The organism is Nucisporomicrobium flavum (genome assembly GCF_016464385.1).
GTDB classification, from domain to species: domain Bacteria; phylum Actinomycetota; class Actinomycetes; order Mycobacteriales; family Micromonosporaceae; genus Actinoplanes; species Actinoplanes flavus_A.
This window is the reverse complement of record NZ_JADMLH010000011.1, coordinates 229059-286729: the sequence shown is the minus strand read 5'-3', so window position 1 is coordinate 286729 and position 57671 is coordinate 229059. Positions and strand designations below refer to the sequence as shown.

General features: G+C 68.7%; 41 protein-coding genes and 1 pseudogene (2 of these 42 cut by a window edge). 12 read left to right on the top strand and 30 right to left on the bottom strand.

The window, feature by feature from the left end; translation table 11 throughout:
• Positions 1 to 225, bottom strand: partial view of a MarR family winged helix-turn-helix transcriptional regulator gene (locus tag IT780_RS26055; protein WP_199514289.1) — the start only. It extends 279 nt beyond the left edge of the window; only the first 225 of its 504 coding nucleotides appear in the window; it begins with the start codon at positions 223 to 225; its stop codon lies beyond the left edge, outside the window.
• A gap of 262 nt (positions 226 to 487) precedes the next feature.
• Complete coding sequence (locus tag IT780_RS26050; RefSeq protein WP_199514288.1) at positions 488 to 1606, bottom strand: alpha/beta hydrolase; 1119 nt, start codon at positions 1604 to 1606, stop codon at positions 488 to 490.
• Between the two features lie 813 nt (positions 1607 to 2419).
• On the opposite strand from IT780_RS26050, the gene IT780_RS26045 reads away from it, so the two are divergent.
• Together IT780_RS26045 and IT780_RS26040 are read left to right on the top strand one after the other, a co-directional pair.
• Positions 2420 to 2737 (top strand): hypothetical protein, encoded by a 318-nt coding sequence (locus IT780_RS26045; RefSeq protein ID WP_199514287.1) that lies wholly within the window; start codon positions 2420 to 2422, stop codon positions 2735 to 2737.
• Positions 2738 to 2814: 77 nt separating this feature from the next.
• Complete coding sequence (locus IT780_RS26040) at positions 2815 to 6783, top strand: hypothetical protein (protein ID WP_199514286.1); 3969 nt, start codon at positions 2815 to 2817, stop codon at positions 6781 to 6783.
• A gap of 388 nt (positions 6784 to 7171) precedes the next feature.
• Here the strand turns inward: IT780_RS26040 and IT780_RS26035 are convergent, their stop codons facing one another.
• From IT780_RS26035 to IT780_RS25985, 11 genes are all read right to left on the bottom strand, one after another.
• Positions 7172 to 8167: a VldE C-terminal domain-containing protein gene (locus tag IT780_RS26035; protein ID WP_199514285.1), complete on the bottom strand. Its 996-nt coding sequence runs from the start codon at positions 8165 to 8167 to the stop codon at positions 7172 to 7174.
• Between the two features lie 88 nt (positions 8168 to 8255).
• Positions 8256 to 8408 (bottom strand): hypothetical protein, encoded by a 153-nt coding sequence (locus IT780_RS26030; RefSeq protein ID WP_199514284.1) that lies wholly within the window; start codon positions 8406 to 8408, stop codon positions 8256 to 8258.
• Between the two features lie 291 nt (positions 8409 to 8699).
• A complete protein-coding gene (locus tag IT780_RS26025; RefSeq protein WP_199514283.1) occupies positions 8700 to 8981 on the bottom strand; it encodes a hypothetical protein in 282 nt (93 codons plus the stop codon).
• A complete protein-coding gene (locus IT780_RS26020; protein ID WP_199514282.1) occupies positions 8981 to 9289 on the bottom strand; it encodes a hypothetical protein in 309 nt (102 codons plus the stop codon). The genes IT780_RS26025 and IT780_RS26020 overlap by 1 nt, the downstream gene beginning before the upstream one ends.
• Positions 9286 to 9900 (bottom strand): hypothetical protein, encoded by a 615-nt coding sequence (locus IT780_RS26015; protein WP_199514281.1) that lies wholly within the window; start codon positions 9898 to 9900, stop codon positions 9286 to 9288. The genes IT780_RS26020 and IT780_RS26015 overlap by 4 nt, the downstream gene beginning before the upstream one ends.
• Entirely contained in the window at positions 9900 to 11756 is a 1857-nt protein-coding gene (locus IT780_RS26010; protein WP_199514280.1) for a type IV secretory system conjugative DNA transfer family protein, read from the bottom strand. The genes IT780_RS26015 and IT780_RS26010 overlap by 1 nt, the downstream gene beginning before the upstream one ends.
• Positions 11756 to 13324, bottom strand: coding sequence for a putative type IV secretion/conjugal transfer ATPase (locus IT780_RS26005; protein ID WP_307831381.1), 1569 nt, complete (start codon positions 13322 to 13324; stop codon positions 11756 to 11758). The genes IT780_RS26010 and IT780_RS26005 overlap by 1 nt, the downstream gene beginning before the upstream one ends.
• Positions 13321 to 14838: an SCO6880 family protein gene (locus IT780_RS26000; RefSeq protein ID WP_199514279.1), complete on the bottom strand. Its 1518-nt coding sequence runs from the start codon at positions 14836 to 14838 to the stop codon at positions 13321 to 13323. Before IT780_RS26000 ends, IT780_RS26005 begins: the two co-directional genes overlap by 4 nt.
• 25 nt (positions 14839 to 14863) lie before the next feature.
• The gene (locus IT780_RS25995) at positions 14864 to 16930 is read right to left on the bottom strand and encodes a hypothetical protein (RefSeq protein ID WP_199514278.1); all 2067 of its coding nucleotides are present in this window, start codon (positions 16928 to 16930) and stop codon (positions 14864 to 14866) included.
• 73 nt (positions 16931 to 17003) lie between these two features.
• Positions 17004 to 17375, bottom strand: coding sequence for a hypothetical protein (locus IT780_RS25990; protein ID WP_233413496.1), 372 nt, complete (start codon positions 17373 to 17375; stop codon positions 17004 to 17006).
• Positions 17375 to 18394: a MinD/ParA family ATP-binding protein gene (locus IT780_RS25985; protein ID WP_199514277.1), complete on the bottom strand. Its 1020-nt coding sequence runs from the start codon at positions 18392 to 18394 to the stop codon at positions 17375 to 17377. Before IT780_RS25985 ends, IT780_RS25990 begins: the two co-directional genes overlap by 1 nt.
• 495 nt (positions 18395 to 18889) lie before the next feature.
• Between IT780_RS25985 and IT780_RS25980 the strand changes: the two genes are divergently transcribed.
• Entirely contained in the window at positions 18890 to 19735 is an 846-nt protein-coding gene (locus IT780_RS25980; protein ID WP_199514276.1) for a hypothetical protein, read from the top strand.
• Between the two features lie 82 nt (positions 19736 to 19817).
• Here IT780_RS25980 and IT780_RS25975 read toward each other — a convergent pair whose 3' ends face one another.
• From IT780_RS25975 to IT780_RS25965, 3 genes are read right to left on the bottom strand one after another with little or no spacing between them, the layout of a single operon-like run.
• On the bottom strand, positions 19818 to 20987 hold the full coding sequence (locus IT780_RS25975) for a histidine decarboxylase (RefSeq protein WP_199514275.1): 1170 nt from the start codon (positions 20985 to 20987) through the stop codon (positions 19818 to 19820).
• Positions 20984 to 22249 (bottom strand): cytochrome P450, encoded by a 1266-nt coding sequence (locus IT780_RS25970; protein WP_199514274.1) that lies wholly within the window; start codon positions 22247 to 22249, stop codon positions 20984 to 20986. The genes IT780_RS25975 and IT780_RS25970 overlap by 4 nt, the downstream gene beginning before the upstream one ends.
• A gap of 44 nt (positions 22250 to 22293) precedes the next feature.
• Complete coding sequence (locus tag IT780_RS25965; RefSeq protein ID WP_199514273.1) at positions 22294 to 23193, bottom strand: hypothetical protein; 900 nt, start codon at positions 23191 to 23193, stop codon at positions 22294 to 22296.
• A gap of 592 nt (positions 23194 to 23785) precedes the next feature.
• On the opposite strand from IT780_RS25965, the gene IT780_RS25960 reads away from it, so the two are divergent.
• Positions 23786 to 24472 (top strand): hypothetical protein, encoded by a 687-nt coding sequence (locus tag IT780_RS25960; RefSeq protein WP_199514272.1) that lies wholly within the window; start codon positions 23786 to 23788, stop codon positions 24470 to 24472.
• A gap of 35 nt (positions 24473 to 24507) precedes the next feature.
• Here the strand turns inward: IT780_RS25960 and IT780_RS25955 are convergent, their stop codons facing one another.
• Together IT780_RS25955 and IT780_RS25950 are read right to left on the bottom strand one after the other, a co-directional pair.
• Positions 24508 to 24807: a helix-turn-helix domain-containing protein gene (locus IT780_RS25955; protein WP_199514271.1), complete on the bottom strand. Its 300-nt coding sequence runs from the start codon at positions 24805 to 24807 to the stop codon at positions 24508 to 24510.
• Between the two features lie 166 nt (positions 24808 to 24973).
• Positions 24974 to 25831, bottom strand: coding sequence for an SAM-dependent methyltransferase (locus IT780_RS25950; RefSeq protein WP_199514270.1), 858 nt, complete (start codon positions 25829 to 25831; stop codon positions 24974 to 24976).
• A gap of 292 nt (positions 25832 to 26123) precedes the next feature.
• Between IT780_RS25950 and IT780_RS42135 the strand changes: the two genes are divergently transcribed.
• On the top strand, positions 26124 to 28550 hold the full coding sequence (locus tag IT780_RS42135; protein WP_307831379.1) for an SAM-dependent methyltransferase: 2427 nt from the start codon (positions 26124 to 26126) through the stop codon (positions 28548 to 28550).
• Positions 28551 to 29205: 655 nt separating this feature from the next.
• On the top strand, positions 29206 to 31533 hold the full coding sequence (locus IT780_RS43230; RefSeq protein WP_199514269.1) for a LuxR C-terminal-related transcriptional regulator: 2328 nt from the start codon (positions 29206 to 29208) through the stop codon (positions 31531 to 31533).
• A gap of 191 nt (positions 31534 to 31724) precedes the next feature.
• Here the strand turns inward: IT780_RS43230 and IT780_RS25930 are convergent, their stop codons facing one another.
• From IT780_RS25930 to IT780_RS25920, 3 genes are all read right to left on the bottom strand, one after another.
• The gene (locus IT780_RS25930; protein ID WP_199514268.1) at positions 31725 to 32591 is read right to left on the bottom strand and encodes a hypothetical protein; all 867 of its coding nucleotides are present in this window, start codon (positions 32589 to 32591) and stop codon (positions 31725 to 31727) included.
• 449 nt (positions 32592 to 33040) lie between these two features.
• Positions 33041 to 33313 (bottom strand): helix-turn-helix domain-containing protein, encoded by a 273-nt coding sequence (locus IT780_RS25925; RefSeq protein WP_199514267.1) that lies wholly within the window; start codon positions 33311 to 33313, stop codon positions 33041 to 33043.
• Between the two features lie 283 nt (positions 33314 to 33596).
• Positions 33597 to 33860 carry a hypothetical protein gene (locus tag IT780_RS25920; protein WP_199514266.1) on the bottom strand — a complete coding sequence of 88 codons (264 nt, stop codon included), beginning with the start codon at positions 33858 to 33860 and terminating at the stop codon, positions 33597 to 33599.
• A 137-nt stretch (positions 33861 to 33997) separates the two neighbouring features.
• Between IT780_RS25920 and IT780_RS42125 the strand changes: the two genes are divergently transcribed.
• Together IT780_RS42125 and IT780_RS42825 are read left to right on the top strand one after the other, a co-directional pair.
• Positions 33998 to 34159, top strand: coding sequence for a hypothetical protein (locus tag IT780_RS42125; RefSeq protein WP_233413494.1), 162 nt, complete (start codon positions 33998 to 34000; stop codon positions 34157 to 34159).
• A gap of 77 nt (positions 34160 to 34236) precedes the next feature.
• Positions 34237 to 34362 (top strand): hypothetical protein, encoded by a 126-nt coding sequence (locus IT780_RS42825; protein ID WP_267910142.1) that lies wholly within the window; start codon positions 34237 to 34239, stop codon positions 34360 to 34362.
• 112 nt (positions 34363 to 34474) lie between these two features.
• On the opposite strand, the gene IT780_RS25915 is transcribed toward IT780_RS42825, so the two are convergent.
• From IT780_RS25915 to IT780_RS25900, 4 genes are all read right to left on the bottom strand, one after another.
• Complete coding sequence (locus tag IT780_RS25915; RefSeq protein WP_199514265.1) at positions 34475 to 43366, bottom strand: hypothetical protein; 8892 nt, start codon at positions 43364 to 43366, stop codon at positions 34475 to 34477.
• A gap of 9 nt (positions 43367 to 43375) precedes the next feature.
• Positions 43376 to 45490, bottom strand: a complete 2115-nt coding sequence (locus IT780_RS25910; protein WP_199514264.1) for a caspase family protein — start codon at positions 45488 to 45490, stop codon at positions 43376 to 43378.
• Entirely contained in the window at positions 45487 to 46665 is a 1179-nt protein-coding gene (locus tag IT780_RS25905) for an alpha/beta fold hydrolase (RefSeq protein WP_199514263.1), read from the bottom strand. Before IT780_RS25905 ends, IT780_RS25910 begins: the two co-directional genes overlap by 4 nt.
• A 1225-nt stretch (positions 46666 to 47890) precedes the next feature.
• Positions 47891 to 48064 (bottom strand): hypothetical protein, encoded by a 174-nt coding sequence (locus IT780_RS25900; RefSeq protein ID WP_199514262.1) that lies wholly within the window; start codon positions 48062 to 48064, stop codon positions 47891 to 47893.
• A 35-nt stretch (positions 48065 to 48099) separates the two neighbouring features.
• Here IT780_RS25900 and IT780_RS25895 point away from each other — a divergent pair, with 35 nt between their 5' ends.
• Both IT780_RS25895 and IT780_RS25890 read left to right on the top strand, forming a co-directional pair.
• Complete coding sequence (locus IT780_RS25895; protein WP_233413493.1) at positions 48100 to 48516, top strand: hypothetical protein; 417 nt, start codon at positions 48100 to 48102, stop codon at positions 48514 to 48516.
• Between the two features lie 157 nt (positions 48517 to 48673).
• Positions 48674 to 48823, top strand: a complete 150-nt coding sequence (locus IT780_RS25890; RefSeq protein ID WP_199514260.1) for a hypothetical protein — start codon at positions 48674 to 48676, stop codon at positions 48821 to 48823.
• Between the two features lie 229 nt (positions 48824 to 49052).
• Here IT780_RS25890 and IT780_RS25885 read toward each other — a convergent pair whose 3' ends face one another.
• Entirely contained in the window at positions 49053 to 49904 is an 852-nt protein-coding gene (locus tag IT780_RS25885; protein ID WP_199514259.1) for a hypothetical protein, read from the bottom strand.
• Positions 49905 to 50452: 548 nt separating this feature from the next.
• Complete coding sequence (locus IT780_RS25880) at positions 50453 to 51463, bottom strand: DUF6615 family protein (protein ID WP_199514258.1); 1011 nt, start codon at positions 51461 to 51463, stop codon at positions 50453 to 50455.
• A gap of 420 nt (positions 51464 to 51883) precedes the next feature.
• On the opposite strand from IT780_RS25880, the gene IT780_RS25875 reads away from it, so the two are divergent.
• The gene (locus tag IT780_RS25875) at positions 51884 to 53362 is read left to right on the top strand and encodes a hypothetical protein (RefSeq protein WP_199514257.1); all 1479 of its coding nucleotides are present in this window, start codon (positions 51884 to 51886) and stop codon (positions 53360 to 53362) included.
• A gap of 38 nt (positions 53363 to 53400) precedes the next feature.
• Positions 53401 to 54036 carry a hypothetical protein gene (locus IT780_RS25870; RefSeq protein WP_199514256.1) on the top strand — a complete coding sequence of 212 codons (636 nt, stop codon included), beginning with the start codon at positions 53401 to 53403 and terminating at the stop codon, positions 54034 to 54036.
• A gap of 199 nt (positions 54037 to 54235) precedes the next feature.
• Here IT780_RS25870 and IT780_RS25865 read toward each other — a convergent pair whose 3' ends face one another.
• From IT780_RS25865 to IT780_RS25855, 3 genes and pseudogenes are all read right to left on the bottom strand, one after another.
• Positions 54236 to 55399, bottom strand: coding sequence for an IS110 family RNA-guided transposase (locus IT780_RS25865; protein WP_199514255.1), 1164 nt, complete (start codon positions 55397 to 55399; stop codon positions 54236 to 54238).
• Between the two features lie 355 nt (positions 55400 to 55754).
• A pseudogene (locus tag IT780_RS25860) lies at positions 55755 to 57051 on the bottom strand (IS256 family transposase).
• Positions 57052 to 57162: 111 nt separating this feature from the next.
• Positions 57163 to 57671 carry the 3' portion of a tyrosine-type recombinase/integrase gene (locus IT780_RS25855; protein WP_307831378.1) on the bottom strand. 484 nt of this gene lie beyond the right edge of the window, so only the last 509 of its 993 coding nucleotides appear in the window; its start codon lies beyond the right edge, outside the window — the gene reads right to left on this strand; the stop codon is at positions 57163 to 57165.

Sequence of the window (57671 nt, the reverse complement as noted above, 5' to 3'; positions counted from 1 at the left end):
GGGTCGGTGCATGACGCTCAGGTGGAGCACGTCGTAGCTGGTCCAGGTCAGGTGGGCGTCGTAAAGGACGGTGGCCTCGAGGTGACGCCGGGCGAAGTTCGCAGTGCGGCACAGCTGCGTGAGGTGATCCAGCCGCCCCGGGCCGGCGTCGGCGCCTGCGATACCTGGTGTCGCTGACGCCGCCGGCGCGGCGAGGTGGGCACCACCCGACGGGTTCTCGCTCATCGCGGGGCTCCGGTTCCCGGCTCGAGGAGCCTTAGCGGGTAGGGCTGGGCCCGGGTCTTACCGTGGCGGTGGTGGTCACCGCTGGCCCAGTTCGTCAGCGGGCGCACGGGCCAGAACTGGTGCGCGTCGTCGAGCCCGCCCACCGTGCGAGGCAGGCGCCGGGTGTGTCGGGCGGGCCGGTGGCTCGCTGCTGGAAGGTTCATGATCGTGGTCCTCTCCGGTGCGGTTCGGCTGTCGCGGCGGGTCTGCGGGTAAGCGCCGGTCATCGCCGGCACGACGACACCGACGGTGTAGCTCTTGCGCTGTCCTGGTGGTGGAGCCAGGTGGTGATGGCCGTGAACGCCAGCGGGGCGGTGCGGTGCAGGTTGATGGAGTGGCCAGTCCGCGGGATGGTCACCGCCGCGAGTGGCGTGCCGCCCGGAAAGGCGGTGTGTTCGCGCTGGCAGATGTCGGCCGGTGTGGTGCAGGGCTGGCCAAGGCCGCAGAACAGGGTGTCGGTCTGGCCCATGATGAACAGGACGGGCGCGGTGATGGCGCGGCTGTATGCCAGCTCGTCGTCCGGGGTGAAGGTGAGTTCGCCGGTCGTGGCGGTCGTCTTGGTCTGCTCGTCCCAGTGGGCAGCTCCGCGGACGGCGGTGTTCGGGTCGAGGAAGTACCCGGCCCGGCTGCCGGGCCGGGTGGTCAGGTAGCCGTCCGGCGGTGCGGTGTCGACGAATTTGGGGTCGGCGGCAGCCGGGTACAGGTCGGTGGTGAAGCGGGTCATTTCGTCGATGCGGATGTCGTGCAACAGGCCAGTGAGCACGAGCGCGTCGACGTCGTGGTAGGTGGCGGCTTCGGCCATCGCGATGACCGAGCCGTAGGAGTGTCCGACGCTGACGACGCGGGTGAACCGGCCGACGGTGCCGTCGCGTAGCGCCCGGACGGCCTGGTGGGTGACGGTTGCTTCGGTGGTGGTGGTGACCTGGTCGGCGGGTGGCCGTTCGCTGGCGCCGGTGCTGATGCGGTCGATGAGGTAGACGGCGTCACCGGCGGTCAGCGCCGCGGCGGTGTAGTCGGTGCGCTGGTCGGGCCCGGTCCAGTAGCGGTGGGTGTAGGTCAGCCCGGGGATGAACAGCTGCACGGTCGTGGCAGGGCGGGCCGGCCGGCACAGCCATCCGGCGAGCCGGTATGGCGATGTGCCGGGACTGGAGGTCAGCGTGATGGCCAGGTTGTGCCGGGCGCATCCCGGGCGGGCCGCTGATGGCGGTTGCGCATGGGCGGCGGGCGTGGCTAGCGTCGAGCCGGCCAGGATGAGCGCCATGGCCACCGCGAGCGGTGTGAGGAGTAGACGGGTATGGGGCCGCGCGTCTGGGTTGGCGGGCGGTGTGGTGTTGGACAGCATGCGCTGCTCCTTTGGGCGTTGTTGGGTTGGGGCGGTCGAGGTCAAGCGGTACCGGGGAAGTGTGGATATTCCAAGGCTGCGAATGGGTCGGGTCGGGTGGCCGACGGCTTGTCGGATTGGGCTGCTGGTAGTCGCCAGCGAGCTGTGTGTAGTCGCGGTGCGCTTGCGGGCGCTGGGACCCGACGAGTTCCGCACCCGCCGGGGCCACAAGGGCCGTGTCAACGCGTGAGCCGGCGCTACCGGGCAGGTCCCGTGTTCCTTCGCGTCTGGGAACATGGAAATGCGAAGCGTCAGTCCGAGCCGCCACAGCACCGACCCTGCCGCTACGACCCCACGTCGGTGTAGCTGTCTGCGGCTGTCTCCAGCTGTCTCCCCGGCCCGGAGGTTGACGGCGTTCACGGTCCAACTGCTGTGCTCAACGGGAACGGTGACGAAGCCCGGCGTCTTCTCGGATCTGCCCGACGGTTTCAACCCGTTGTGCCAGGCCCGACGGCCTCACTCAGGAGGGAGTGTCGGGCCGCTCGGTGAGCGCCTGTTCTCCTCGAAGCTTCTTGATCTCATCGCGACTAGCCTGAGTTAACTGACAGAGCCGGGCACACGCATCTGGCTCTACCCCTTCCGCGTTGTCAGGCATTCGGCGTCTGGTCTCTCACCGCATCGGCGCGTAGGGTCCAGAAAGGGCCAGCATCCGGCCCATGTTCCGGCCGGTGTCCCCCCGATGATATGAGGTGTTGAGCGGGGCCAACGATTGGGGAGCCGTCTGTGCGAACACGTAGCAGCGTCGGACTGTGGGTGGGCCGAGCGGTGTGCGCCGTGATGGTCGTCGGCCTGATCGTCTACTTCGCTAACGTCGGGCTGGACGCGGCGGACAAGACCGCCAGCGTGGTCGCCGCCCTTGTCGCCGTTGCAGCCTTGGTGGCCCCCTACTTCTTCCCGGCCTCTGGCGGGGCGCTGAAACGCGTCATCGACATAGCCCGTACCGGCACGGCTACCGCGCAAGGCCCGCAGTCCCAGGTGAACACAGGGGTGGACGCGCGGGCCGGCGACGCCCCCGACATCCATGTGCGAGACACCGGAGCCGGCAAGGCCGACAACGGCGGAGACGCCAACTCAGGCATCCGTCTGCGTTAGCGGACCATTCGGTCGATAACACCAGTGGGCGTGGCTGCGAAGATAGGGCAATGCGCTGGCGCCGGCCATTTCGAATCGTGGTCAAGGACAGCGGCGGCAACGTCGTCGACGGTCCGGGGCTGGGCAACTCCGGCGTTATTGTCGGCGACGTCCACGTCCATCCTGCACCACCGTCGGTGGCGGTGTACCAAACGGAGGTCGAGCGGTTCTGTCCCGACGAGTTGCTGGACCGCGACGACGAGTTGGAGCGACTGTCCGCGTTTTGCACCAGCGACGACGGTGCGGCATATCAAGTCTGGCGGGCATCCCCGTGGGCGGGCAAGTCCGCGCTGCTGGCCTGGTTCGCCAGCAAAGTACCGCCAAAGAATGTACGGCTAGTTCCCTATTTCATTAGTGGCCGGTTCGGTACCAGAAACCGCCGCGAGGCCTTCCTGGCCATCATGATCGAGGAACTGGCCCGGCTACTCGACCGTCCTCCCCCCGCGGTCAACCCGTACCTGTCCGACAACATGTTTCTAGCCCTGCTGGCGGACGCTGCGAACCTGTGCCGGCGGAACGGGGAACGCCTGGTCCTGCTCGTGGACGGCCTCGACGAGGATGCGGGAGTCACCGCGGACGCGGGCGCCGGCGCCGCGGCCAGTATCGCCGCCGTACTGCCAGCAGAACCACCCGACGGTGTCCGGATCGTCGTGTCCGCACGGCTGAATCCTCCGATACCCGGTGACGTGCCTGACCACCATCCGTTGCGGGATGAGGCGATCGTCGAGTTACTCACCGTCTCACCGCATGCGCAAGTGGTCAAACACTCGCTGCGGATGGAACTTGACCGACTGCTGGGGGACTCGGTCGGCCGGCGTCTGCTGAGTCTGGTCGTCGCCGCGGGTGACGGGCTCACCCTGGGCGACCTCGCCTGGCTGACCAAGGACATCAGCCGTTACCAGATCAGCCGGCACCTTGGTGCCGTGACCGGCCGCTCCTACCATCCCGGCCGGGCAATGTGGCAGCCGGCTGACGACGAACACGTTTACACCCTCGGACACCAGGAACTGCACGACAACGCGGCTGCCAACCTCGACAACACCGAGACCGGCGATGCCCGCGGCAGACTGCACGCCTGGGCCGAAACGTTCGAGGCCGGTGGATGGCCCGCGGACACCCCCGAGTATCTGCTACGCGGCTACTTCGTGATGCTCGGCGACACGGGCGACCACGCTCGTCGGCTAAGGCTTGCTGGTAATACCCGCCGCTGGGCCCGGCTGCGGGAAGCGAGCGGGAACGACAATGCCGCTCTCGCCGAGATCACCGCAGTGATGGCCGAACACGCGGCCCGGTCTTCCACGGATCTGCCGGTTGTTGCCCGGCTGGCGATGTACCGCGACTTCCTGCTCAACCGTGCCGGAAGTGTGGCACGCGGTCTGCCCAGCGTGCTGGCGCGGCTTGGGCGGCCAGCGCGGGCGGAAGGTCTGGCTCGACGCGTCAGTGACCGTGATGGCCGGTTGCGGGAACTGATCGACCTCGCCCGCACTGTGATCGCGGCAGGTGACATTGCGCATGGTCTGGAGCTGGCGGGCACGGTCGAAGCGATGCTGAGTGGCTACGACGATGTGCCGTCGCGCGCACAAGCCACCATAGGGCTGATCGAAGTGCTCGTCGCAGCAGGTGACAAATCGCCCGCCGTGGCGCTGATCGACAGGGTAATGGCCATGCTGCACACGACGGGCGACGACTACTGGAATACGCCGGCCCTGCATCATCCGCATCCGCCGGCAAGCGGCTATCTGTCGTTCCGGCCGGATCGGTGGCGCGCTGGCGCCCGGCTTGCCCTGGTCGCCCCTGCGGTAGCGGTCGGAGATCGGCAACGGGCTGCGGATCTGATCACCGAGGCCCAGCGGACGATGAAGGTCCCCGTTATCGCGACATGGCCCGAAGAATGCCAGCTGGTGATCGCGTTGGCGGAGATCGGCGACATCGACCGGGCCGGAGACGTGATCACGACGGCGCCGCCATTCGCAGCAGGGCCTGCGACGCTGGCTCTGGTCCGCTGGCTGCTCGCACGAGGACGGATCGACGAGGCCAGCCGGTTCGCCTCCGCAGTCCCGGACCGATGTCCCCCTGATCTCTACCGGTACCACGGCATTGCCGTGTGCGAGGTCTTGACGGCCCGGGCAGCCACCGATCCGGCCCGGGCAAACGCATACGCCGACGGGATGGAGAAGCAAGGCACCCTCGCAGACCTGGTGCCGTTCGAGTGGGCCACCGCCCTGCTGGCGATAGGCCGCCCCGAAAGCGCGCGGAAACTGGTCGACGAGGCGCTGACACAAGACTCCGGAAGGCCGCAGGTCCGGATGAATCGGACCGAGCTAGTTACCGCGCCGGCTCGGCTGGCCGCCCGGCTCGGCGACGCGGCAGCCGCCGTCAGGCTTGCATTACGGCACACCGATGCCGTGGCTCTGGCGCAGACACTTACCGAACTCGCGGAGATTTTCCTGGACACCGGCCGGCCCGACGACGCGGCCCGGCTAGCGTCGCAAGCCGAAGCGGTCGGACGGGCCATTCCGGAAATCGATAACCGGAACACGACGATTCTGCGCCTGGCGCCGGCGGTCGCGATGACCGGCGACATCGCGTACGCCGTCGGCATCGCCGAAACCATCGCCGATGCGGTGCACCGCGCGAGCGCTTTGGCAGAAATCCTGCGACATGTACCAACCACCGATCCCGCCGCTGCCGCAGCACTGATCGACAGCATCGTCGCGATAGCCGAGACGCTGAAAGAATCGTCAGCGGCGCAGATCCTCACTGCGACTACGGACAACCTGGTCAACCGGGGTACACCTGACCTGGCGCTGAGCCTGATTCCCCGGATCGTGCCGGTGGTCAAGCGGGCACCGGCGGTGACCACGCTGCTACCTGCTTCTGATCACTCAGCGGAGCAGACAATGCTTTTCGGTCACTTCAACGAGATCCTGGAGCAGCACCGACCAGACCACTTTTTTGATACCGGCGTCAAGCAGATGCTGAAGACCGCGTATCAGGTCGGGCACGCCGCCCTGGCGGAGCGGGGGGCCCATCGCCTCCCGAACGCACGCGACCGTGCCGATGCCTTGCTCACTCTGGCACAGACCGCGCACGAGGCAGGCAACACGCTGGTCGCGTCGCAGATGGCCGCGGAGGCCGAAAGGGCCATTAGGGCTCTCCCCGACGACGATCTCTCGCCCGGCTTCACAAGAGCACTGCTGCTGAGGGACCTGACAGATGTGGTCGCGCAGACGGGCGACATGAACCAGGCCAGCCGACTCGCGTACCTCACCGAAGGCGAAGCTCCGCAAGGGTGCGGATTCGGGGTGGAGGCGTGGCTGTGGACCGGCGCGCTCGCCAGCGCTTGGCGGGCCGCGCAGAGCTGCGACGAACAGATACGTGACCAAGTCCGGAGCGCTGCCTTTCGCGACCTGCTCGGACGGGAACCAGCGCGCGGCATCACAGCGGCGAGAACCGTCCTGGGCGACGGTGAACCGGCCGACGCGTATGCCGTCGCAGAAGCCGGCTTCGCCGACGTGGCGGAGCTGGTTCCCCGGTTGATCGCCTCAGTCAGTGACGAGGCCAGCCGGTCGCGCATGTGGGGCGACGCAAGTCTGGCCGCTGCGGGGAGAGGGCGTTTCGACCATGCGCGTGCCTGGGTGAGGAACGTGGAACCGACGTCCCTCCGAGCGGAGTACCTCGGCCTGCTGACCGCCGGGGACAACGCCGATGCGGCGCTTACGGCTGACAGGAACGACGCGCTGAACATGCTCAGTGACCCGGTCTCCCAGCTCCGGGCCACCCCGCAATGGTGGCAGAGGACGGCGCCGACGCCCTCTTTCGCCGAACATCTATGCAGCGGCGCGCCTTGGACAGATGCGGCACAAGCACTCGCTGCCGCCGCGCCGGAGGCACTGCTGCAGATGGCGGACGAGTACGTGCGTGACGATTGGCGAGACGAAATGGCAGCGTGGGAATCACAGGCACGAGAGTGGGCGTGGCAGCGACGGCAGCAGGATCCGCGCTGATCTGCAACTGATCCTGTGAGGGACACGGAACGCGCGTCGTCTCCGGCAGAGCGCCTATATCCAGTACCGTCCGCCCTGTCCCGGCATGCCCGTGTCGATCAGGGCTCGCTTATCCCTCTCGCTGAGATCCCCTCAGTACACGTGTTCGAGTAATGTGGCTGTGCGCGGCGCTTGGAATATCGACAACGCGAACAGCCACCCACGACGCCCTTCATCTGGAGAACGAATCGTTCTTCTAATGAAAGAGTACTAGGTAGCCACCCGGATGATCCATCGACCACGGCCATAACGGTAAGGTCTCCTTGCGGACAGAGTTCCCGCTGGTGACAGCTTCGTCGGCCGTTGGCCAACAGTGCGAAACTACCATCAGATGAAACTTTCAATCTTTTCACTCGACGCTGATGTGGACGTGGTTCGTGTGCCATCCGTAGGCGTCGTCATTGCCGACGGGGTTGTCGTAGGCGTACCAACCCTCGGAGCGGGTCCAGATGCGGCGAAACCAGATGACGTACTTGATGCCGAGGCGATCGGCGTTGGCGACGGCCCATGCGGCCATCGCGTCGCCGCGGGCTTTCGGGGCTCCGGACGCTTCGCCGCCGGGGGTCATCATGAAGTCGCAGGCGCGGCCCTTGGGGTGCTCGCCGTGATCGTCGACGCGGTAGCAGCGCGGTTTCGGGAAGCCGGCTGCTTTGGCCTGTTGCACGAGGTGCAACGTCCGTGGCGTCAGGCAGCCGGAGCCGGTGGTTGGATCGGGTCGGATGCTGCAGGGCTCTTCCGGCCATGAGCCGTCGGGGTTGCGAGCGACCGGGTCTGCCATCGCGGCTGTGGCGGTCGAGCAGTCCGGCGTGCTGCCGGGGCCTGCTCCGAGCTGTTGTCCGAGCGTGGTGGCGTCGTCTTCCCACTTTGCGTAGGCGTTGGGGTAGGCGGAGCCTTGGACGGCTTGCGCGGCGTCGGTGAGCGGCATGGTTCGCCAGCCGCGGATGGTGGCGAGTTTGTCGTAGAACTTGCCAGCGGCGTAGACGGGGTTACGGATCTGAGCCGGGGTGCCCCAACCCTGGCTGGGGCGTTGCTGGAACAGACCGATGGAATCGCGGTCACCGCCGGCGATGTTATGCAGGCCGGACTCCTGCATGGCGGTCGCAAGCGCGATGATCTGACCACGGGCCGGTATGCGCCGTTCGGCGCCGACGCTGACGATCGTGCGGGCGTTCGCCAGTTGCTCGGCGTCCCACTCTCCCGCATTGGGCTGGCTGCTGGATGTCGACACGGCGGGCGTGAGGGCGCATTCGTCGTTGACGGTGGTCAGCACTAGCAGCGGCGCGGCGAGGCAGCAGCCGACGAGCAGGAAGGCGCCCACTACCAGGGCGAGGGCGCGGGTGGTCATAGCCGCCGCCGGTGCAGGAAGGCGGCGTGGCTCACTGGCGCGGCGCCCGTGTCACGCCCGCTCGTCTCAGTCAGAAGGGTTGGCTGCGTCATGGTGTGGGCGCCGCAGCGGCGTTGTCGATCAGCCACCGGCCGCCGGTGGTGGCGACGGTGACGCGGATGAGTCCTGCGTCGGTCGGTACGTCGGCGACCACCACGGCCGTGCCCAATCGATACCAGGCGTGGGCTGCCGGTCGCGGCATGGGCGGGGATGTGCGCCGGGTTGGTGTCGGCGAGTAGCTGAGCGTAAGCCGGCGTGACCATCGGCTGCACGCCGGTGTACCAGGCCGTGCGGCCCAGCGTGGGTCTGGCCCACAACCGGATGTAGGTCAGGGCCGCGAGCAACGCGGCGTTACGACGTGGTCCGCTGACGGCTGGAGGGTGACCGCTGCTGGCGACGGCTCGCTCGGCCGTCGTAGGGAGGCCGCCGGCCGGACTGCATCCCGCCGTCACGGCCAGGGCAAGGCCGCAGACGGCGGCCCACCTACGGCTGCTCATGCCGGTACATCACCAGGGTCGGGCCAGTTGCCGAGAGCGTCGTTGGCGGTGGCGGCCATATTGCGTAACCGGGCGTGAAGGCGGGTCAGCGCAGTACGGCGTTGCTCGACGGTCGTAGCGGTGTGCGCCTCGAGCAGTGCACTGTTGACGCCCGCGCCTTGCTCGTCGAGGGCGCGAAGGATGTCGAGATAAGCCAGGAAGTTTTCCCCGGCCGAGCGGTCGGCGGCCGTGTCATGGCCGATGTTGGAGTCGCGACCGGGGGTGGTGTGGGCGGACATCAGTCCTCCAGGCCCGGTTCGTCGTAGGCGTCGATGTCGTAGTCGCCGTCGAGGCGGCCGTCGGTTTCGGCGTCGAGGCGTTCGCGTTCCACGTCGGCGTATTCGGCCGCACGGTCGGCAGCGTCGATTTCGTATTGGGCGTCCAGGTCGCTCACGGGTGCGGTCTCCTCTGGCTGCGGTGTTTCCTCGTCGGCTTCGGGTTCGCTGATGCGCTGGTAGAGGTCATCGACGTCGCGGTACATGGCCCGCAAGACGGTGGTGAGGCGGTCCCAGGCGGCGTCCGAGGTGACTTCGGCGGGCATAGTCATGACGTCGCCTCCTGCGGGCTGCCGGCCGGCTCTGCGGATGACCGATTGGTGAGGTCGGCGTCAGCGACCAGGACAGCGGCCTCGCGCCACGCGTCGGGCCAGTCAAGGTCGAGGTGCCGGTCGTTGTGGGTGCCATTGCGGCAGCGGGTGTAGTCGTCCCAGTCGCGCAACCGCAGGCGGGCACGGGCGAAGCGCTCGTGCCACAGCAGCGGCCCGTCCGCCGGTGCGGCGTCGTCGTAGGCGGTGTGCCAGGCGGCAGCGAGCGCGGACAATTCCTCGATCAGCGGCGGATGCTGGTACCAGCAGGCCGGGATCTCTTCGACCAGCTGGTAACGGTCGACGGCCCACCCGACCCAGTCGATTAGCCACGCCCACACCTGCGCGGCGCCGTCGCGGTCAAGCTCGGCCCAGCGCAGCGGCCACGGCACGCTCGGCGGGGCCCTGCGCGGTCCGGCGTTCTGGCCGTGGGCAACAGTGTCGGCCAGTGTGAGGTATTGCTGGTGCAGGTTGTCGACGGCCTCGGTGAGCCGGGCCACGGTGGCAGCGAGCTCAGCAATCGCGACCATGTCCGCGGGCGAGTCGTCGGGGAGTTGGAAGTCGAAGGCGTCCATCAGGCTGCCTCGGCGAGTCGTTTGCGGAAGGCATCGCGGCCGGCGGTCAGCTCGCCGGCGTCGGGGCGTTCCCACCACGCCGGTACGGCGAGTTCGACCGGTGGGAGGTTGCCGACCAGGGCGAGCGCGCGGCCCTCAGGCAGAGTGCGCAGGTCGGCCAGATCCAGGAGGTTCTCCCGGCGGGTGCTCTCGTTGACCGAGGCCCGGCCGCCGCCCCAGGAGTGGCTGGAGGTGATGTCAGTGACCTGTCCGGCCAACGCTTGCGCATCGCGTAGGGCGTTGAGGTCGTTACTCCCTCCGATGATCATGCGGGCGTTGGCGGCGGCGATAATGGCTCGGCCGCCTTTGTCGCCCCATCGTTCGCGAACCTGGTGTTCGTTCTGGGCGAAAAGATCAAGGCGCACTCCAGAACCGCCGCCCTCGCTCATGTAGCTCGGTAGCGACGGCAGGGGCGCGATGTTGGTGATCTCGTCGAGGATGAGGTGCAGGGGCGGTTCGATGCGCCCGCCTGGCGCGGTCAGGGCGAGGCGTTTGGCCTGGTAGAGGATGTCCTCGCTCAGAGCGGCCAGCAGCGGTGCGATCAGGGCTTGAGCGTCGCGGGTGCCGACCAGGTAGATGGTGCCGGACTCGCGCAGCCAGTCGACGGGCTTGAACTGCGTCCCGCGCGGCGGCGAGCAGGCGGTCAGCACGCGGGGATCGTTGAACGCATCCAGGGCGCCAGCGACAACAGTTTGGATGGTGTCGCGGGCCCGGCCGCTGGTCTCGCGGTGCCGGGCCAGCCGGTCGGCCCAGGCGTCGACGCCGTGCGCGCGCAGAATCCGTTCCGGCCGGGAGTTCGCCGGGTTCTGCGACCAAGCCAGGACGTCGAGCATGGTGGCGTGCTCGTCAAGAGCGGCGGCGTGCAGCAGCCCGCGCAGGATGGTGGCGGCCTGGTCGCGGAACCACTTGCCGTTCTCCACGCTCTCGTCGCCGATGCCCGAGCCGGCCGCGAAGCCGTTGGCTCTGAGCATGGCGACGATCTGGTCGTCGGCGCCTTCGATCGGCGACCACGCCATGCGGGGCACGCCGCGGATCTCGCCTTGCGGTTCGAAGATGTGGGTGGGACCGATCGCGGCCCGGCGGTCGTAGGTGATCTCGGCGACGTCCAGACGGGTGGAGGTGGTGATGACCGCGCCACGGGCATCGGCCACTGCCGGGATCACATACCGGGTGGTTTTGTTGCCGAAACGCGGCACCGCAGCGGCGAGCAGGGTGTATTCGTTGGCCAGGTACAGCGGCCGGCCGCTGGTGGCGTCGTTGCCCAGGAATCGGGCGACCTCGAGGGGGTCACGGCGCCGGGCCGTCTTCGCCGCGCGGGTGAGCTGGTCGTCGGTGTCGACGATCGTCAGGCCGGGACGCACGACGTCGACCCGTCTGCGGACTGCGTCGGCGGTCAGTGTCCTGTGCAGATCGCTGTGGGTGGCGAAGCCGCTGCGGCGCCGCCGGGTCTTGGCTAGGTGCAGGGCTGGGGCGCCGATCCCGGCGAGGATGCCGAAGAACGTGAGCGCCCACAGCGGATACAGCAGCCACGGGCCCCCGATCACGTGGCGGGCCGTTGCCGGCCACGCGTCGGCGGGATGGCTCGAGTGCGCGGTCAGGCGCACGACGATCCCGGGCATCTGGCCGATCGTGGTGTCCGTCCAACGGTGGTGGGCCAGCAGGGCGGATAGCTGACCGGCCGTCCACAGTGACACCAGGCCGACCACGGCGACGACCGTGAACAGCACGAGCAGCATGAGCCGGCCGAGGATGTCGGCGCGGGCCCGGCCCTGCCGTGGGGGGCGGTGTCCGGGTGAGGACAGCGGTGGGCGGGCCATCACGCGGCCGTTCCGTCGGTGGCGGCGGCCAGCCGGGCGTCGTAGTCGGCGTCGTCGACCGGTGCGGCCAGTTCATCGGTTTCCATGCGGCTGTCGGTGTGCACCATCGCCGTCTCAACCCGGCTGAGCTGGTGTTTGACGACGAAGGAGCGGGTGCCGATCTTCCACAGCGCGACGCCTTGGCGCAGGTAGCGCATCAGGTCGGTTTCGACGTCGGAGGTGCCGAGGAACTCGCGGGCCTGTTCCAGGCTGCCGGTGGCTTGGCGGTAGGTGACCCGTACGCCGGAGTCCTCGATCAGGCCCCGGGCGATGCGAACCTGTTCGGAGTCGGCCGAGCCGGACGCCGCCAGATCGGAGAAGCGATGGAATGCCAAGATGTTGGCGATACCCAGCGCCCGAGCCAGTTTTAACTGTTCGCGCATGCGGCGGATCAGCGGCAGGTGGCGGGCGATGAGCGCGAACTCGTCGTAGAAGCAGACCCGCGGCGGGGCGTCTGGCGCTGAGAGCTCCGTCTCCAGCCAGGACTGGGCGCAGGTCATCGCCATCGCGGTCATCTGATCGCTGGCGCGGATCGTGCGCAGATCGAGGATCGCCCCGGGCTGGGTGAAGTCCAGGCGGGCGTTGGATTCGACCGGGCCGTCGAACACCCCACCCAGCGCTCCACTGATCAAGCGCTCGAGGGCCAGACGCACGCGCCTGGAATCATCGACGAACACGGTGACGGGGTAATGCAGCCCGTCGAGACGGTGCACCCACAACTCAGGGTGGCCCATGGCGGCGAGGACCACGCTCAGCGTGGGGATTGCCATTCGATCTGCGGAAGCGTCGTGCTCGCGAGTTACCGCATCGACGGCGAACTCCACCAGCGAGCGCTCGGCTTCCTGCAGCGGCCCGCCGAGCTGGATCTCCAGGAGTCCTTCGAGCAGTAGCAGCCGGCGCGAGCGCTGCAACTGCCGCCACTGGGCCTCGGTTTGCTGCGGGTAGCGGCGGATTCCGGCGAGGGGATTCATGATGACGCCCAAGCCTGGGCCGATCCGGACCGGTGTGATGCCAGCGGCTGCGGCGAGCTGTTCGTATTCACCCTTGTAGTCGGTGCCGTAGAACCGGGTCCCGAACGGGATCCCGCGGAACGCCAGGGTTTTCAGCAGCGACGACTTCGCGCTGCCGATCTCGCCGGTGACGACCATGTTGGGAGCGGTGATGATTTTCGCGCGGTACAGCTCGTGCAGGGAGAAGGTGAACGCCGACTTGCTGTAGACCTCCAAGCCGATCAGTGGTCCGTCAACCGGAAGACCCGGGTCGGACACGAACGGGTACACCGAGCAGAGCTGGGCGGAGGTAGTGGTCAGCGGCGGCAGTTGCATCTGCCAGAACACCCGCCCGGCCGCCCGGCCGTAGGCGCCGCGCCGGCCGACCGGCACCGGGCCGAGCAGCCGGTCCTCTTGCCGCGCCAGCGTGCGCTGTTCCCCCTCCAACGCGGCCTGCGCCCGGGCGAGGTCGCGCGCGGCGGCTCGCTGCTCGATGCGATCCGCCAGGGATCCCTCACGGCGCAGAATACGGCGGCTCACGCGGACCACCCCCGGGCGGGCTTCAACCCGCGGGCCAAGGGCAGCGCCCCGGCGGCGAACGCCTGGTCCTGTTCCCCGGCCAGGACGATGGCCTCGCACCCAGTGCGCGACAGGATCCGTTTCACCGAGCGGACGTCGCGGTCGAGGTCGGGCATGGTGGGGGCGGTAACGGTGACCAGCAGCGCGTACCGGTAGCGCACGTGCCCCGCGGCCTGCTCACGGTCGATCTGCTCGACCGCGCGGGCCTCGTCATCCTCCCGAGCCGTTCTAACCAGGCGCAATCTGCGTTTGGTGACCTCGTCGCCGGCGCGGGACACTTTCTCCCGGCGGGTGGCCAGCTGCGCCACCGCCGCCGGGACCGGCTGCGCGACCAGGGTGACGGTGCGGCGACAGGTGGTACGCATGTAGAGCGGGCTCAGCCACGTCGCGGTGACCAGTTGCCGCGGCATTTGCGCCACCCACAGCGTGCGGGAGAACGCCGAGTCGTGCTGGTAGGTGTTCCAGCCCACCGTGCGGGCGGCGACCGGTCCGGCCAGTCGCGGCTCGACTCCCGCCGCAGTTGAACCGTTTTCGGTGGGGGCGGTACTGGCGCGCAGGTCGACGACTTCTTGATCGTCGGGGTCGAACTGGGTGCGGATGATGGCGGCGTAAGCGCGCGGAGACAGCCAGCCGCCGGTGGTGATCCCGGCTTCGACTACGGCGGACTCGATGCCGGTCAGCCGGTCCAGAACGACCGCGGCGATCGCCGCGTCCGTTCCTCCAGCCTGGGCGATCTCTCCGGACAGCCGGGCGATGTCGAACACCACCGACAGGTAGATCTCGTGGCGTTGCGCCGCTGGTGCTGCCGCAGCGGTCAGCTGCGCCAACGACCGGTACGCCGCGCTGCTGGTGTCGACGGCCCTGTTGACCAGGAACCGCTGGGCGGCGTTGCCGGTGTCCGGCACGGCACGAGACGTCACCGACCAGCGGATCATCCCCGCGTCGGCGTACTCGCTGCCGAGGATGTTGAGCAGCTGGGCCCAGTCGGTCAGCCGCTGCGCTTGCACGTCACGGTCGGCCAGGATCAGGTTGGCGCCGTAGCAGACCAACGCTGCGGTCACCGTCTTCTCCCGGCGATGGCGCAGCAGCCCGATCTGGGTGGTGCCGTCCACGGCGGTTGCGGGCAGCCACACGTAGGCGGCGGCCGGTCCCGGCAGGTCCATCCACCGCTGCACACCGTTCGGCGCGTAAGGGCCGCCGCGGTACTCGTTCTGCCCCGTCTGGCGTTGCAGCAGCGCCCCGGCCACCACCGGAGCCCACTCCGTGACCCGCCGCCCCTTGAAACGCAGCAGTCCCAGCGTGACCAGCAGAACGCACGCGACTAACGCGGCGATCGCGGCGCCGCGATGTCCGGCGACCAGCAGGTTAAGGGCCACCACGGCGGCGATAACTCCAGCCATCACCAAGGCGATCTGGGACCAGGCGAACCCGAGTACCGCACCGCGCGTCGAGCGCGGCGGAAACTGAAACTGCATCGGCTTATCTCCCCGTCAGATGTGGCTAGAGCGGCACGATCGGCACGTCAGCGGCCGCTGCGGCGGCACCGTCACCACCACCGGACCGCGCGGCACCGGAACCGCCTGCTGGCCGGGCGGGCGGGCCTTCGCCTGCGCCCGGCCGGCTGTCGTCCGGATTCCCGGCTGCGGACGACGCCGCAGGTGTCCCTGTCGCGCCAGCAGCGGATGGCTCGGCGCTGGCAGGCTCGGTTGCACTGGGCACCGTGCCCGCACCGGCTGCGCCGGGCTGCGGTATGGCGCCGCCCGTCGGGTCGGCGCTCTGCGCCCCACCGGGGGTGACCGGCAGCGACCCATGTGCGCCGCCGGCGTCACCGGGCGCGGTTAGCTGACCGGCCGCCGCATCCTGCTGCGCGCTGCGGGCGCCGGCCTCCACACCGTCGGCCTCTTCGGCGTTCGCGTTGTCGCCCGCGCCCGAGCCGCCCTGCTCTGCTGCGGCATCGCCAGCCGGTTCGCCTACCTGACCGCCGTCGCCGCCAGTCGCGGCGGCATCCGCGGCCTGCCGCCCGGTGCCCTCACCGATCCCCGTGGCCTCACCCACCTTGTCCAGCGGTGTCGTGGGCATGCCGGCGACGTTTTCGTCCATCACCCCGGCAGCACCAGAAGCCGGACTGCCACCACTGCTCAAGTTGCCACCGGCGTCGGCGGCGCCACTGCGAGCACCATCGATGAAGTCCGCGCCCAGCTGCAGCGGATTCCCGGCGGTGGACAGCACGGCGTGGGCATTGACATCGGACAGGTAGCCGTCCCACATCGTCGTCAAGCGCAGCAGAATCCACGGGGCAACGACCATCAGCCAGATCAGCAGCACGGCACGTAGCGCGTTCATGAAGCTGTCCGAGCCGTACGCCGACCGGGAACCGTAGATCCACAGTTCGGCGATGAAGAACTTGCTGCTGCCGAGCGCGTTGATCGTCCAGAACCAGCGGCGACCCCAGTGGCGGGTTTCCGCGTTGACCTGCCCGGTCATCGCCATCGCCCCGAACAGCGCCGCACCGGTGGCCAGCAGCCCTCGGAACAGCATGAAGACGAACAGCAGCAGGAGGCCGACCGAGGCGAACGTCGACAGCAGCAATGCGACCAATGCTGTTCCGGCGCCGCCGGACAAATCGGTAAGGCTGGAAACCAGCCATGACGCGTCGTACGGGGTGCGCGCGTTGGCGTCGATGACGGCGTTAGTGACCTGGTCCCAGGCGGCGACGATGGTGTAGGCAATACCGCCGGCGAAGGTGGTGCCCAGCACTGCCCGGACCAAGCCCCCGAGGGTGGCCACCGGGCCCGGGCCAGCGGTGGAGCGTAACCCGCTGATCGCCGTGGAGACGATGAAGAACACGAAGATCAGCCCTATGAGCACGCCGGCGACGGAGTTGTAGGTGGAGTAGAAGGCCTCGTCAGGCGAGGAGATCGTGGTCGCTTTGAAGACCAGCGTGGCCAGCTTGGACAGCAGGAAGACGGCCCCCTGCACAGCGACGTCCACCAAGCCCTGGATGCCTGAACTGACGCCCTTGTCCAGGACCTCTTGCGCGCCCCGCTGAATGTTGCAGTTGACGTCGGCGACCGGGCAATTCGGCTGCTTCGGGTCGGGGTCGTACAACTGCGCAGACCAGACTGATACCTGGCTCAAGCACTCCAACCGCTTGCTGTCCCACTGGTGCGGATTTCCGGCACCACCGGGCGGCGGCATCAAGGAGCAGTTGATCAGTCCGGCAGCGCCGCTGCCGGTGCTGGGACCGTCCATCAACACCGATATGGTTCCGTCGCGCGGTGAAGGGTCCAGTGTGATGGACGCGGCGGCGCACGAGCGTTTGTCGGCGTCGCTGTTCGCCTTGCTGCACTGGGTCACCCAGTGCGAGCGACCGCCAGGCACCGGCTCATCCACCCGGGTCGCCCACGGCATACACCACGCCACCGACCCCGCCGCCTTAGCCGCACAGGCGGCATCAACCGGGCTGGACGGGCTCGGCGTGGGCGCCGGGGCGGCTTCGGTCCGGCCCTCTCCGGCGAGCAACCCTGCCAGCATGACGGCGATCAGGACCGCCGCCCGGACCAGCACACCGGCCGGCCGTGACCAGATGAGCCTGTGGCCACCGCCAATTGACGCCGTGGTTGAAGTCGGCATCACGGCGTCACAGCACCAGCAGACCGGCGACGATGGCGGTGGAAGACCCGACGATGATCGCCACGAGGCCGTTGCGCCACATCATGCTCTTGCCGCGATCGGAGACAATGTGGGCACCGAAAATCGGGCCGACACCGAAAGCGATAGCTCCGGCGACCAAGCCGCAGAAGGCGGCCACGATCCCGAGCCACATCACTGACCTCATGATCGTGTAGAAAATGTCCGACTTCGGGATTTCCGAGCCGTCCGGACGAACCTTGGTCCAGTCGAACCCGCCAGGGCCTTTCGTCGGCGTCGGCGTCGGCCCGGGTGCCGCCAACGTGTGCTGGGCTGCGGCGGGAAGCCGCACGGCGAGCCAGGCAGTCAGCGTGAAGATCATCAGGCGCGCTCCTTTCGGGCGGCGATGGGTAAGGCGACCCGGGGATCGGCGCACCGCCCGATGACGGCGTCGGCCAGTTGCACCAGCGCGGTCCGCGTCTGCCTCTTGAGGCGGCGCGCGTCGACCGGCTCCGGCCGGGCGAGTTGAGGGTCGTAGGGGATCGAGACGACGTCCGGCACGACCGTGGCTGCTTGCCGCATGACGGCGCGCACCGTGCGGTCGGTGGTCGGAGAGGCGGCGATGACGGCCAGCACTGCTTGGTCGACGACGGCGCCGTTTCCAGCCGCGCGGAGGTGGGTGAGAAGCCGCATCGCGTGCTGCAGGCTGTCGGTAGTTGCTCGCGCGACCAGCACCGGCGCGTACGCGGCAGCCAGGGTGCGCCATACGCCGGCGATCAGGGCGGGCATGACATCGCAGATCGTGAGCGGGTAGAGCCGACGCACCGCCTCGACGACCGCGGCGGCTTCATCGTGGCGTGGCGGGCGCCGGCCCTTCCCTTCGGTTTCCCCCACCAGAGCCAGGAGCCCCGAGGGGCTGCGCTGGGTCCACCGCTCGACCTCGTGGCGGCCGGTCAGGGTATGCAGGTCGCGAACCGCATCCCACATAGTCCCGGCGTTAGTCCTGCCGATGCGTTCGCCGAGGCCACCCCAAGGCACGGGGTGCATGTCGACGGCGACGACCGGTCCAGGAACAGCAAGAGCAAGCAAGTCGCCGAGCGCGGCGACGAGGGTGGAGCGGCCGACTCCACCGTCGGCGGACGAAACCGCGATCATCGCAGCGGGACGAAGGGCGGCGGCTCGTAGCCATGCCCGTTCCGCGATGTGTGCGGGCCCGAATTCGCTGGGCACTGCACGCGCTCGCACGACCAGCGGCTGGTTCACCGCCCGCTCGCAGCCGCGCTGGTCAGCGGCGACCGGATAGGCCGCCCGCTCCGTGCCGCCATGCAGCGACGCGGAACGCCCAGCAGCCACCTTCCCATCAGCGGACGACGCATCCGGCGCAGCAATCGAGAGCACCATTCATCCCCTCGGATTTGGTTCGAGTGTCGTCACGTTGTTTGCTGACCACGTGCGATTGATGGGGGCAATCGCACGTGGTCAGCGAGAGTCGGCCGATAAGTGCCGGCCGTTGACCCGAGCAGAGCGGGGAATCCGCCCGATACGTTCATCGGCGCATCGGTGAATCGCTACTCGAGGCGACGATCGACGTCCCTCGTACGAATATCCATCGCTCGTCGCCCGATCGCCGAACATTTCCTAGGGATGCCGGTCGGTCACGCCGTCCACTCTGCCTTCGCGGCAATGGCGATGGCAGTTGTCCGACGCTGTCCAGCGCTGTCCTTCACTAACCCGCATTACGCCTTCGGTGGATTGCCGGGACGTCGTCGCCTGCTGATCGCGGCGTCGCAGCGCCGGCGATGGCCGGACGATGGGAGCTGGGCTGGCGGGTGGCGCACTGCCGGCACAGTGGCGGTAGCGTTGGATCGGCTTGCCGCTGACGGTTAATCTCGGCCGGTGGCCTTCTGGCGGCGCGGTAAAGCGTCTCCCCCCGTCGAAGCGCGGCTGCGCCGCCGCGTCGAGGACTGTGTAGACCGCCGTAGTGCCGACGCAGCACTTGAGAGCGCGGCGCTCGCAGATACATGGCAGGCACTCGATGCGATGCTGCATGAGCGCCGCAAGGGCGCGGCATTGCCAATCGGTGTTCTGGCCGACATCATCGTGGTGCATCGCCTGCGCGCGACGGAGTTGGCGTGCGCGGAAGACGCACACGCGTACGTCGCTCTCGCCGTATGGATGTACGCGGCGAACGGGGGTGTTGTCGCACCTCAGCTACGCCAGGAGGTCGATGAAGCCATCGCGCGTGGCGCGGAGACGGACGAGCCGACCGCTCTGCTGCGCGCGCTGCAAGGGCATGCATCAGCCGTTCGGGCGCAGTGGCTGAAGACACACGACCCAGTACTGGCAGAGACCGTTGTCGCCGTTTTCGTGCGGCTGCTCGAACACACGGCGAACGAAGACTCTGCCTACGCCATGAGGCTGCTCGACCTTGCGGGCGTCACAGCGTCGCGCAGTCGATTCATGCCTTCTGACGCGGCATCTGACCTCGATGACGCCATCGCTTTGGCCGAAAGAGCTCTCCGCCATCCGCGGATTACCGGACCGGCTATTCGGCGGGCTCACAAGCTGCTCGGGCCGCTGCTCGTCACACGCCTCGAACGCGACGGTGCGCGCGCCGACTTCGACCGTGCAGATAAGTCATTCAGCGCTCTCGTTGATCTTGCTGTTGATGAACAAGAACGAGAACAGTGTCACCGCGATCTGATCGTCCTGCATGAGCAGTACGCACAGTGGGGTAGGTAAGAAGTCGCAGCGATAAGATCGCCTTGAGCCATTACAGTGTTTCCGCGCCCTCGCAGCACGCAACTAACAACGACTGAGGACCCTAATCTGGGTCGCTGGCGTATGCGGCGAGCGTGTCGACGAGGTGGTCGATGTGCGACGTCTCAACGCCGGGCATGCAGATGACGTGGGACCAGTCGCCTTCAGTTGGCAAAGGCCAGGTGGCCGCCATGTCGGCTGGAAGCGGCCTGAGCAGCACGGTGAAGGACAACGGATTGCGCCACGCCGGCCATCCGACGTGGTGCAGACGTTCGACGGCGTAGGCGGCGACCTCGCGGGCGCGACGGGCACGGTCGGCATGCCCGGCTGCGCCGAGGGACGTGGTCGCATGCCACAACATCGCTGTGGCGAGGCCGCTGCGGGACCCGCTGATGGTGGTGTCGCAGGTGGCAAGGTAGGGCACGGTGGGGCTGAACTCTTCGGGCTTACGGCGGTTCAGGACGATCCCGCAGACCACCGGGGTCCCGAAGAACTTATGGCCGGACACGCTGATGCTGTCGGCGCCGTCGGCCAGATCGAACGCAGGCCGGCTGGTAGTGGTCGCGAGCGGGACACCGGCGAGGGCGCCATCGCTGTGGACATGGCGGTGCCGGATACCGGCGACGTCCAGCGCGTTGTGGACGTGGGTGACGTCGTCGACGGCCTCGGTCATGGTGGTGCCGATGGTGGCCACGACGATCGCCGGTCGGCTGCGGTGCCGCGCGGCTTTGCGGGTCAGGTCGGAGTAGTCCATCTGGCCGGTGGCCGTCGTGGTGACTTCGACGGCGGGCAGGCCGAGGAGGTGGCATGCTTTAGGAACGCTGTAGTGCGCTGCCGTGGAGTGGTAGACGACAGAGTTCGACAGCCTCGTTCGTCCTAGCCAAAGGCCGTAGAGATTACCTTCGGTGCCGCCGCTGGTGACGTACCCGCTCCAGCCGGACGGGGCGCGAAAGAGGTCGGCCATGAAGTCGAGTACCTCGCGTTCAAGGTCGTGTACGTGCCCGGTATGCAGCGGGTCGGTGTTCGGGTCGCCGACGTTGTTGAGCAGCCGGCCCCATAGTGGCGCGAGCGGCCGGTAGTCAATGTCGCGGGCGGCGGGAAAGCCGATGGTGGTGAGCTCCGCTGCAAGGATGCGCTCGAGGATTGCCTGCAGGCGGCCGTCGATCGCCGATCCCGCGCCGGCCGTTGCACATGTTCTCGGTGGTTGAACAGCGACAGTGCGCCGGGCACTCACCGCGGCCGCCCGGCAGTCCCGGCAACGGGGCATCGCCTAGCGTCGCGGCGCCGCACCGGTAATGACGTGTGCTGGCGCAGCGCGACGCTGGGACGGAACTGTCGCTGGTACCCGGCAGCGAGTGAGAGGTTCGGCATACGGCGAGCGAGGGTTCGTAGCGCGGTGGCCAGCTCGAGGCGGGCGAGGGCGGCACCGATGCAGTAATGCGGCCCTGCCCCGAAGGCCAGGTGCTGACCGGCACGGGTGCGCAGCGGGTCGAACACGTACGGCTGGTCGTAAACGGCGGGGTCGTGATTGGCGGCGCCGATGAGCACGAGGCAGCGGCTTCCCGCGGGAATCGTGACCCCATCGAGGGTGACCTCGGTGGTGCTCTGGCGCAGCCAGCCGTCGATAGGAGGGCTGTGCCGCAGTGTCTCCTCGACGTGCAGGCTCAGGGAGTGCTCGTCGTCGGCCAGCCGAGCCCAGCGGTCGGGGTCGGTGAGGGCTTGGTCCAGGGCGTGGCCGAGGGCTCCGGCGGTGGTCTGCCAGCCGGCGCCGACGATGTTGAGGGCCAGCGCGGCGACCTCGGCGACGGTGAGGTTCGCGTCGTCGTGGTTGCGGTAGCGCAGCAAGTCGCCGATCAGCCCGCAGCCGTAGTCGCCGCTTTCGGCACGGGCCGTGACCGCGTCGGCGCAGTACCGCCACAGAGCGACACTGGAGTGCGCATACGCGAACTGAGCGTGCGGGGTCGGGTTGCCCCACACGAGTCGGGCGAAGTCGTCGGTCCAGGCGCGCACATCGGTGGCGTCGGTGATGGGCATACCCAGGACGTCGAGGATGACGGACAGCGGCAGATGCACGGCGAAGTGCATCAGGTCTGCGGTGCTCTGCTGTTCGAGGTCGGTGGCCAGGTGGTCGACGCGGGTCTGGACGAGCGCACCCCACTGCTGCTGCGCGCGGACGGCTGTGGTGGGAAAAAGTGCCCGCAGGATCGCGCGGGTGCGCAGGTGGTGCGGCCGGTCCGCGGTGACGGCCACAGGAGGGGCGTCGAGGGCGGCCAGGACCGCGTCGGCTGCGGCGCTGACCGGCGTGACCGGGGCGAGGGTGGTGGCGTTGCTGAAGTTCGTGGTGTCCGACAGGACGGTACGGACGTTGTCGTGTCCGGCGATGAGCCAGATACCGAGCTCCGGGTCGTAGCTCACCGGTGCTGCGGTGGCCAGCATGCGCCGCCAGGTGGCGGCAGGGTCGCGGTTGTAGGGCTCGCTGAACGGATCGAGTCGCATGGGTGCTCCATAGTTCGTGTGGTGGACTTGGACTGCCAGGGCAGTCAGCGGGTGTCGATGTGCACGAGGGGGCCGGGTGTGACGGCGGCGAGTGCGGCCATCGCGGCGTCGGGCACCCCGATGCCGACACCGTTGTGCAATTCGGCGCCTAACGTGCGCTGCCGGCTGATGGTCAGCAGTCCCGGCTGGTCCGCCCAGGCATGGGCGGCCAGGCGCAGCAATATCGGGTGGGTGTCGGGTGTGCGCCGCACGACAGCGAGCACGAATGTGCGGCCTGCGGCGCACGCGACGCTGGGCGTCGTGGTGATCTCCCAGGTCCCTACTGGGCGCCCTTCCTGCAGCAGCTGTAGTCGAGCTCTACCCAGGTGAAGGCGGATCTCATGACGGCTGACTTCGCGCGTGACGCGGGCCGCGTCCAGCCAGCCGCAGGCGCCATGGGGGCGTGTCGGCAGCAGTACGCGTAGCCAGCCGGGCTGCAGCTCGATGACGGGCAGCCAGGTGTCGCCGCTCGTCTGCGTAGGCCTGATCAGGGCGAAAGGGCGTCCTGTGTTGTCGAACAGCGGCAGCACAATGCGCGGATGGACCGCCACGCAGGTTCCCGGGTCGCCGGGGTGCGCGTCGATCGGCGCTCCGGGCAGTATTTCCTGCACGTCGGCGTACGGCAGGTCGGCGACGGGCGCGGCGGTGAGGAACCGCAGCGGGACCGGGCGCCCGCGGGTACCACGGACAGGTGACGCGTCGTCGCTGCGCCGGCCGGTGACCGCCGACGAAGTGCCCGGTTCAGCCGCCGACCCGGTCACTGCAGCGGGGCCGTGACCCTCCGGGTTGCAGTCAGCCGACATCGGCCGGGAACGTGCGTGATGGTTGTCGGGGGTGGACACCGCAGCGGCGTAGGAACGTAGCTGCCCTTCGTGCGGGTTGCGCAAGGCCAGAGTGACAACCATGGTGGCGGCGCCTGAGGTCGGTGACTCGATGGTCGGGGCGTGCCGACGACGCCGCGGCCGCAGCCGGGGCAGTGGCGGCGGCGGTCGGCGCTGCAGCCAGCAGGCACGTCGTGAGATAGCGCAGGTCATGAGCAGGCAACCTCTCGCAGGACACAGCGCCGCGACGCAGCGGCGCGAGGGTGAAGCGCGGTGGTCACGCAGCAGTGCCGGGCACTGACGCCTCTGCACGTCGGCACGCCAGTACGAGAAGACGTCGAACAAGGAGGCTGCGGCGGCGCTGGGGTAGCCGGGCCACGGTCGAGGCCGTGATCGGCTCGCGGTCCGGGCGGGCTCGGAGGACGTGTGCCTCGGCACGCGATCCAGGGCAAGAAGCGGCGCTGAATCGCTGAGCGTCTACAGTTTCGGAAACGTCATCCACGGGTTCGACCCTCGGCGAGATACCTTCAGCGAGGTAGCTGTCTGGGGCTGTCCGGGGTTGTCTCCTACGCCGTCTTGAGGGGCGGTGCACAGCCAGATAGGCAGCCAACAACCGAATGGATGTCACCACGGGGCGCAGACAAGGGCGTAGCCGACTGACAGGAGACGAGCGCGCATGGGTGTGACAACGCAGCAGCTGTTGCAGCCTCACATGGGCGTGCGCCTGCCAGCGGACGTACGCCGAACACTCATCGCGATGGGAACGGCGTGCAACCAGTCCGCTGCTTACCTGCAGTGGGTCGCGGCCCAAGCCATGCAGGTCGAATCGCTCATGGAAGCGCAACGCGCCGCCGAGTGCGCGGACACGCCGGCGCTGCACGCATTCACGGACCTGCAGCACCTCGCTGACCAGCACTACGAGCAAGCCATCGTGGTGCTGGCCCGCTCCGCGACGATCTACGCCGTTTACGCCAGCCAGGTCGCCCAAGCCGTAGCCGCCGATCAGACGCCCCCGCCACCGGGATCCACGGTCATTCGCCCGTCCGATGTGATCGCGGCCTGGGGACACTACCTGCCCGAGGTTCGCTTCACCGGCGACGGCGACGGCGACCGGGTCGCTCAAGAGCAGAACGAGGCCGTGGCACACGCTCGGAAGCACCTCAAGGAACTCATCACCTACCGCCTGCAAGGCGAGTCAGTCACGGCATACGACGACATCGCTACCGTCACCGATGACGGTGGCGTCAACCGGCAGGTCGAATTCGCCGACACGTTGCACGTCTACGCCGGTGTTCTCGTCTGGGCGCTTGCCGTCTTCAGCGGAACAGAGCCGGACCGCGCTGACACTCGCCGCAATCGCTGAAAGCCGCTCAGCAAGTCGCCGAAAAGACTGGGCAACTAGAACACGAAGTCAGGATCGACCGGCAGCTGCAGGCTTCCCACTTCCACCTCAAGCGCCGCAGCCAGTAGATGCAAGTTGTACTGATTGGGGCGCTTGCGATCGTTCTCCCACTTGCTCAGCATGATGAGCAATGACGCGACCTCCGCAGCGCCGCGGTGGGCATTGCCCACCGCACGCATACGGTGGGCCAGCTGCAGTTGAGACCATTGCTTGGCCAGGCGGGCCCGGCGAAGACGGCGTCCGAAGGTGAAGTGCTCCGCCGAAGCGTCGCCTGACGCCGGCTCCGCCGGTTCCATCGCCGCTTCGACCCCCTCCGCCCGCGACGCCGAAGCGGGTCTGCCCGGCAGTCTCGGCCGACTGTCACCTGCCGCCGCCGTTCGCTGCATCCCAGTGACAAGCACGTCATCCCCCATGGTTGCTGCCCTTCGTCGTGTCAGTCGTCAGCCGCCGGGCATGGTCTGATCACGCAGACGGTCGGGTCGCCGCCCACCAGCCGACCGTGAACACTCCAGCCTCGCGGGCGGCGTCGAGCGCGCATTTGCCTTTGCGGAACAGATCGCTGTAAGTGAGCCAGGCCTCCCGGTCCTGCGCCGGCGTGGATCCCCAGCACGGACGGCCGGCGAACTCGTCCTCGGCGTGCGTGACGGTGAAGCCGGCGTCGGCCATCATGTCGGCGTACGAGTCGAGCGTTCCGAGGCCGGCGAGACGGATGTGCTCGCACACCGGGCGGATGAAGTGATCGATCTGTTCGGGCGTCTGGTGGTCGCCGTAGGCGCGCTGCAGCCAGTCCAAACCAACCAGCCGGCCGCCGGGCTTCAAGAGGCGGAAGACGGCGCGGAAGAAGGCTGGTTTGTCGCTCAGGTGGCAGACTGATTCGAGGAAGACGACAGCGTCGAAGCTGCCGTCAGGCCAGGCCAGCAAGGTGCGGTAGTCCAGGTCGCCCACCGTCACGAAGCTGGTCTGCCGGCTCAGTCCCCGCTCGTGCGCGAGCGCGCGGGCGTGCTCGTTGAGGGTCTCGGTGTTGGAGACACCGACAAACGTGGCTCCGGTTGCGCGGGCCATTTCGCAGGTGGCGCCACCGAGTCCGCTGCCGAAGTCCAGTACTCGCTCGCCCGCGGCGACGCCCGCGAGCGCCATGAGGCGCCGTTGCATGGCCAGCGCCGCGTCACGTGGTGATCCGCCCGCTTGTTCCACCGCGGCGTCGCCGTGATGCCAGACGTCGCCCATGAGAGTCAGGTATGCCCGTCCGGCGCCCTCTCCTCCGGGGCTGTCGTCGTAGAACGCCCGCACTGCTCGCTCGTGGGTGATGGCCGCTGTCATCCTGCTTCCCCCTGATCGGTGTACCGGATTGCGGACAAGGCCGTGACGCCTGTAGTTCGGCACGGGCCTTTCCGAAAGGAAGTGTCGTGAAGATGCGGCGGAAGTCGCATCGGATCTTCTACGTAGGACCGTCTTGCTCGTCTACGTAGCTGCGCAGCGATGCATCGTGCATGGACAAACTTCGCTGCCAACGCCCGGGTTGACGGCTACGACGCATCGACAAGCGTGGTACTCGGCCCTACGCAAAATGTGAGAAACTCTGTCCGTCAGCACCGACGGGGAGGAACACGGCGTGGGTACGCCCGGCTCAGCAGGATCGTCGCCAGATGTACTCGACGAGATCGCCATCCAGCCCTGGCATCGGCCCATCTTGGACCTGCTGGCGACGGGACCCCAGCAGTACGTCGACATCAAGGCGTTCCTGATGGGTCTCACCGAGCCCGAACCGCCGCGGGGCGAGGGCCAGGTGAACCGGGCATTACGGCAGATGCGCGAGCTCGACCTGATCAAGAAAGACGGACCTGGCAAGCAAGCCCCGTGGGTACTCACCACAACCGGCCAGCAGGCCAAACAGGACCGCGACTACTTCGATCACCTGTGGGCCTTACGCGGCAACGTCGATGAGGGCGCAGCATCCGCAGACACAAACGCCCAGCCCGCCGCGCGGCGCGCACACGATCAGTCGATCCGGCGCCAGATCGCCGACCACCTGCGAGGGCTGAACCCTTCGGTGGCACATCCAGCGCGCCGCTACGACTACTGGCTGGGCGGGAAGGACAACTTCGCGGCCGACCGCGCATCCGGCGACGCGCTGGAGAAGCTCTATCCGGGTGTCCGCGTCGGCGTGCGCGCGAACCGGGATCTGTTACGCCGCGTCGTGCGATACCTCGTCGAGCAGGGTGTGCGGCAGTTCCTCGACATCGGCACGGGCCTGCCCACCGCTGGCAACGTTCATCACGTCGCCCAAGCGGCAGCACCGGAGAGCCGCGTCGTCTATGTCGACAACGACCCGCTGGTGGCCAACCATGCACGTGCTCTGCTGACCAGCACCCCGCAGGGCAAGACGGCGTATATCGACGCGGACTTGCGCAAGCCGGCCAAAATCCTCGCGCATCCGGTGCTGCGCGAGACCCTTGATCTGACCGAGCCGGTGGCTCTGCTGCTCTTCGGAGTGCTGCATTTCATCGACGGAGAGGGTTCTGGCCAGCCCTTGGTCGACGAACTCATAGAGGCTTTGGCGCCGGGTAGCTTCATGGCCGTCACTCATGTGACCGACGACTTCTCGCCCGCCCACGTTGTAGCCGAGCACGAGCGGATGCGCCGCGAGGGCAAGAGTGACTTCTGGATGCGTGACCGCGACGAAATCGCGGCGCTCTTCGAGAATCTTCAGTTGGTGGAGCCCGGTGTCGTGCCCACCACACGATGGCGACCGGAGCCCGACTCCCCCGACCCGGAACTGTATGAAGTCAACGCATGGGCAGCAGTCGGGCGCAAGACATACCGCAAGGCCGAGAAGATCCTCACACTGCTCATCAAGAACCCTTGGTACGAGCACATCTTGCGAGCTCTTGCCGATGCGCCGCTGAGGTACGCAGACCTCCGGCCCACGATCACCGTGCAAGCAGGCAGCGCCCCGGGCGAAGGCCAGCTCAACACAATGCTGCGCAAACTCACTGATCTTGGGCTGATCGAGAAGGAAGGTCCTCCCGGCCGCTCATGGAGCTGCACGACCGTGGGCCACGCCGCCAGGTTGGATCGCGAGTCCTATCGGCGTCTCAGCCGGTACGGGGCCGCCCCGGAACCGGACATCGGAACCAAGGCCGATGATGCTTCGCCAATACGAGCTGACCCTCGGGAGGCAGACGTTCCTCAGATCGGCCTCGCGGCAATCGAGCGCCTGTCCGCCGATGACTTCACAGCGCGCCTCGCCGCCATCCAGCCCTGGGTCGCTCACCCTGCACGGCGGTACAACTTCTGGCTCGGCGGCAAGGACAACTTCGCCGCCGACCGCGAATCGGCCGCTGAGTTCGAGCGCCTGGAACCCGACATCCGCAAGGGCGTGGTCGAGAACCGGGACGTGCTGCGCCGAATGGTTCACTACTTGGCCGCTGAGCGGGGTGTACGGCAGTTCCTCGACATCGGCGCAGGGCTACCTACAGAGGACAACGTCCATGAGGTGGCCCAGGCTGTTGCGCCGGACAGCCGGGTCGTCTATGTCGACAACGATCTGCTGGTGGCCAACCACGCTCGCGCCCTCTTGACGAGCTCGCAGCAAGGCCGGACCGCCTACCTTCACGCTGACCTGCACGAGCCGGCCAGTATTTTGCGCAGTGCACAGCTGCTGGAGACGCTCGACTTGAACCAGCCGGTCGGTCTGATTCTGGTCGCGGTGCTGCATTTCATCGATGGCCCGGGGGCCGCGCAGCCGTTGGTCCAGGAGCTTATGGACGCCCTGGCACCAGGCAGCTTCCTGGCAGTCACACATGCTACGGGCGACTTCCTCACGCCAGAGGTCGCCGCTGAGGTCGAACGGATGCGCCGTGAGGGCCGCAGCGACTTCTGGCTACGTGACAAAGACGAAGTCGTTGCCTTGTTCGACGGCCTCGAGGTCGTTGAGCCGGGGATAGTGCCGAACAGTCAATGGCGGCCGCGCCCACATACTCCAGACCTGCCGCTCCGAGTCGTTGGCGCCTGGGCCGGACTTGGGCACAAGAGGTAACGGCCGACCTCGCCACCGAGCAACAGGTCTGCCCTTTAGCGGACCACAACGCCTACCTGCAGCGATTCCCTTGAGGACCTGGCTGTCACAGCCGGCCATCCATCACCGACCCTGGCCCGACCAGAGGCCTAACGCGTGTCCCGCCCGCCGTTGCGCCTCGTCACTCGACGGCCAATTCAACCGACCATTGCTGTGTGCCCCCGGAAGCCTGCGCATGTCATCGAGCGCCGCGTGACTGTAGAACCGGTCACACCTTCCAAGTGACGCTTTTTAGGAAACGATCTACTCAGAGCGCAATCCGGGCGCCGTAGCACAATCTACTGTCATGCGGTAAAAACGAATCCGGCTCAGAAATCGTGCATGTCGGCCGTGCCGCTCTTGCTGTGGAAGGCGCACGCCGCCGCGCACCACGGCCGGAGACAGCCACTGAATCGCGCGGGGGAACATTTGCAGTGCAAGACCTCGCCGGCGTACTCGCTCCCCGGCGCCACTCCCCCAAAACTGGTGGCTGCGCCGCTTCCATCAGCGCGGTGGACCGCAGCAGCACCAACGACCGCGACAACGACTAGCGCAGGGACACCCTGTTCTCTCAGGGCCACCGGAGCGTCCGTCGTAGAAGCAATTAGGTCCGCAACACAACAATCCGGGAGGTGTCGTGGGCAACGATGCACAGAACGGTCAGCCGGTCCCCTGTGGCAACCTGCCGCTGGATATCGCCGTCTTCATCGGTCGCGACGAAACCCTAGCCGCTGCGGAGCAACTGCTGCGCAGGGAGCGGCTCCTGACGCTCACCGGCCCGGGCGGCGTCGGCAAAACACGCCTCGCCCAGCGCATCGCCGTCCGCCTGCGCACACTGTTTCCCGACGGCGCCTGGTTCATCGATGTCGGCGAGCTCGACGGCCATGACGACGGATTCCCCGAACGGCTTTACACCCACGTAGCGCTCGCGCTGGGTTTGCGACAGCATGGTCCGGCAACACTGCACGTCCTACGCGAGCGCCTGCACAACCGACGAGCTCTACTGATTGTCGACGGCTGTGAACACCTGCTCGCTCAAACCCGCGAGCTTGTCAGCGACCTGCTGCAGGCGACACCCCACCTACGCGTCATAGCCACCTCCCGCCAGCCGCTCGCGATCGCCGGCGAACACACCATGCCGGTACCGCCGCTGCCGAACCGCGACGCGGTCCAGTTGTTCACCGAGCTCGCCACCGCCGCCGGATCACCACCGGCGGCCCTGGCCGACACCGACGCCATCCAGCGCCTGTGCCGCCAGCTCGATGGACTGCCACTCGCGATACGCCTGGCCGCGGGTCGCGCTCGTACCTTGTCCGTGCACGACCTGATCGACCGCCTCGACGACCGGTTCCGGCTGCTCACGGCTCCATCCCTCGGGACCGATGAACGCCACTCCACGCTTGGGCGCGTCGTAGACCTCTCCTACGACCTGTGCACGCCGCAGGAACAACGGGTATGGGCCCGCACCTCCGTCTTCGTCGGCACCTTCGACCTGGTCGCCGCCGAAGCCGTCGCCAGCGGCAACGACCTCGCCACGATCGTCGACCTCATCGCCGGACTGGTCGACAAGTCCGTACTCACCGTCGACACCACCTCCAGCCCCGCCCGGTACGCGATGCTGCACACCCTGCGCGCGTACGGCCGGCAACGACTGGCCGACTTAGGCGACACCAGCGCCGTACAAGCCCGTCACCGCCGCTACTACCGCCGCTGGCTCGAACACGCAGTCGCGACCTGGCTCGGACCCAGCGAACTCGACACACTGACCGCCGTACGACGCGAGCTGAGCGAAATCTCCAACGCCATCGACCACAGCATCGCCGACGGCGACCACACCACCGCGCGAGCACTCAGCCGCGACCTCACACGCTCCCGCGCTCCGTTCTTCTGGGGCTTCATGGGCCTCGCCTTCAACCATCTCAACCGCGCCATCAGCGCCTCCAATCCCCACCCCAGCGGGCCCGAAGAGGCCGCCGACCTGGCCGCCACCGCTGCGGCAGCAGCCTGGATCGCCTCCACCCAAGGCCGCCACGAAACGGCCCATGCCCTGCTGGAAACAGCCGACGTCTGGCTACGCGCCCACCACGAACCAGTCATACCCCCGGTGCTGTTCGCCCGCGGCGCCGGCGACGCCCTGCTCACCGGACGACGAGAAACCATCGGACTGCTCGCCGCCGCCCGCGACCAGTTCGCCAACCCCGCCACCTCCGGCGACCGGCACATGGCGACCATGATGTGGTCCATCGCCAACACCTTCGCCGGCGAACCCGACGCCGCCGAAGACGCCGCCCGCCGATACCTCGACGAAGCCGAACAAGCCAAAGCTCCCTGGGCCCTCTCCTGGGCCCTGTGGGCAACCGCGCTAGCCGCACTACGCTGCGACAACCTCGAACGCGCCACCACCGCGATCAGCCGCTGCCTACAACTGCAACGCGACATGGACGATCAGTGGGGCCAAACCTGGAGCATCGAGCTGGCCGCATGGATCACCGCCGCCCGGCTGCGCGACACACCCGACCCTGAACGCGAGGCCAGACGAGCCGCATGGCTGCTCGGCGCCGCACGAGCCCGCCAGGAGAAGCTGGGCGTGGCGCTATCCAACCTGCGGCCGCTCGCGGAACGCAGGGAGCAGGCTCGGACCCGCATCGCCGATCACCTCGAGGACACCAGCATCGCCAAGGAAGCAGCCGCCGGCAGGCGCTCACACGAACACGCCATCCGCCACGCCCTCAACGAGTCCACCTCACGACACCCACGCAACTCGACAGAGAGCATCGCCACCCCCCGGGAACTCGAGGTCGCCGAGCTCGTCGCCAAGGGGTTGAGCACTGCGGAGATCGCTCGCTGCCTACGGATCAGCCCACGCACCGTGGACACTCACGTCAACAACCTCAACAACCGACTCGGACTTCACAACCGCATCGAACTCACGCGCTGGTACGTCAATAACTCGGCCGGCGACTGAGCCGAAGGCGCTCGAGACTTGTTCGAGGTCAAAGAAGGCGCCGCCGGCGCGCGCACTCAGCCGACCTCGCCACTCGTCAGGAGACCATGCTGGTGACGCCCGACCGAACGCAGCTTCATCTCTGTGGATGAGGGCTCGGGCGACGGCTGCGGCGCGGCTGCGGTCCTGGCCGGGAGTGAGGTGGAGGTCGGTCATGACGCGGCCGGTCGGAGGGGGATGACGGGGGCGAGCGGTGAGTTGGCGGTAATGCCGCGGCGGCAGAGGGCGCATGAGGGTGTGCCGTCGGGTCGCCGGCGGGATGTGAGGCCGTGTTGGCATCGGTCGGCCAGGCGTGGGGTGTCTGGCTCGTCCGAGGTCTCGCGTGCGCGCGGACCAGTAATGGCCGTACAAACATCTCCATCGGTTGGCTCGGTCGTAGTTGTGTCTAGGTCTTGCTCGGTGGCGGGTGCCTGATGCACCCGCAGGTCAGTGCCTGAGGCACCCGCAGGTGCCGGAAAGTCAGTACCTGAGGCACCCGCAGAAGCCACCGAGTCAGCAGGATCTGCGGATGCCTGATGCACCCGCGGCCCGCTGTTGGTCTCGTCGTCTGCGGGTGCGTGAGGCAACCGCAGGTTTTCGGGGTCAGCGGTCGGGTTGGCCTTCTTATAGCGGCCGCGGTTGGCCTGGCGGACCCGGTCAGTTTCGAGATGGTGGCGGGCCGGGGACCACACCTCCAGCTCGTCGGTGAGGCTGGCCGGGATGCTCAGCTGATATTCGTCGGCGCGCCCCGCCGCGGTCCCCGCGCGCACCAAGCTCAGCAGGCCGACGCGCACGAGGTATTGCACGGCGCGTTTGACGGAGCTGTAGTCGCTCTCCAGGTCGACAGCGATGCGCGCGATGCCGGGCCGCACCCGTGAGCCGTCGCTGTCCGCGTAGTCGGCCAGCCGCGCAGCGACGGCTTTGATACGGGCGCCGGCTACGTTGCGGCCAGCGACCTTGACCGTGCCGAACCGCACGCGGGCGAGGACATCGGTCCACTCCCGGACGGTGGCACGTTCCTGGTCGAACAGGTCGCTCAACGGCTTTCTCCTGGTGTAGAGGTGGCTCGGCCCGGTGGTGCAGCCGAGCCAGCAGTCAGCGGGCGGCGTGGAGCTGGGTTGCGACACCCCATCCGCTCAGTCCTCTCGTTCGCTGAGGCGGCGGCGCTCTTCGGCCTTGGGCGGCGTGGGCGGCCGCCAAAACGGCAACCCTGTCGGGATCGTGGATGGCGTGCCTTGAGCAGCCCGTACCGGGACGCACGCGGCTTACGCGGCCACGGCGGCGCGTTGTCCGGGTCCGGGTCGTAGGTGTCCACGACCGGCTTCGCCCGGATCATGTGACGGTCCTGATAGGTCCTCGCCATCGGCTACTTCACCACCAGGCAGCCGAAGTCGCAGAGCTGCGCGCCGCAGCCGCTGCCGCCGCAGAACTGGCAGCCGAGGTCGTCTTCGCCGCGCATTCCGGGCGGCGACCCTCCCCGGTGCACGCCTCACACTCCCGGACGCACGTTCCCGCCCAGTCGACGCTGCTCAACCTCGGCCGGCTGAATCGTGTGATCCCTGAGCAACTTCTGAACCTGTTCAGGCGTGAACTTCCGCTTCCGCGCGAGATGAACGTGCTCGACACGTCCCTCGCGGCATTGATCGGCGAGCCAGCGGGCCGAAACTTGGAGACGCCTTGCCACCTGCTCGACCGAAAAGTACAACTCCTCTCCCCCCATGGCCTCGACCGAGCGAGCGTCCTGTGCGTTCTGGCTGGACATGAGCTACTCCCGGAGTCGACTGGACGCCGGCGTGCCCTAGTGAGGCGACAGACGGATGACCTGACCTGCCAGCTAGGCGTCGGCGGTTGCTTGCAGCAACTGTCGTGCTGGTTCCTGCATTCACCGACGAGCTTTGCTGAGTGAAGTAACTCGCGGGAGGTGAAAGACCCCTGACTGGGGCTGTCCGCCACTGTTCCGCGGCCGCCGCCACGACGCCAGGCGGCAGGCGGCAGGCGGCAGGCGGCAGGCGGCAGGCGGCAGGCGGCAGACCCTTCACTGTCCCTCATCCTTGGCGAAAGCATGCGATGTCAGGGTGGTGGCCTCTGTTGCTGCGGGGAGCCAGATCCGTCACAGCAGCACGTTCCCAGGGCACGCTGGTGATGCCCGACGGCACGGAGAAGACCAGATTCGCCAGGACGTTGACTCCGACGCCGGAGAAGAACAAATCGATGCTGATCAGCGAGGCGAGGTGAAGATCGGTCTCGTTCGGTGCTCGGTGAGCAAGCCGTGGATCGTCGATGATCAGTTGTGGGAGCTTCTCGAGCATCTGCTGCCGCCGTGGCCGGCGAAGGCGCCGGGGCCTCGTCCGGTTCCCGATCCGCAGCGCCTGCAAAGGGTCCTGTACGTGATGTATACCGGGGTCGGCTGGGAAACCTGCCACAGGAACTCGGCTTCAGCTCGGGTATGACGTGCTGGCGGTGGATCAAGCGGTGGACCGACGCCGGCGTGTTCGACGACCTGCACCAGATTCTGCTGGCGCAGCTGAACGCGGCGAACGAGATCGACTGGTCGAGGGCGGTGATCGACGGCAGTCACATCGACGCGAAAAAGGGGGTGCCGGAATAGGTTCGTCGCCGGTCAACCGCGGCAAGCCGGGTTCCAAGTACCATCTGATCTGCAACGGCAACGGCACCCCGATCTACGTGCTCACCTCCGGCGCGAGCGTGCTCGACTTCAGCCGCGCGATTGACCTGCTCGACGGCCACCCGCCCATCGCCCGACGGCGCGGCCGCCCGCGCCGCCGCTTCGACGCCCTGCTCGCCGACTAGGGCTAACACAGCGAAGTCTTCCGTCACGCCTGCCGCCAACGCGGCACCCAGCCGGTCATCCCGCGCCGCAGAAGCAGCCGGATCAAGGGCCTGGGCAAATGAAGAACCTCCATCACCGCCCGTCGGTGTCGAGCAGCGTTTGCCATTGCGCCGGTGGGGCGCTCAGGGTAGGCAGCAGAATCACCGGAAGAGCCTGCCCGATCACCTCCCGGGCGGCCCGGTTGACAATTTGTCGCTGGGGCGGCAGCAGCGCCGGCTGGGCGACCGGCCGGCCGGCGGGCGGGGTCAGGCCGCGGCCGAGGGTCGCCAGTTCGGAGAGCAGCGGGGCGTCCGGCTGCCAGTTCGCCCGGTCGCCGAACCGCTCGACCCGAGCCGGTGAGCCGGTCGCGACCAGCAGCGCGTGCGCGACCGGCGCCCGCAGATCCTCCCGGCCGTGCAGCACCGGCCGGGCCAGGATGGCCTGGCAGCGCTGGACCACGGTGGTCAATCGGTCGGGCGGCATCTCGGGGGCCAGCTCGAGCCGCTTGATTTGCGCCCACAGACCGGGTTCGGTCTGCCGTTCCGGCTGCGTCAGCCAGTGGGTGACCAGCGGCTCGACGTGCAGGGATCGGATCGCCCGGCGGCCGATCTGGTGCGCGATGAGCACTGCCAGGGCGGCCGCCCGGGCGTCGGACTCACCCAGCTCGGCGGCCACCTGGCAGGCCGCCAGCAGCGGGGCCAGATGCTGCTCAGCACGTCCGGCGAGGGCCTCCCGGCCGCCGGCGGCCAGCCACCGGGCGAGCACCCCGGGGTCGGCCCGGTGGGCAGCCGACCACACTACGGCTGTGGCCGGGTCGGCCGGGCAGTCGGCCGCCAGGTTCGCCGCCCGGTAATCGCGGAACGGCTGATCCCAGTCGCCGGCCGGCGAGCCGGCGTGGACCGCGGCGAGGCGCTCGGCGATCGTCCGGGGCAGGTCGAGCTCGGCCCGACGATTGCCCGCCGGCACCGCCACAATCTGCGGGAAACGGCCACCACGGACTGCGGTCACCTCGGCTCGCAGCCGCTGACCGAGTGCCAGGCCGCTCGCCGCGGTTAGGGTTAGCAGGACCCCGGTGTAGGCGGTGCGTACCAAATAGCCCGGCCGGTCGGCGGCCGGCAACGCGGCGACGACCACCGACAGCACGCTGCCGACCTCGGTGAGACGGTGCTCCCGGGCCGCGGCTGGCCGGTCGACCACCGAGAACTGCTGTCGCTCGCGGACCATCGGGATCGGCGCCGGCCCGGCGAGCAGGCCGGGCAGCCGCGGGTCGGGCTCGCCGATCCAGGACGCGAGCCGGGACGGCAGCCAGCCCAGCGCGCCGGTCTCGGTGTTCCGGCCAATCAGCCCGAGGAACTGGCCGTCGACCTCGATCGGCACCTCGATCAAGACCGCCTGCTCGGCGTGGCCGGTGCCGGCCGACATGCCGGCCCGCAGCTCATCTTGCTCGTGATGCCACCACAGCACGGCACCCCGGTCGCGCAGCGCGGTCGCGGCGGCCGCGACCGCACTACTGTCCAGCCCAAGCACTGCCTTGTCGGCCGCGATCAGATAGAGGGCATGACCGGCCCGCAGGACCAGCGAACCGCGGACCGACGTGACCACCTCGGTTCGCACGATCCGCCGGCGGGGCCACCGGCCGGACGGCTGATTGCGGCGGGAGACGGTCACCGTCAGACGTTCGCCGGACCGGCCCAGCTCGTCCACGGTCACCGGCAGGGCGCCGCCGAGGGCCCTCAGCAGCCGGGACGCGGCGGCCGGGCTGGCCAGCAGGTCACGCAACCAGGCGGTGCCCGGCCACGGGGTCGGCCCGTCCCCGGCCAGCGTGACCTCGACGTCGCCGAAGCCGGCCAGTCCCCAGCCGCCGTCCTGGGGCACCAGCAGGACGGTGTCATCGGTCCGGACCGTGCCCGCGCCGAGCCGGTTCGCCGAGGTCAGCCGCACCCGGCTGCCGACCGGGTGGCGGTCGAGCAGCTCGGGCTCGGCCGGGTACCACCGGGTGTGCCCGCCCGCGCCCAGCTGCAGCGCCCCCGCTGCGCGGTCGGTCGCGACTACCGGCAGCACGATCCCCGGCGACCCGGGCCAGGCGCCACGCAGTCCCGGCGTCCAGTCGCGCAGCTCGAGGGTGACGTGCCCGGTCTGCTCGTTGCGCCGCCGCCGCACGGTGACCAGGTCGCCGCAGCGCATCTGCGACCAGTCGAGGTCGGCCAGCGACTGCCGGCGGGAGGCGAACAGGGCAACCGGTACCTCGGCGACCCGGCCCGGGCTCAGCTCCAGCCAAAGCGCCGGGATGCCGTCGAGGGTGGTCGCGTCGGCGACCACATAGGTCTCCTCGTCCCGGCCGCAAATCGGCCGGTCGAGCAATTCGGCGGCCGGCAGGCCCAGCCGCAGCAGCTGGTTGCGGGGGTAGCGCAGGGTCGGGCCGCCGCGGTCGGCGAAGAACACCGGCCAGCGTTCGGCGTTGCCCGGACCCAGCTCTTGGCGGCGGCACTCGCGGCTGTCGGCGTCCCAGTGCCCGGTGGTCGCGTCGTGGTATTCCCAGGTCCCGTCGCGCAGTCGGCGGGCCAGCTCGGCCCGGCCGCCCTCGGCGAACGACAGCTGCGCCCAGGGCAGCGCACGCGGCTCCCCGCCGCCGACCGGGTGCAGCCGGGCCGGCCCGGCCAGGTCCAATTCGAGGGTGCCGACCACGGTCCCTGGGTCGATCGAACGCAGCCGGGCGTGATTGTCGGGGGCCGGGCTCACCGCGTACACGATCTTGGGGTGGGCAGTTTGGAGCAGGGACTGGACGTTCAGGCCCCGGTCCGGCCGGGCCGCGATCGCGGGCAGGTCGGCAAGCGTGAACGCGTTGCCGTTACGGGCCTGACCGAGCCCGCCCGGGCCGAGCACCGAGTTCTTCGGCAGGGCGAGCGCCGGGCGACCGTCCCGGACGTAGCGCAGGTCGGCTGGGATGGCGATCTCCAGCTGGAGCGGTTCCCCGGCGCTCCCCGCCAGCAGGCGCAGCAGGGTGCCCGGCTCGAGGCGGCGAGCGCCCGGCACGCCGGCCGCGTCGTAGAACACGCCCGGGCCGACCTCGAGCCGGTCGTCCCGACCCAGGACGGCAAAGCAGGCCGCGCCCTGCTGCCGCACCCAGCTGGCCAAGGTGGCCGCCGGGCGGGCCGGGGTGTCGACGATCGAGCCGTGCCAGCGGTCCCGCCGGTTCGGCGCCTTCCGCACCAGGCGCACCATGAACTGCCGGCCGCGGTAGGCGTTCGCGCCTCCAGGGCTGCGCAACTGCCGGGCCAGCAGGCCGACCTGGGGGGAGAACTGCCGGCGAGCCACGCTGAAGGTCCACTTCTGGCCGGCCGAGCCGAGCGGGTGCAGCTCAAGGCAGAGCTCGTTGCCGGTGTCGACGATCTGGTCGGCCCGGGCGTAGAGCAGGTCACCTTCGGCCAGCCGGGTCGGGTCGATGAGCGTGAACATCTTGCGACGACCCTGCCGGGCCGCCTCCGAGGTGTCCAGGCGGGCATGGAGCTGACGGGTCACCTTGCCGGACCTGCCGGACTTGCGCTCGCGGGCCACGACTGCCTCTGCGTCCGCCGGCGCCAGCTCGGCCCGGATCGGATGCGAGGCCACCTCGATCCGATCGCCGGACGCACCCTGCCGCTGGGTGTGCACGCCGAGCACGGCGACCTGGCCGTGCACCAGGTCGACCTCGACCTGGATGCGGTGGATCATGCCGGCCACCGACTCCCGCATCAGCCGCCCACTCAGCGCAGTCGCCACGTCCCGGCCGGCCAGCCGCAGACCGATTTCACCAGGCAGCGCCGGGTCGTGGACCAGCCGGACGGTCCGCACCCGGTCGCCGTGGAAGAGCCGGCTGCCGGCCGGTTCGCCGTCGATCGTGAGCGCCTCCACCGGCACGTCGACCGTCCAGCCGAAGCCCCACTCGAACCGGTGGTGGCCGTGCTCGGCGCCAACGTAGTAAAGGGGATCCGGCAGATCGGTCCGTGTGTCGTCGATCGGGAGCGAAAGTGCGGCCGCGAAGCCGGCGACGGCGAGCGGGGTCGCGCGGGCGAACGATGCCACGTGCCCGGCGTCGACGTCCTCGATCAGCGCCCGGACTGAGCCATTGTCGTACGCCTGCCCGTCGACCAGCGCCAGCTCGTCCAGCCGCAGCGGGAGCCAGCGGGCCAGCGTGCCGTCGGGCAGCGGGGCCCGATAGCCGCTCAGCAGCAGCCGGTCACTGTCGCGGGTGCCGACCATGTGCTGGTGACCGTCGCGCAGCGCCCGCTCCCAGCGGTCGAGCTCCATCTCGGTCGAGGCGACCGGTCGCGGCGGCTGCTTGATCACCGCCTCCAGGCCGAAGGTCCGCCGGACCGCGTACCGCGGGTTGTCGTCGCCCGGGTGCTGGGTCAGGCGCAGGTCAGTGCTGCGGACCCGCATCAGGGAGCCGGCCGGGAATTCCCGGGCCTCCCCGACGTACGTTCGGTTGCCCCGCTCGACCAGCACCCGCACGTAGGCCTGACCGTTGTAGGACCAGGACCGGTTGTCGAGCCGGCTGACCGTGTGCCGCTCGGTGACCCGCTCGGCCGCCTTCCCGGTGGCCAGCTGCGGGGCCTCGGGCGCTTGATAGACGGTGTACGGCCGGCCGTCGCGCTCGACCTCCCCGACCGGCAGCCAGCCCGGCCCGACCTTGGCCACGCCGGTGTAGAGGGCCCGGCCACGGATCTGGCGGCGGCGTATGTGGCCGATCCAGCCGGTGGTGCCCCGGCGGAAGTCGATATGGTCGCCGACCTCGGCCTTGAGGGCCGACAGGGTGGGCTCGGGCACCACAGCGTGACCGACCCGGTTTCCGTTGCGCAGCCACAGGCCGTACTGGATGATGCGCTTCTCGGTGTCGAGGACCTGTTGCACGACCATGCCGTCGAGGGCGTCCACCCCGGCCAGCACGGCCTCCAGGCCGGCCGCCGCGCTGAGCCGGAGCAGCTGGTCGTCCGGCACGGCGACCGGGTCGCGCTGCGGCACCGGCTCGTTGACCCGGTCGGACTCGACGATCACCTCGCGGTCCCGGCCGAACCGGTGGATCGTCGCGGGATCGGCGGCCAGCGACACCGACTCGGTCGCCACGAATATGCCAAGGCCGGCCCGCGTGATGCCGAGCAGCGAGGCCTTGTGCAGGTTGCCGGCGACTATCCGCTGCAACCGGACCCGGCTGTCCTTGGGCAGGTGAGCCAGGGCGTGCCAGCGTACCTCGGAGGCCTCGGTGGGCCGGGGCACGCCGCGGTCCGCCATCCGCTCCGCGGCCACCGTCGCCGCCCGGGCCTGCGGCTCGCCCCACTCGCGGACCACGCAGAGCGCGTTCTCTGCCGACCCGTCGAGGCCGGTCACCGCGATCTCGGCCGGGAAGCCGGCGGGTGGCTCGACCCTCAGGTGCCAACCGGCCGAGGACCAGACCGCCGTATGCACGGCGACCTCGCTGTCCTCCGGCTCGTCGAAGATCCGCAGCCAGTCGCGGTTGCGCTCGTCGAGCTCGTCGAGCAGCACGAGCAGCCCGTCCGGGCCGGCCGGCCGGACGGCGACGGCCAGCCCCGGCCGGCCGTCGCCGACCAGGCCGAGCAGGCGGGACCAGTCGTGGGGCGCGAAGTCGTCGGCGCCCAGGAGATAGGCGCGCCCCGGCCGGGTCACGAAGCGCAGCCGCGTCTGCTCGTCCTCGGTCACCTGCTCGGCCAGGACCAGCCGCAGGCCGTCCGCGAACGCGGCCCGTTCGCCGGCGATAAGCTCCCGGCCACCCCGGTCGAGAGGCACCCAGCGCTCGATCGTCTCGTCCCAGCAAGCGCAGGTCTCGACCGGTTCGCCGGGAGGGCCGTAGCGGCGGGCCAAGTCGGGGTCCCACCGCCAGCGGGCCGCGCGGTCCCGCTCGTCGGTCGCGCCGAGCCCTGGATAGACGTCCGTCCCGCCGATCTCGACGGCCAGCCAGGGTGCGCCAGCCAGCGGCCGTACGGTGGCCTCGCGCACCTCGGCGGTGTCGAGCGGGCGGTCGATCGGCGCGAGTGCCCGGTCCACCACCGGCGCGCCCGGGGTGCCGGCGAAATGGGCGACCACCAGGTCGCCGAGGCCCGGCATCCGGTCCCGGTTGGCGAGCTTGTGCCGGGCAGGGTAGCCGAAGCCGGCGTTCACCCACACCGTACGGGCGGGCTGGTCGACCGCACAGACGATGCCGTAGCCGTCCGCACCGGCCAGCAGGGCGGAGGTCACCGCGGCCACCCTGTCGCGTTGGGTGAACGCGTCGAAGATCCCGTCGCGGGAGTCGTGGTAGCTGACCAGCGTGCCATGGTATCGGTCGAGCTGCACGGCGACGGTGGTGAGATCGTCGGCGCGGGCGTGGTCGAGGTCGAGGTCGCTCAACGGCGTCTCCACCCGGCGTACCGAGGGGCCGGTCCGCAGGTCGCGCCAGAGCCGCTCGACGGTCTCCCCGAGGGCGGCCGCCTGGCCCACGATCGGGGCGCCGCCGTGTTGGAAGAGCAGCCCGCGGACGTCGGTCGCGGTGAGTCCGGCCGAGACCCGCTGCCCGACCACCTCGTACGGGCTGATCGCACCGCGCCTGGCCGGCTCGGTGCCCAGCCGGTAGAGAGTGGCGACCGCCCGGTAGCGCCACTGGGTCGCCAGGCTCGGCGGGGCGGCGACCCTGGTCAGCTCGCGCAGCAGCAACTGGTGATACCACTGCGCGGCCCGGCTGAGATCCAGGATCGCGTCGATCACGATCTCGCCGACCTGGGCCACCTGTTTCTCGGACTCGTCGCCGTCGATCGGCGCCCGCAGCAGGTCGATCATCCGCCGGCGGACGATCCGCGCCAGTTCTCGCGGCTCGACCCGGCGCAGGACGCTCTTGGCCCAGTCGTCGGCCCAGTCGTCGGCCCAGTCGGCCTCGGCCGGGCTGTGCAGCAGCGCCTCCAGCCGCACGGTCTGCAGCGCCATCGGGGCCGGCTCGTCGCCCAGCGCCTTCACGAGCCGGGTCGACCACCAGCGCCACTCGTCGAGGCCGTGCCGCGGCGCCAGCAACAGCACGTTGGCGTTGACGCGCCGGGTGCGGGGCTGCGCGGCCGCGTCGCCGCCGGGCGGAGTGAGGCCGTAGGTCTCGGCATTGGACAGCCAGTCCCAGTCCGGCTCCTCTTGCGGCCGCCAGTCCCAGCCCGTCGCGTGCCGGCTGTCCGGCCGCAGGTCGCGCTCGAGCAGGGCGGGCGCGGCCCGTTGCCCGGAGTCGAAGTCGAGGCGCTCGGCGAGCAGTAGTCGCAACAGCCGGGCGGCTGGGGTGGGCGCCGTCCCGGTGAGCCAGCCGTCCTCGTCCTCGCTCTCCTCGGGCCAGCCACCGCTGACCGTCTCGCGCAGCCACCAGAACGCGGCCATCGGCGCGGCGAAGATCATCAGCCGGGCCCACTGGGTCGGCTCGGCGTCGCATCGCGCCCGCGCGGCCCGCCCCTCGGACAGCAGCCGGACGATCCGGCGTGGCACCGCGTGCGGGCCATGCCCCTTGCCGCAGCGGTCGGCCACCATCAGGGCATGGTGGTAGAGGGTGACCAGGGCGCCCGGCAGCAGGCTGTCACCGGCGGCCTGCGGGTCGATGGCGTCCCGCAGCGGACTGCAGACCGCGGTGTCGCGGATCAGCAGCAGCAGCGCGAGCAGGTGGTCGGCGTCCTCCTCCGAGCCCGGCGGGACCGCGGCCAGCAGGTCGGTGGCGAGCGTGGCGGCCGCGCTGAGCCGGATCAACGAGGGCGGATCGTTCCAGTCCGGATAGGCGCCGCGTTCGGCGCTCGCCCGCCAGCGCTGCACGGCCCGCAGGAGCCAGGGGCTGCCGACCAGGCTGGCCGAGGCCGCCGGAGTCGCGGTGACCGGGCCGTCGGTCAGTTGCAGCCGGGGCGGCTGCCGCCGCTGATCCCAGCTGCGCACCCGGGCGAGGGTGCTGAGGTTGTTCCAGGCCGCCTCGTAGCCCTTCTCGCCGTACGGCACGGTAAACGGCACGATCAGGTCGGCGGTCTTCCGCGAGCGCTCGACCAGGGTCGGGGCGGCCCACCAGGTGCGCAAGCCGACCAGGGTGGCGGCCGGATCGCGCTCGGCGGCCACCCGCCACATCGCGACCTGCCAGAGCACGGCGGCGGTGGCCGCGGCACCGCTGCCACCCCAGCGAGCCTGCGCGATTTCCCGCCGCTGCGGGTCGAGCCCGGGTTCGTTCTTGCGCCAGGCGGCCAGGTCCAGGCCGGTGACCGCCTCGGTCAGGGTTTCGGTCACCTCGGACGCTTGCGCGCGGGACAACCCAGCGGCCTCCTGCACGAGGTCGGGTTCCAGGTCGGCGGCTCCCCTTCCGAACGCCCACAGCCGCGCCAGCAACCGCTGCCGGTTCTCGGCGGTCCCGTCGGTGAGCGCCCAGAACCGCACCGCGAGCAGGAACGGGAGCCGCCCGTACCGGCCGTCGAGGGCGGCCACCAGCAACTCCGGCATACCGTCGCCGAGCCACTCCCGGGCGGTCTCCGGTGACCGGGCCGCCAACTCGGCCGCCAGAGCCACTGCCGCGGTCGCCAACGGAGCGCTGAACAGGTCATCGTACGGATCGGGGACGGCCGCCGGCCCCGGCGCCTCAGCGTCGGCCGGGTCGGCCGCCACCACCTCGGCCAGCGCGACGATGCGGGCCCGCAGCCGGCGCGGCGAATCGGCCAGGGCGTCGAACGCGGCCCGCAGCTCGGGGTGCCCACCGGCCAACTCGTCCAGCTCGGCCAGGTAGGCCGCTGTCCGGCCGGTCAGCGACAACCGGTCGGCGTGCCGGCGGTAGGCGGCGAGCACCCGCGGGAGGGCGTACAGCATCAGGCCGGGCTCCACCCGGCGCAGCTGGTTGATCGCCTCCTCGGCCAGCTCGACCCGCTCGGCCGGTTCGTCGAGCGCGCGCAACGCGTCCAGGTAGGCGTCCGTCCCCGGCAGCGAGAGTCCCTGCGTGGCGCAGAGATACCAGTCAGCGAGCACGTTGTCCTCCTAGGCGGCGTGCGGAAGCGGAAGCATGGGGCGCAGCGCCGACCGGATCGCGGCCAGCGCCTCCCGATCGGTGACCGACAGGTCCTCGGGCCGCAGCCCGACCAGGCGGCGCAGGTGGTCGTCCAGGCCGGACAGCCACTTCGCGGTGTTGGCGGTGATGCCGTGCTGGACCAGCAGCGCCCACGCGCCGGGACGCACCGGACCGTGTTCGACGGCGGCGGGCTCGACGCCCTCGCCGAGCCCGCACCGGATGGCGAGCAGCGCCACCTCGGCCGAGGCGGTGGCGAACAGCCCGGGCGCTGCCGCAGCGGGCAACGTCACCAGGTCGGACACCCGCCGGTCGGCGTACGGCGCCCACGGGGCGGCCGCCTCGAGCGAGCGGCGCCGCAGCACGACGGTCAGCGCGTCGACGACCTCGGGGGCGGGCATCTCGCGGGTCGGGTCGGGCGGCTCGATCGCGTGCGTGAGCCAGTAGCTGAGCTCGGCGTCGGTGCCGGCCGCCACGGTTAGCGAGGTCAGCCGACCCGGGGCGGCCCGCCGCTCGGCGTACTGCGCGAGCAGCGCCGGATAAAGGCCGGGCCGGCGGTCGCGGGCCGAAGTCAGCAGCGCGGCCTCGTCGTAGCCAGGGTGCCCGGGGTCGTTCAGCTCGGCGACCACCTGGGCCGCCCAGGCGACGGGGTCCGCCTCATCGGGGATCGCCGGCGGCTCGCCGGCCACGGCGGGCAGCTGGGCGCCGTACGCCCGCAGGTGCGCGACCAGCGCGCCCAGCGCGCCCCCGGCCGGGAAGGGGAACGGCACGGGACGACCGGCCGTCTCGACCGGTGCGAACGCCGCGACCAGAAGCTCGGGTAGTTCCAGCGTGCGAGCCAGGCGGGCCGCCCGGTCCGGGCCGGCCACCGCGAGCACGGCCAGCCCGGGGACGAGTCGCCGGATCGCGCGCAGGTATTCGCCGGCGATCCGCACGTCGGTCAGGCCGGTGACCACCGCGCCCTGCACCGGCGCTCGCAACCATCCCCGTTCGGCGCCGATCTCCTCGGCGGTGGCCGGCGGCCGACCGGTCGACGGGGTCAGCACCAGCCAGCGGCGAACGGCTTCCGGATCGAGCGCGCCGGCGGCGGCCAGATGGTCCTCGGCGGCGGTCAGCGCGGCCGCCAGTTGCGCGGCGTAATCCGGCTCGACCGCCCCGGCCAGGACTGCGAGACTGGGCGCCCGGTCCAGGCAGCAGGCCACGTCGAGCCGCACCCGGTAGCGCTCGTCGACCGGCGGCCGGCCGTCGCCGGGCGACGCGGCAGCTGACGCCCGGTAGGCGGTGAGATCGGTCAGCGGCACGACCTTCGGGCCGGCCGGCCGCGGCCTCCAGACGTCCTGTTCCGCGCCGTCCTGCAGGAAGGCGAGCCGGGCCGGCTGCTGCTCGGCCGATGCGACGCGTGCTTTCACCCGCTGGTAAAGCTCGTCGAACCGCCCCTCGTCGGGCCAGCTGAGTTCGGCCAGGACGGCGTCGGAGAAGCGGCCGGTCCGGTTCCGGTCGTCATTGCCGGCCGACTGGCCCGGGCTGGCCGCGAGCAACGTGTCCTGCTGCCGGAAGGCGCGGACCAAGTCGGCATCCTGGTAATGGTGCACCGGCAGCTGCCAGTGCCGGGGGACGTCGGCCTGACAAGCGTCCACGATGACCAGTTGTCGCGGGTGCTGCGCGAACGCGGTGGTGCGCATGAGGCGCAGCAGCAGGTCGAGGCGGTGATTGCTGCGGTACCGGTCCTGGGCGTCGGCGCAGAGCAGATGGGTGAACTCGGTCGGTGGCCGCACCCCGTGCCCGCCCCAGAACAGGACCAGCAGGTCACTCGACTCCTCCCCGACGTCGAGCAGGCTGTTAAGGATCGGACCGAACCCGGCTGGCCGCACGTCGAGCTGGCCGGCGATGTGGCTCTCGACCTCGGCCGCATTGCCGGCCAGCGGGCTCACGTGCAGGCGGATGTTCCCGGCTGGAACGCCCTCGGCGAGGAGCCACTCCACGAAGCGGCACGCGTCCCGGGCCGGCCCGTCGAGATTCCAGCTCTCGCCCAGGTCGTACCGCTCGATGCCGACGACGACCGCCCGGGTGCGGAGCGGATCGATCATCGGAGGAACGAGTCCAGCTCTTCGTAGAGGGCGTCGTTGCCGAAATAGGTGGTGTGCGCATAGGGGAATGGCCAGCGGTTGTCCACCTCGGCGTCGGTGACCCGCCCGGGGAAGAGTCCGCCGCTGGTGAAGCCGAGCAGGTCCCGCCGGTCGAAGATGTTCAGCCAGCGGGGGAAGCCGACCGGCAGCGGGGTGCCGAAATCCAGCCCGGGCAGCGCGCCCAGCTCGTACAGCAGCGGCGCCTGGGAGCCAACCGTGACCAGACCAGTCACCGCGGGCAGCGGGGTCGTCGCGAGCAGGTCGACGGCGGCCACCCCGCCCAGGCTGTGCGCCACCACGACCACGTCGTCGCCCAGCTCTTCGATGCGGGATCGCAGGTGGTCGCGGATCGCCCCGCCGCGGGCCAGGTATAGCAGCACATCGCCGGCGACCGCGCTGGTCGACCGGGTGATCGCGGCGCGCCGGCGTTCGACCGGTTTGCCGGCGCCCATGCGCAGGGCTAGCCGCAGCCCCAGCTTGCCGGCGTCGGCGCCGAACCCGCGGTCGGTGCCGCCGAGGGCGGCCACGATCTCGGCGACCAGCGCATCCCGGTGGGTGCCGTCGATCGGCGGGCGGCCTGCCTCCGCGGCCAGCAGCAGCGACTGAGCGACGACCGCCCGGGCGAACGGCCGGCGCAGGTCGGCCGGCCGCACCTCGGAGTGCGCCAGCGAGCTGATCTCCGCACTGGCCAGCACCGCCCGGACGGCGCCCGGGAACACGTCGGCCAGGCCCAGCTCGGCAATGCCGGCCTCGAGCTCGGCCGCTAGCCCGGGCGCCTGTTCGATCAGCTTGGCCGCGCCGCGCACCGCCATCGGGTCGAACTCGCCGGCCCCGCCGCGGGCCGCCGCCGCCTCGGCCGCGGCCAGGGTGGACAGCTCGAACAGCGGGTCGGCCGCCAGGAGGCTCCACAGTGCCACGTCGCGATCGGTCGGCTCCTCGGGCTCGCGCGCGCCCTGCCCGGCCGGAATCGAGACACCCTCGGCCCGCAGCCGGGCGCCGTGCTCGCCGCCCCAGTAGCAGGGCTCCACGCGCAGCTCCGGGCGGATCGCCTGCAGCTTCACGCGGAAGCTGTCGAAGCCCGTGGAGTAATCGGGCTCGCGCACTCCGGTGCCGTGCACATGGAGAACGACCGTCATCGAGCACCCCCTTCCGTTCCTCGCACCGCTAACCAGTGCGCCGCCGGACATCGAGGAAGGTTCAGCACTCGAAAAGGTAAACACGGGGTAGCGGCCGACTGCCGCAGTCGTTTAGCCAGTTTCCCGGGCCGCCCGGGCGTCGTCAATTCCCCGATCGAGGCATCTAAAAGCCGGACGGCCTATGGGTTCCGGCTCGGTGCCGGTTGGAAGGTCCGTCGAGGATCAGTGCGTACAGCTCGGCCGGTGTCAGGTCACGGCCTCGCGGAGGGCGGCCTTGGTCGCCGCGCCGACCTTGGATAACCGGTGTGGCGCACCAGGGAGCGTTGCTGCACCAGTTCCGCCGGCTCGCCATCCGCTGGAAACGACGCCTCGACCTCCACGGCAGCCTTGTCAGCCTCGCCTGCGCCCTCATCTGCTGGCGCCGCTTGATCAAGTCCCGCCGACGGAGATCGTGTTAGCAGTGAATGCTTCCCCAACGGCGGATGAGACGGCAGTAAAACGAAGGAACCCCCGCCCGGAGGCGGAGGTTCGTCTGTGTGCGCAGCAATTCGAGTGTCAGCAGTAACCGGGGATGCACACAAGCTGACCGCCCTCACGGGCGTTCCAACACGTTAGCGGGGTCCGCCGGTCGCCCAGCAGATGTAACGCCCTGCCTCAGGCCCGACGGTGCATCCAAGCTCCTGTGAACAGGGTCAAGGCTGCGATCGCGCACACTGCCGCGATGGCCCGCTTAGCTGTGGATGTCAAAGATTCTACCGTGCTAGAAGCTCTCCACACGGGTGCCTGACCTGCAAAACGCGGTTACGGAACACGCGATCCGATTCCTGCCCCTCAGTATCATTCTGCCCGTGAGGCTCAAAGGCTCGCCGTCCTAGACTTCCCATCCCGGTCTTGTCGCGCAGGTTGACCCAATTGATCTAGCCGCCGAGTTGAACCGTTCCTCCGGGCCACACCACAGGCGCCAGGCCCAAACCACGCACCACCTTCCCGCACCCGTCGCACGGGGCAGCAGTGACGTACAGCGTGGACTCCAGGCAGCCATCCCTACCGGCTGCGCGCAACGTTCCCGGACGGCGCCTGGTTCATCGACGTCGGCGAAACCGACGGCCGTGACGACCAATCGCCCGAACGGCTCTACACCCACGTAGCGCTAGCGTTGGGCCTGCGACAGCACGGCCCGGCCACGCTGCAAGTTCTACGTGAGCGCCTGCACAACCGACGGGCTCTACTGATCGTCGACGGCTGCGAACACCTGCTCGCCCGAACCCGCGAGCTCATCGGCGACCTGCTGCAAGCCACACCCCACCTCCGCGTCGTAGCCACCTCCCGCCAGCCGCTCGGGATCGCCGGCGAACACACCATGCTGGTACCGCCGCTGCCCAACCGCGACGGAGCCCATCCGCACAGGGGACGGATGATCTTTTCCCTCTGCCAGTGTGCGAGAAGGAACGGGGACCGGACGTGCCGGCCCGTCCTGTGGACAAGGAACTTCTCAATGAATCTCTACATGTTGATGGACTCCCCTCGGCCTTCGTCGCCGGCTCCCGCTCCGAGTCACTGGCCAGCCTCGACATCGTTGCGCGTCCACGACCGGACAGCCCGACATCCGCGTGGGTCGCCGACCGGGCGCTCAACCATGCCATGACTGAGCCCGTCCGTCGGGTGGCCCTGACCCAGCGGACTGAGCTCGGCAACCTGCTGCGCGCGCCGCCGCCACAGCCCCCCTCCGGTGCAAACGCAGGGTGGGAGGAGCTACCGCCACCGATCGGCGAGGTGACTTCCCACTGGGAGAACAACGCACTCGGCGACGTGTTCGTCGTCCTGCGCTGGAAAGGCCAGCCTCAGGATTAGCTGGTGGCCGGTGCGGCGTCGACTCGACCGATTATGGCTACGGGTGACCTGTACCAGGACAACACCGAACCGGAGATCGCCGCGTACTTCCTGGCCCGTCTGGATGCGGCATAAAACTGGTCACGTTGGCGGTGCACTCGGAGACTGGCTCATCCCGGTGCGCGTCAGCCGCGGCGATCCCTGGTGGGTGGCCGAGGCACAGATCGCACTTACGATCGAGCAGGCAGAACTCCTGTCCGACGATGACGCGGCGGGGCTGCTCGCCGACTTTACCGACCTTGCCTGGCGCGACGTGCCGGCGAACTGAACGAGCAACTCGTGACCGCAGTGACACCGGAACTCCGCGCCCCGGCCGGCTGACCTCTGCCCTAACGGCGGGCACAGTTAGCGAGCCGGTCGTCGCCTCGCGGATTGAACCAACATTCGGAAGGAGGGCGGTCGGGCGCGATCGCCGACGTTCCCGGACATAGCCGATGAGAGTGCAGTAAAGTCACCGGCAGGCTGCGTTTCGCCACATGTTCTGACCGTTGAGCAGGTCACCGAAGGATGGCAGCGTTATTAGTCCGCGCCCGCCGCCGCGCTTCGTGTTCTCTCCTGCCGCGCCAGGCGGCTGGGGCGATGCCAAACATTGCTCCGGACAGCAGGAGGCAACCGTCGATCATAGGCTGCAGCCAAATACGCTCGCGAGGCCTCTCAATCGTATAGTCGAGGTCGCCACCGACTTCAAAAGACCACGTGCGCTCATCGTGTGTCCCGCCCACAGGTTGCGGAAACGCGTCAGCAAGCCGTTCCTCGGTTCCAATCTGCAGCTGGACGTCAAGTTTGTCGGCTGCGAACAAGCCTTGCACGGCCGTTCCTCCGTCATTGGGAACGTGCGGGCTGCGCGCCACCCGGACCGCGCTGGAGTTGCGCGCAAGGCCAGCCGAGCGCCGCAGCTCGTCCGGCCACGTGAACTGGACGTCGATATTCAGGTCGCCGACATCGCCGACGGCGGGAATCTTACAGGTCACCATGGTGTAGCCGAAGACATCGCGACGCAGCTCAGCACTAGCCTCGGCCCGATCCCTTCCGGTCCACCACGACGCGCAGGGATAAGCCATAGGCGGCTGTACTATCACGCCACGGTCAGACCAGTCCGCCAGCTCGGCACCGTGTGGCAGGGTGAACAGGATAGTGAGTGGCCGATCGATGGACAGCTTCCACAGCCCCGGATTGTTGAGGCGGACTAGTCTGTACTGTCCGTAGGCCCGCCTGCCCGGTTTGATCACGGCGGCGAATCGGTATTCCGGAGGTTCAATGCCAAGTCGCCGGCTTTCTGCCGACCGGTCGGTCGCAAGAACAACCCTGTCATTGACGTTGGTGAAAACGCCTAGCTGGTTACGGTCCAAGGCGTTTGAGCTAACGGCTGGCTGCCCGGCGTCTTCCCATCGCAACGTCACTGTCGCCACAGCCAACGAAATCGCGCACGTTATGAACAGGTACAGGCGCCACTGTCGGGCAGCCGCGGCGAGCGCTCGGCCACAGGCGCAGGCCACAGCCGTACCGACGGCGGCGAACACGCCGGTAGCCCAAAGGAGTTCGGCGCACGCCCGGTCGCGGACTCTCGGATCCATGCTCTCCATAGTCCATCCCGGGCACGGCGAGAGTTGGCTCGGGGCTACGGCAAGCCCGCCGCACGCCCACGTGCGGCGGTGGTCGGCGTTGGCGCACCTCCGGCTCATGACGTGAGTTCGTATTGTGGATCTCGGCGCAGATGCTTACACGCCGGCGCAACTTGTGTACGACGTCTTGCGGGCTGAACGAGCCTTCCGCGCTTGTATCACTGGCGGGCAGCGCAGCGATAACCTTGACTCTCGCGGTCGCCGTATGACGCTTCGAATGAGCAAAGTTCCTAGGCCGGCGCGGGTCAAGCATACATCTGTCAACTGCTATCGAGTCAAGGTTCGACCTCGATGATCAGCAGGCTTCGAAGGTGCATATCCCCGACCTCATTTAGGTCAGCACCACCGTCCCCTTGAGGCGACGGCCTTGCCCGAGCCAGCTCGTCGAGGTCGTAATCGAATTCACCGCGCCATAACCTCGCAACGTCGTCCGGGACGCTTGAGTCTCGGGTGAAAGTTTCCGCAAGCGTTCGGAGGTCGTCTGCGAACTCAACGCCGTTTTCCATGAACTGCTCCACGATCTGCGCGAGCTCCAGGAATCTATGTCGCTGCACGTCCATCAGGCGCGCGAGCGAGAGACGCTGATTCGCAGCTTCGGCGGCACGCCGAGAAGGCATAACGGGTTCGCCTTGGTGAAACAGGCACGACCATGGATATATTGCCCATGCCAGTGACGCTGAAAGAACCAATTTAGTGGGACTGAGTCGGGCTTGGCGGCGTGCTAGCCTCGCCGGAACGGCAGCGATTGTGAGGGCCGTGTTCAAGTCCATGTCGTGCTGACAGCAGCATCCTAGGTGAACCAGCCATCGTCTGTACAAGCGATTACCTAGTATTTGCTCTGCCGACAAGATCTCTTGGACGGCATCGGGACCATTGTAAAGGAAGTACAGCGGAATGCAACTGCCGGCGGACGCGATGAGCGCGTCAATCTGCTGATGTCTCTCTGCACCAATCACATAATTGAGGTCGTAGTCGAACCGAGGCTCTTGTCTAGCGCGAGTCTGTTTCGCCAATTTGGCCTGGACGCGGTAGCCGAGATGACGACTTCCGTCGGGTGTAATCAAGTGGATCTCGATGTCAGCTCCAATTGCTCGCCCGTGGGTGCCTCCCTCTTCCGCTCTGTTGAAACAGGTAACACTACGCACGTACGGCGCGAACCTCTCCTCTAGCACCAGGACGACGTCTGAAGTTATCGCCTCTTCGCCTAGAGCGGCCGACTCACGAACGAACCTTTGCTTCCACCTCCCAGAGAGCGCATCGGCCTCATGTACTGGGGCTGTGGTCATAGGTGCCTTCCCGTGGTCGTCAGCTTCAGCGCGGACGGTCGACTGAGCATTACCTCTTGAAGGATAGCGTTAGCGGACTGAAATAAGCAGTGCGGCGCGGGAGTTCGACGAAGCACTACCCACTACTCCGCGCGCCCTCCCGAACTGGCTGGCAGCACCGTCAGCTAATGCATCGTCAGCGTGTTTACGCTGGCCACTCCGAGTGTGGTCCGCCGACGAGCGATCCCACCGGTCACCTCGACCAAGCCTGGCCGGGCTGCGGTCGTAGATCAATGAAACAAGTAGCCGCCGAGCGCGCGGCGTGGCCGGCGACGAGCCGTCACGCGGTGTGACACACGTTGACGGGCCGACGCACGCTCATGCCGATGTGAGCGCCCGCTGAACCTTAACGGGGCAGCACGGGCGAGCGGCGCCTCGGCTATGGTCGATTACTCGGCCGACGGATTGCGGGCCGGGTTGGGGCTGGGGCAGGCTGCCCCGGTGGCCGAAACGAACAGTGAACCGAACGAGCTTGAGCGACGACTCATCGAGGCCGTTGTGCGGGGCGCGTTGCTGGATCTGGCCGGGAGCGACCCTGTCGATGACGATGCCATGCAGTCCTGGGATACATCCCGCGAAATTCGGTCTTGGGTGTTGCGCGACATCGTCCGCGGCCGCTTGGTCACCGAACCCGATCCGCGAGGGTTGCGCCTGCGCGGCGCCCGGATCACCGGGCAACTCGACCTAGAGAACGTTACCCGAGATCTCAACCTGGCGCTGTTCGACTGCTTCCTGCCGGACGGGCTGGTGCTGCAAGACGCTCGCCTATTCAAAGTGGACTTTTCCGGGTGCCGCATCGGGCAGCCGCTTCATTCGACGGACGGACCGATAGCCGCGGACCGGTTCACCGCCCGGGTGATGTGGCTGGACAGGGCCGTGATCACCGCCGACTCGCCGACCGGGGCGGTCCGACTACTCAATGCCCACCTCGGCCTGTTGGAGTGCAACGGGGCAAAGCTGAGCAACACCGCTGGTCCCGCCTTGCATGCCGACGGCTTGCAGGTCGACCAGGCGGTGTACCTACGCGACGGGTTCACCGCCACCGGCGCCGGCGAGCTGGGCGCCGTCCGGCTGCTCAATGCTCACCTCGGCCGGCTTGACTGCGACGGCGCAAGGCTGAGCAACACCACTGGTCCTGCCCTGGCAGCTGACGGGCTGCAGGTCGACCAGGCGGTGTTCCTACGCGACGGGTTCACCGCCTCCGACGCCGGCGAGCGGGGCGCAGTCAGGCTGCTCAATGCTCACCTCGGCCGGCTGGAGTGCAACGGGGCAAAGCTGAGCAACACCACTGGTCCTGCCCTGGCAGCTGACGGGCTGCAGGTCGACCAGGCGGTGTTCCTACGCGACGGGTTCACCGCCTCCGGCGCCGGCGAGCGGGGCGCAGTCAGGCTGCTCAATGCTCACCTCGGCCTGTTGGAGTGCGACGGGGCAAAGCTGAGCAACACCGCTGGTCCCGCCTTGCACGCCGACGGCTTGCAGGTCGACCAGGCGGTGTTCCTACGCGACGGGTTCACCGCCACCGCTGCAAGCAAGCGGGGCGCAGTCAGGCTGCTCAATGCCCAGCTCGGCCGACTTGACTTCAACGGGGCAAGGCTAATCAACACCGACGGCCTTGCCCTGCTCGCGGACAGCCTGCGGGTCGACCGAGGGGTCTTCATGCGCGACGGGTTCACCGCCTCCGGCGCCGGCAAGCTAGGCGCAATCCGGCTGCTCAATGCTCACCTCGGCCAGCTGGACTGCCGTGGAGCAAAACTGAGCAACACCGCTGGCCTGCCCTGCACGCTGACAGCCTGCGCGTCGACCAAAGGTTGTTCCTCGGCGACGGGTTCAGAGCGACTGGAACGGGCGACCGCGCGGTAATCATCCTGCGCGACACCCGCGTTGGCGGAGCACTCCTGTTGGACACCGAGCAGATCACCCGCGCCGGAAACGACTGCGGTCCGCTCATCGAGCTGGACGACATGACCTACGCCGGATTGCCCCAACCGGACTCGCTTCCAGATTGGCTGCGGCTGCTGCGTCAGCACACGCCCGCCTACGCTGCCCAGCCCTACCAGCAACTGGCCGCCGCCCACCGCGCCGCCGGGCACGACCACGCCGTCCGGCGCATTCTCATGGCTCAACGCGACGATCAGGTCAACCGCCAAGCCATCCGCGGTTTGGACCGCGCCTGGGCTTGGGTTACCGGCGCCCTGCTCGGTTACGGCTACCAACCCTGGCGCGCTCTACTCGGCCTGCTGCTGGTCCTTACCCTCTCGATCGGCTGGACGTGGACGGCCGGCCAGCATCACGGGCTTGCACACACCAGCCGTACTCCAACCCCGGGCATGCCGTGCACCGCGACCGAGCTCATCGGCGTCGGCCTCGACTTGGGCACTCCGCTACTCAAAACCGGTGCCCGCGACACCTGCGCACCCACCACTAACCGCGCCGGGCAACGCCTCACGGTCGCCAGCTGGCCTATGCAAGCCATTGCCTGGGCCCTCGCCGCTCTGTTCATCGCCGGCTTCACCAGCGCCGTCCGCAAAACATGACCGCATCAGCAACCGCCGACAAGGCTGCGTCAACAACGCAGCGCCCGTCGGCGCTCCGGCCCAGCGGACGAGAACACCGAGCTGCTCGCTTTCAGGCCAAAGAGCGGCTCGTACACCACCCGCACATTACAGCCCTGATGACCCACCAAAGCCGGGTTCGTGGGACATCGTCAGTGCACTGATCTGGCACCCCTCTGTGTCAAGAGGCGGTGAGAAGCGGTGTTCTAAGCTGGGGTTCGGCGGGTCCGGGAAGTGACTTCTCCGAAGTGTCGATCTTGGGGTTTGGGTCGGCCGCGCTGGATTGCAGAGTCGCCCCCGCTTGTCCTCCCGGGCCCGTCCTGAGCCGGTTGGCGTCGGCGGTCATCTGCCGGTAGACGACGTCGGAAAGCCTGCGTTTGAGGGCGCGCATGGCTTCCATGGTGGTCTTGCCGTCGGCGAGTTTGCGCCGGTAGTAGCGGCGTCCTTCGGTGTCGTTGCGGAGCTGGACGACGGCCATGATGTGCAGGACCCGGTTGATGCGCCGGTTGCCGGCGCGCGACAGGCGGTGCCGATTCTGGTCGCCGGAGGAGGCGTCGATGGGGGCGGTGCCGTTCCAGGACGCGAAGTGGGCGCGGCTGGTGAAGCGGCTGATGTCGGCGATGTCGCCGATGAGGCGGGCGGCGCCGGACGGGCCGATGCCGTGCAGCTGCTGCAGCCGGCTGCCGGTCGTGGCGACGAGCTCGGTCAGCTCGGCGTTCGCGATCTTGATTTTCTTGTCGATGGTGACGAGTTCGTGGATCAGTTCGGAGGCCAGCCAGCGGCGGGTCTTGCCAACGACATCGCGCGGCCGCACGGTGTGCAGCAGCGCGCGGGCCTGCTGGGCGGACAGGAACTTCTTCGCCCCGCCGGGTACCAGCTCGAGCAGCAGGTGGTGCAGCCGAGACACGATCTCGGTGCGGGCCCGGCCGAGCTGGTCGCGGCGGTCGACCAGCAGCCGCAACGCCACGGTGGTGTCGTCGACGATCACCTGGCGCAGGTCAGGGGTTCGCAGGGCGACGACGGCGACGCTGTGCGCGTCGACTGGATCGGTCTTGCGGCCCTGGCCGGTGGAGAAGACCCGGGCCCGGGCGGACAGCTTCGCGGGAACGTCGAGGACGGTCTCGCCGTCGGCGACCAGGCGTTGGGCGACGTGCCGGCCGATGCCGCTGCAGCCCTCGACCGCCCAGATCCTGTCGGTGTGTTCACGGCCGGCGGCGAGCATGGCTTGGTAGCCGTCGGTATCGGTGCCGAACCGGCCCTTGCTGAGCACGCGTTCGCGCTGGTCGATGACTTCAATGGTCGCGGAGCGCTTATGCGGATCCACCCCGATGATGACCTGGCCCATGTGGTTGCCTCTCCGTCGAGCCGACGATGTGTCGGCGGGAGGGCAGCGCTACTTTGAGCTGGGCAGTCCCCTCTTGAGCCTCTCCGCGCCGCGGTGACCGGCAGGCGCATGCCAGATCTGAGTCACACCAAATACTTGCGGTGGACAGCCGCCGACGAGCGATCCCACCGGTCACCTCGACCAAGCCTGGCCGGGCTGCGGTCGTAGATCAATGAAACAAGTAGCCGCTGTCAGTGCGCGGCCGTGGTGTCCAACCCATGGACAGCCATCTCTCACCGACGGGCGATGGGCAAGCTGCCTGGGCGGGACGCGCTGTCGCGGGTCCGTACCAAGATCGGTGTTTCCGGCTCTTCGGTTAGTAAGCGTCGGCGGCCGGCCAGCGGTCACCGAAGGTGATGGCGAAGGCGTTCAGCACGGGCTTCCAGCGCATCGTCCATCGGGCGCGTCCGGTCCCGGTCGGGTCCAGGCTGCGGGTCACAAGGTACAGGCATTTCAGCGCGGCCTGCTCACTCGGGAAATGGCCACGTGCTCGCACCGCGCGCCGATAGCGCGCGTTCAATGACTCAATGGCATTTGTCGAACAGATCACCCGGCGGATCTCGACGTCGTAGTCGAGGAACGGAATGAACTCGTTCCACGCGTTACGCCACAACCGGATCATCGCCCGGTACTTGCTGCCCCATTTCTCGTCTAGGGCGTCCAGGGCAGCCAGGGCGGCGTCAGCGTTGACCGCCGTGTTAGATCGGTTTGATGTCCCGCTTGATCGCGTCGGCGTCCGCCCGCGACGTGAGCCGGAAAGTGTTCCGGATCAAATGAATAATGCAGGTCTGGACAATCGCTTCCGGCCACACGGCCTCGACCGTGTCCGGCAGTCCTTTCAGGCCGTCGCAGACGACGAAGAACACGTCACGCACGCCGCGGTTCTTCAGGTCGATCAGGACACTCATCCAGAACTTGGCGCCCTCGCCGCCGGTGCCGGCCCACAGCCCCAGGACGTCCTTGCGGCCGTCCACGGTGACCCCGATGGCCGCGTAGATCGGCCGGTTGGCGACCTGACCCTCGCGGACCTTGACGACGATGGCGTCGATGAACACGGCCACGTAGACGCTGTCGAGCGGCCGCGTCGACCATTCGGTCATCTCCGCAACGACTTTGTCGGTGATCCGGGAGATCGTCTCTTTCGACACCGACGCCCCGTAGATCTCCGCGAAGTGCGCGGAGATCTCCCCGGTCGTCATGCCTTTCGCATACAACGACAGGACGATCTCATCCACTTCGGTCAGGCGGCGCTGCCGCTTCTTCACGATCTGCGGCTCGAACGTTCCTTCCCGATCCCGCGGAACATCAATTCGGACCTCCCCGGCCGCGTCCGAGATCACCGTCTTGCCCCGGCTGCCGTTCCGAACATTCGTCGACTCGCGACCCGGATCAGCCTGGTTCTTCTCGTGACCCAGGTGCTCGGTCATTTCCTCGTTCAACGCGGTCTCGAGCACATTCTTGGTGAACAGCTTCAACAGACCGTTCGGGCCGGTCAGCTCCAGCCCGCGCGCCTTGGCCTCCGCCACCATCGCCGCCGCGGCGGCCTGCTCCGGCGACAGCTGCCGCCCGTCACCCTCGGTCTTCTTCCGTGGACTCACAACGTTCGATGTCATCACTCACGGTGCCCATCCCGCCGGAACTCAGCCCGGCGTGTCGGGCCGGAAACACCGTTCCTGGCACAGTCCCGCTGTCGCTCGCCCAGGCAGCCGATCCAAGGGCTGGTTCTACGTGTCGAGCTCCGGCAGGGCCAGTGGGTGTGATTCCCCGGTTAGACCAGACAGTGCCGTAGCGACTTCTTGCTGAGAGGCTTTGACGTAGCGGGCGGTGGTGCCGGCATCGTTGGGACTTTCCGCATGCCCGGCGTAGGCCAAAGCGACGCCGTAGCCGTAGACCCGTTCCACCCACGTCAGGGTGGTGTGGCGTAGCCAGTGCGCGGACACCTGCTGAGTGGCCACCCACGGCAACACTCCACCCAGCCGAGCCCATAGGCCGTCATAGCGGCGCCGGCCCACAGGCTTGCCGTCGCGGTAGCGCAGCAACGGCGCCCTCTCCCCCACTCCACGCTCGTCTACATGATGCTGCAGGAACCGCATCAGCGTGGGTGACACCGGCTGCCAGCGAAACGACTCACCTTTCTCGCGCAGCATGACCAGACACTGCTGCTTGTCCAGATCCACCGGCCGCAACTGGAGAAGCCCGCCACGCCGGCACGCCGTCTCAATGTGGAACCGGA

What these genes read in the sequence shown, in the direction of transcription:
- IT780_RS26050 (WP_199514288.1), bottom strand. Translation starts at nt 1,606, where the DNA reads ATGCTGTCCAACACCACACCGCCCGCCAACCCAGACGCGCGGCCCCAT.
- IT780_RS26035 (WP_199514285.1), bottom strand. Translation starts at nt 8,167, where the DNA reads ATGACCACCCGCGCCCTCGCCCTGGTAGTGGGCGCCTTCCTGCTCGTC.
- IT780_RS26030 (WP_199514284.1), bottom strand. Translation starts at nt 8,408, where the DNA reads ATGCCGCGACCGGCAGCCCACGCCTGGTATCGATTGGGCACGGCCGTG.
- IT780_RS26025 (WP_199514283.1), bottom strand. Translation starts at nt 8,981, where the DNA reads ATGTCCGCCCACACCACCCCCGGTCGCGACTCCAACATCGGCCATGAC.
- IT780_RS26020 (WP_199514282.1), bottom strand. Translation starts at nt 9,289, where the DNA reads ATGACTATGCCCGCCGAAGTCACCTCGGACGCCGCCTGGGACCGCCTC.
- IT780_RS26015 (WP_199514281.1), bottom strand. Translation starts at nt 9,900, where the DNA reads ATGGACGCCTTCGACTTCCAACTCCCCGACGACTCGCCCGCGGACATG.
- IT780_RS26010 (WP_199514280.1), bottom strand. Translation starts at nt 11,756, where the DNA reads ATGGCCCGCCCACCGCTGTCCTCACCCGGACACCGCCCCCCACGGCAG.
- IT780_RS26000 (WP_199514279.1), bottom strand. Translation starts at nt 14,838, where the DNA reads ATGCAGTTTCAGTTTCCGCCGCGCTCGACGCGCGGTGCGGTACTCGGG.
- IT780_RS25990 (WP_233413496.1), bottom strand. Translation starts at nt 17,375, where the DNA reads ATGATCTTCACGCTGACTGCCTGGCTCGCCGTGCGGCTTCCCGCCGCA.
- IT780_RS25985 (WP_199514277.1), bottom strand. Translation starts at nt 18,394, where the DNA reads ATGGTGCTCTCGATTGCTGCGCCGGATGCGTCGTCCGCTGATGGGAAG.
- IT780_RS25970 (WP_199514274.1), bottom strand. Translation starts at nt 22,249, where the DNA reads ATGCGACTCGATCCGTTCAGCGAGCCCTACAACCGCGACCCTGCCGCC.
- IT780_RS25965 (WP_199514273.1), bottom strand. Translation starts at nt 23,193, where the DNA reads ATGGTTGTCACTCTGGCCTTGCGCAACCCGCACGAAGGGCAGCTACGT.
- IT780_RS25960 (WP_199514272.1), top strand. Translation starts at nt 23,786, where the DNA reads ATGGGTGTGACAACGCAGCAGCTGTTGCAGCCTCACATGGGCGTGCGC.
- IT780_RS25955 (WP_199514271.1), bottom strand. Translation starts at nt 24,807, where the DNA reads ATGGAACCGGCGGAGCCGGCGTCAGGCGACGCTTCGGCGGAGCACTTC.
- IT780_RS25950 (WP_199514270.1), bottom strand. Translation starts at nt 25,831, where the DNA reads ATGACAGCGGCCATCACCCACGAGCGAGCAGTGCGGGCGTTCTACGAC.
- IT780_RS25925 (WP_199514267.1), bottom strand. Translation starts at nt 33,313, where the DNA reads ATGTCCAGCCAGAACGCACAGGACGCTCGCTCGGTCGAGGCCATGGGG.
- IT780_RS25920 (WP_199514266.1), bottom strand. Translation starts at nt 33,860, where the DNA reads ATGCTCGAGAAGCTCCCACAACTGATCATCGACGATCCACGGCTTGCT.
- IT780_RS42125 (WP_233413494.1), top strand. Translation starts at nt 33,998, where the DNA reads ATGACGTGCTGGCGGTGGATCAAGCGGTGGACCGACGCCGGCGTGTTC.
- IT780_RS25910 (WP_199514264.1), bottom strand. Translation starts at nt 45,490, where the DNA reads ATGATCGATCCGCTCCGCACCCGGGCGGTCGTCGTCGGCATCGAGCGG.
- IT780_RS25905 (WP_199514263.1), bottom strand. Translation starts at nt 46,665, where the DNA reads ATGACGGTCGTTCTCCATGTGCACGGCACCGGAGTGCGCGAGCCCGAT.
- IT780_RS25900 (WP_199514262.1), bottom strand. Translation starts at nt 48,064, where the DNA reads ATGGGCTCCGTCGCGGTTGGGCAGCGGCGGTACCAGCATGGTGTGTTC.
- IT780_RS25880 (WP_199514258.1), bottom strand. Translation starts at nt 51,463, where the DNA reads ATGACCACAGCCCCAGTACATGAGGCCGATGCGCTCTCTGGGAGGTGG.
- IT780_RS25875 (WP_199514257.1), top strand. Translation starts at nt 51,884, where the DNA reads ATGGTCGATTACTCGGCCGACGGATTGCGGGCCGGGTTGGGGCTGGGG.
- IT780_RS25865 (WP_199514255.1), bottom strand. Translation starts at nt 55,399, where the DNA reads ATGGGCCAGGTCATCATCGGGGTGGATCCGCATAAGCGCTCCGCGACC.